Here is a 57,671-nt window from a genome sequence, read left to right as displayed (position 1 = left end):
AATTTTGTGAAATTTTTCTTGATAGAATAATAGAAAGGCACAGGGTATCAGTGCCTTCAATGGTTTCATTTTATAAACCTCTAAATGAAGAACAATTAGCTTTTAAATATTAATTTGAAGTATACCTTATTAATATTAATCAGATTTTGAAACAAGTAATTAACTCAAATTCAAATCTAAAATATGCTTCGACAGGAAAGACAATGCCAAAAACATTAAAACCTTTAAATAATAAGCATTTGTCAGTCTGAGATTCTCGAAGACCGCTCATATAATAAAATTATCAATCTTAATTATGTCGAACTTATATTATTTTAAAACCTTAATATAAATTTACAACATTAAATCGAGTTTTTAATAATTCTTTAGAATTACCTCCCACCATCACTTCAAAATCGCCTGGTTCTACTACACTTTTCATTTCTCGATTCCAAATAGCTAATTCGTCAGGGGTTAAGGTAAATTCTACTTTTTGGGTTGCTCCTTTTTTGATAAAAATACGTTTAAAGCCTTTCAATGTTTTTGATGGTGTGGTTACACTACTATAAACATCGTTAATATATAGTTGTACCACTTCATCACCATCATAATTCCCTGTGTTTGTAACATCAACGCTTACTTTTAAGCTTCCGCCAGCTTTAATCTCTTTGGCACTTAAGGCAAGATTTGCATATTCGAATGTAGTATAACTCAAACCATATCCAAAAGTATATAGAGGATTTTCACTTTCAGAAACATATCGATGTATAGCAGATGGCTTCTGATTATAATAAATGGGCAACTGTCCTACCGATTTTGGAAACGTAATTGGAAGTCTTCCTGCTGGATTGTAATTTCCAAACAAAACATCAGCAACGGCCTTTCCGCCAGCTTCTCCCGGAAACCAACCTTCCACAATGGCAGGAATATTTTCATTGATCCAATTTATAGAAAGCGGACGACCATTTAACAACACACAAACTACCGGAGTTCCCGTTTTTTGAATCGCTTCAATCAGTTCTTGTTGCATGCCGTGTAAATCTAAAGTCGCCACATCTCTATTTTCCTCAACTAATTCATTTGATTCTCCTAAAACCACAATAGCGATGTCTGCTTTTTTGGCAATGTCTATTGCTGGTTGAAAATTTACTTTTTCTAAATTCCAACGCAGGTGTGCTCTGGCTCCCCAACCACCTTCCCACATTTCGATGCGGACTTTGTATTTTTTACCTGCTTCTATATTCTTTGGAGTGGTTACCATGCTGGTAGCTCCTTTTGTCCAGTTGTCAATCACTAATTGATCATCAATCCACATTCTGATTCCGTCATCAGAACTTAAACCCAACCAACCGTCAAATGATTTTTCTGATTTAATATAACCTGTCCAACGAATAGAGAAATCGTCATCTGTAACACCATCACCTGGGGTCCATGGCCAGTCAAATTCCAATTGACTATCAATACGTGTCAATACTGGCGTTCCTTCAACATGTCGGTTATTAAAATATTCACCTTTCAGTCCGTTTTGGGATTCATCAGGCGTAAATAAATATTTTGATGGAATAATTTGTCCTTTTACAATCAAAGGAACACCTTCTTCATAAAGTACATTAGTATTTTTACCCACCACTTGTTGAATTCCTTCTAAAATCGTAGTTCCTACTTTGTTTTTTACCGAATACCCCCCCAATCTTGAAGCGTTGGCATTGGGTCCGATAACAGCAATGGTTTGAATATCTTTTTTTAAAGGCAATATATTATTGTTGTTTTTTAATAAAACAATCGATTTATGCCCTGCTTCTAAAGCGATATCCTGATTTTCTTTAGAATGAAAACGTTCTTTGATTAGATTTTTATCGGTATATGGATTTTCGAATAAACCCAATAAAAATTTAAGTCTTAAAACACCACCTGCCGCACGGTCTATTTGCTCCATGGTCAATTTCTTTTCATTCACCAATTCAATGATGCTTTGTTGCCAAAATTCATTGGTAAAATCATAAAATTGCATATCAACTCCAGCAGCAATTGCTGTTCTGATACTTTCTTTTGGAGAATCGGTAACGAAATGCGTGGTTTGAAGGTATTTTATAGCACCTAAATCAGACACCACAATGCCTTTGAAACCCCATTCTTTTCGCAATACATCGGTCAATAACCAATGATTGGCAGCACAAGGAATTCCGTCTAATTCTGAATACGCGCACATAGCTCCTAATGCGCCTCCTTTAATAAATGCTTTTTCGAAAGAAGGAAGATGATCTTCACGAGCCGAACGCTCGCCTACTAAAATGGGAGATGAATTTCCTCCAGCTTGTGGAATTCCGTGAACAGCAAAGTGTTTTGGTTCTGCTATTATAGAATGATCTGAAGTCAAATCATTACCTTGCATGCCTTTAATCATTGCCAAACCTATCTCGCTGTTCAAATAAGCATCTTCACCAAAAGTCTCCGCAACCCTTCCCCAACGTGGTTCGCGACCAAGATCTAAATTAGGTCCCAAGCCAAAATGAACGCCATGCGCTCTGGCTTCGGTTCCGATAACTTTACCCACTTTATCCATTAAATTGATATCCCAAGTAGCTCCTAAACCAATGTTCATGGGGAAAGCCGTACTTCCATCGTCTAAATAACCATGAAGCATCTCGCACATAATAAGCGCTGGAATACCCCAACGGTTATTTTTAATCACCTCTTTTTGAAGCTCATTAATCATTTTAGCCGAGCGTGGATAGATATCATGAATCGCTCCTATTCCTAAATTCCCAATTTTAGCATGAGCTTTTGCTTTAGAAAAATTCTCTTCTTCCTTAAAGAATTCGCCTTTATACATATCCATTTGGCGTACTTTTTCTTCCAAACTCATTCTGCTTAACAAGTCCTTTACTCTTTCTTCAACCGCTAATTTAGTATCTTGATAAGGCAACTTTTTTTGTGCAAAACCAAGGTTACAAAAACCGAGGAACGCTATTAAAACAAGGGTTACGTTTTTCATTCTCATTTCTAACATAGGGTCATTTTTTAATTTTGAATCACTTTTAATGTTGTTCCATTCACAAAATCGTCATGGGAAATAAAAAAACTATTGCGTGTTTTTCCGTCCAATTGAATGTGTTTGATTTTGCCATCATTATTGATGTCCCGCTCAATAACGATACTTTCTTTTTTATAATATTTAGGATCTAATTTGATGGTAATTTTATCAAACATGGGCGTTGTAATGGTGTAAATAGGTTCGCCCGGAACCATAGGATATATCCCCATCATCCCATACACCAACCAAGCAGACATGGTTCCTGTATCGTCATTTCCTGGTAATCCTTTTGGTTTATTCTGGAAATATTCACGAACTAATTTTTTAACCAATTCCTGACTTTTAAATTCTTCTCCTTTCAAATAGTTAAACAAATATGGATAAGCAATATCTGGCTCATTTGCCATGTCAAATTGCTTGCTATCGAATACGTTTTGCAATTGATTCGAGAACCCTTTATTTCCACCCATTAACTTGATTAATCCTTTAATGTCATGTGGCACCATAAAAGCATATTGCCAAGCGTTGCCTTCGATGAAACCTACATTTTCTTCAAAATTAGCTCCCGATAAAGGATCAAACGGTTCGTACCAATTTCCATCAGGATTTCTTGGGCGCAATAATCTTAAGTTTTTATCGAATAATTTTCGATAGGATAGTGAACGGTTTTTAAAACGATTCGCATCTTCCATTTTTCCTAAGGTTTTCGCTAAAAGTGAAGTCGCATAATCCGAAGCATTGTATTCTTGCGTGGTAGAAACAGATCCTTTCTCACTAGTAGTGACATAGCCTTTTTCGATATACGCTTTTAGTCCGTTTCGCAACGGATTATTCTCAATTTGGTCTGCACCTTTCAGCATAGCCTTATAAGCTTTTTGCACATCAAAATCCTGAATCCCTTTTAAATACGTATCGGCAATAACGATACTGGCAGGATCGCCTACCATGGTAAAAGTTTCGGTAGCGTTTAATTCCCATTTGGGTAACCAACCATTTTCATCATACATTTCCAACATACTTTTTACCATATCGGATTGTTGTTTAGGATACACCAAAGACATCAATTGATGCACATTGCGATAGGTATCCCAAAGCGAAAAAACCGTGTACCGCGTACCTTCGGTTTTACCTATCCTGCTTCTTTTTATTTCAGGATACTCACCATTGACATCATTCAACGTATTCGGATGAATTAAGGTGTGATACAAAGCTGTGTAAAAAATGGTCTTATCGTCTTTTGAACCGCCTTCTACTAAAATTTTAGAAAGTTCGGTGTTCCATTCGTTATAGGTTTCTTTATAAACGGCTTCAAACGATTTGTTTGCTGTTTCTTTTTCCAAATTTTCACGAGCATTTTCGATACTTACATAGGAAACACCTATCTTAACTTCAACAGTTTCTTCGGTATCGAATTTATAGGTAAAATACGTTCCAATACTGTCACCAACCACCGTTTTAATGGTATTATCCATCATTCTGGTTTTTCCATTGTAGGTCATCCATTGGGATTCTACGCCTTCATATTTCGAAGGTCTTTTCCAAACACCAAATGAATCGGCCGGTTTTGAAAATTTAGCGACAAAATAAACAGGGTAAGCGGCTTCGGGACTGTTATAACAAAACGACCCCAGACTTCGCAAACCTTCAATTTCGGTTGATGACACCACTTTGACCATGGCTCCTTCTTCATTGGTTAAGCCCAAACCAAGATTCAGTAAAATATTCGATTGCCCTTTTGGAAACGTAAATTTGCTGACTCCTACTCTTTTTGAGGCTGTAAATTCGGCCTTGACTTTGTATTTATCAATATCTACATGATAATAAGCCGCTTTTGCTATTTCGTTTGAATACGTTGAACCGTACTTCAAATGATTGGTTTCAATGCTTCCCGTAGTTGGCATCAACAAAATAACACCTAAATCTGGACAGCCTACACCGCTGAGATTGACCTGACTAAAACCCGTTAGAAATGTATTTTCATGTACATACGGATTCGACAACCACCGACTGTCTTTTTCCAAAGGCAAATTTTGAGGACCTGCTACGTTAAACGGACTGATACTTGCCATGCCTCTTGGCGCTATGGGGCCAGGAAACGTAGCTCCAAAATTTGAAGTTCCAATAAACGGATTTACAAAATCTGCCGGCTGCTGTGCAAAAATAGCTCCGCTAAAAAACAGCATGTAAAATAAACAGATTGTTTGTAATGTGATCCTTTTATATAAAACCATAATTTAATTTTCTATTTGTTAATCGCTTCGATTTTTAAAGTCCAAGCTTCTTTGCAAGGCAAATTATTTCGTAAACTTTTCGGAATTAACACTTTAAATCCTTTGTCTAATTTAGTCCATTTTAATGAAGTTTTTGAACCTAACATCGTAATTTTGCTTCCTTTTTTAGGGCTAATTGATTTTACAATTACCTCCGATGGCATTTTAGTTTCTCCTTCTTTAGCCAAATAAAACAAGAACACATGTCCTGCCTTATTTTGAGTCATACAAATGTTATTTTCTTTATAAGGTTCAATAGGTTTGGTATTATAAATAGCGGTACTATTTACTTTCATCCAATCGCCGTAAGCGGCTAATAAATCGTAAGCACCTTGTTGCCATTCGCCGTCAGGACTTGGAGCTACATTCAACAACAAGTTCCCCCCTTTGGCAACCACATCAATCAGCATGTGGATGCCTTGTCTTCCGGTCATGTATTTGGCATCAGGTGTGTAAGACCAACCACCACCGGAAGTAATACAAGATTCCCAAGGATAAGGCAATGTTTTCTCAGGAACACGGTTTTCAGGAGTTAAATAGTTTTGATTTTTGCCATGAACGGCTCTGTCCACCACAATCAATCCCGGTTGTTTTTGACGTGCTTTCACTACCAATTCATCCATTTTAATGTCTTGATCAACCACTCTGTGCTTGATAAATCCATTACCAGATTCATTTTCAACAAATTTTTCAGAATAGCCTTTTTTGATATCATCCTGAGTTCTTTTGGCAACCCAACCACCATCTAACCATAAAATATCAATTTTACCGTAATCGGTCAATAATTCCAATATTTGGTTATGTGTAAAATCCACATATTTTTTCCATTTATCTGGATATGCCGCTGGATCATAATTTACATTTCTGTCGGAAGGAGGAAAATAAGGATCCCAATAATTTTCACTATGCCAGTCTGGTTTAGAAAAATAGGCTCCTGTTGACATATTCTCTCTTCTAAAGGCATTGAAAACTTCTTTAGCAATATTGGCTCTTGGATTGGTGCTGAAAGCACATTCAGAATCAGTTACTTTATAATCGGAATATTGAGTATCAAACATGTTAAACCCATCATGATGTTTGGTAGTAAACACCATGTATTTCATCCCTGCATTTTTAGCGGCTTTCGCCCATTTTTCAGGATTGAATTTTATCGGATTGAATGTTTTTTTCAGACCTTCATACTCTTTTACATACTGATTATAATTAGCTGGATTACTGCCTTTAGTCCGTTCACACCATTCGTAATCTTCTGGGCAAATGGACCATGACTCGACAATTCCCCATTGAGAGTAAGTTCCCCAATGCATCAATAAACCAAACTTTTTACCTTGCCATTCCTCCAAATTCTTTAGTACTAATGGATCGGTTTCTGGCACATATCTTTCGTCTTCATAAATGGCTTGTGAAAACATTTGAACCGAAACTAATAAGGCTATTATGAATATTCTTTTTTGCATCTTTATATTTATTTTACAATTTTTTATTATTTTTTATTCAACTAAAATTTCATCTACAAACAACCAGGAATCTTCTCCTTTTGGACTTTTCTTTAGGTTGCTTGCTATGACTTTTACAAATCTCACATTGCTTTTTTCAAAACTGATTATAAAATCTTTCAATTCTGAATTTGAATTGATTGCAAACGGACGCTCTATTGCTCCAACTTCTTTATAACTGATTCCGTCATTAGAAATGAAAACTTTTATAGCCGTTGGAAAATAAATGCCCGAACCTTGATTTTCTAAGGAACCAACAGTCACTTGATTGACAGATTGAATTGTCTCTAAATCAATAACCACTTCCATATCGTCAACCAACCAAGCTTGCCATTGTCCGTCATGAAAATTTTTGCTTCCTCTAATTATATTAACCAAACTTAATGGCCCATCACCTTTGTAATTTTCATTAAAAGGTATTTTAAAATTTAATGTGTTTCCTACTGCTTTATGAAATTGAATGGTGTCAGTAAAAACTTTACCCACTGGCTTGTTTTCTTTAAACAAAGACGCTTTTAGAATGGTTGTTTCCTTAATAGCAATAGAATCGGTGTATTTTGTGGCTTGCTCTTCTAAATTTTTACCGCCCAAAACATAGCGAATATCCGCATTAGGGAATTCATTTTTCAAAGCCACTTTTACTTGTTTATGTTCTAAATCGGCTGTAGATGAAGCAGCAACCAAATAAGCACTTTTTGAATAATTAATTCCTAAATAATCATAACGTTCTAACAAAGAAGGCAAGCGTCTTGTAAAATCATCCCAATTGCGTGCTTCTTTCGGACTCCATAGAACCTCTGCCATTGCTGCTAGTCGTGGAAAAATCATGTACTCTGATTGTTGTGTGGTGGGTATATATTCTGCCCATAAATTGGCTTGACCTCCTAAAACATGTTTGACTTGCTCAGGACTCATTTCATCAACTACAGGATCAAATTGATATACTTTACTCAATGGCGTATAACCACCAATAGCTAATGGTTCTTCATTTTGTGGTCCTTGATAATGGTCAAAATAACAATGGGATTGCGGTGTCATTATGACATCGTGCCCTTGTTGAGACGCTTCCATGCCTCCTTCTGTGCCTCTCCAACTCATGACAGTGGCTTCAGGAGCTAAACCGCCTTCTAATATTTCATCCCAACCTATTAATTTCTTGCCTTTAGCATTGATGTATTTTTCCATTCGTTTTACAAAATAGCTTTGCAATTCGTGTACATTTTCCAAACCTTCCTCTTGCATTCTTTTTTGACAATGCAGGCATTTCTCCCAATTGGTTTTAGTAGCTTCATCACCACCAATATGGATGTATTGGGATGGAAAAACAGTCATGACCTCATCCAAAACATTCTGCAAAAACTCAAAAGTGGTTTCTTTTCCAGCGCAATAAATATCGGTGTTGGGCCAAACGCCTCCCGATGGCACACCAATACGTTGGTTAAAACAAGCCAAATCTGGATAAGCCGCAATAGCAGAACTTACGTGCGCCGGCATTTCGATTTCTGGAATGATTTCGATGTTTTTAGTTGCTGCGTATTTTACAATGTCTTTTAATTCCTCTTGGGTCAAAAAACCGCCATAGGTTCCTTTCTCGTCTGGGTCTACGGTGAGCCTGGCATTCCAAATCACATGCTCCTGATCGACTCTCCAAGCACCCACTTCGGTTAACTTAGGATATTTTTTAATTTCAATTCGCCAACCTTGGTCGTCTACTAAATGCAAATGCAACACATTCATTTTCAACATTGCCAAACGGTCGATTGTCGCTTCTATATACGATTTATCAAAAAAATGACGGGATAAATCGAGCATCAAACCTCTGTATACAAAGCGAGGCTTATCTTGGATGGTTAAAGCCGGAATACGCCAATCTGTATTACCAACCATCTTGTTGCTCTCTATTTCCACAGGTAATAATTGACGTATGGTTTCTAAAGCATATAAAAAGCCTGCATGCCCTTTAGCTGTAATTTCAATATGCTCTTTATTTACAACTAATTTGTATTCCTCTTTACTCAGGTTATTGTCTATGTTGAATAACACAAAATTACTGTCAGGTTTTTTTGCAGTTGTATTGAGTTTCCAGCCAGCAGCTTTTTCAAAGGTATTGATGAATGATTCCGCGAGCTGTTTTTGCTCATCATTAACAACCACAAAAGAGGTGGTTTCAGTAAATTCAAAATGACCTCCTGTAAGTTTTAATTCGACAGGTTTAGGAATAATATGAATGTCTTTTTCTATGACTGTTTTTTGTTTGGTACACGAAGTAAAAACAATTATCAAAGCGGTAAATAGTATGTGCTTTTTCATCATATTAGTTTTTTATTGATGGCGTTAGTTTAAATTGATATTGATACGTTTTATCTAAAAGTCGGTATTTTTCCATAGGCCAAGATTGCCAACTATCGATGCCTCCAACACCCATTTGTTTGTCATCGATTTTTAAACTTGTTAAATCCCGTTCCTTGATATCGGCGGCATTTCTTTGATTTTTTTCCAATCCATCGTCTAAATCTTCAGTCAATAAATGCAGTGCTGTAATACTCAATAAATCATTTGACTGAATGTTTAATTCTATTTTATCATTCGACAAATTCAACCAGCGAATAGCTGTTTTATTTCCTGTTTCTTGTGGTCGGATATACGGATAATATTGCTCCGAAACCGTTTGACTGTATAGCCTAACTGGAGCGCTATAATTCCTATCTATATAATTTTCATGTGGCCCTTTGCCATAATATTGCAGGGTATTGAAGTCTTTTGGCAAGATCATTTCCATTCCAAATCGTGGTAACATAGGTACTTCTTTGGTTTTATCAATGTTTAATTGTTGTTGAACGCTGAGTTCGCCATTACTATTAATCTCATACTGTAAAGTCAATTCGGAAGACACTTGAGGCAGACTATAATTTGCTTTTACCACAATTGTATTGCCTTTGGTTTCTTGATAATTCCAAGTCAACAATATTGGGTTTTGCATGGCTTCTTTCCAAGGCAATAATCGGCGCTGCAATCCTGCTCCGAAATCATTATCATTAGGCGCCCTCCAAAAATTGGGACGCCATTGGTAACCTTCTTTCAAAATAGTTTGGTTTTCGAAAGTGTACTCCGAAATAAAGCCTGTTTTTTTATCGAAAGTGATTTTGGTTTCATCACTTTTGAATGTGATGCTATTAACTGTTTTATCAACCAACATCTTGTTTGCTCCTGCAACTTTTATATCATTTTTCCAATCACCTTCATAGTGTAATTGTTCGGTAGCAATTTCAAAATCTTTGGGCAAAAAAGGTTCTGCTTCTTTAAGTTGAAAACTCACATTGATAAAAGCTTCTTGAAAGGTTTTCCCTTTTGTAGTAATAGGTAGAACATAATTTTTTGATTCTTGTGGATTAATCTCCAAACGTTCAATTGTTCCTTGTTTATCCACAACCCCATCCAAAACCAATTCCCACTGCAAACGTACATTGGACAACTCTTTAAAGAAGAATTCGTTAAAAACTTTTATTGTTGCTGCCTCTTTATTTTCCCAAGAAGTGAGCATGTTTTGATATACTTTTTGCATTTCAAAAGCATGCGGATGTGGTTGTCGCTCTGGATTAAAAACACCATTGTTTAGAAAGTTATTATCACTCGGAACGTCTTTTGGTCCAAAATCACCTCCATAAGCAAAAACCTTGGTTCCGTTTTTCCTTGTTTTATAAACCGATTGGTCAATCATATCCCAAATAAAACCACCTTGAAAATTCTTATGTGTTCGAAACACATCCCAATAGTCTTTAAAATTCCCCATGGAGTTTCCCATAGCATGTGCGTATTCACTCAAAATATAAGGACGCTCCGGATTTGGATTAGCAGTAATATACGCTTCCATGGCTATTGGAGCGCTGTATTGCGGATTGATGATATCCGAATCCCAGTCGAACTTCATGTTTTTTCCATCCCAGCCAGCAAAAGAAGCTCTTTCATACTGTATCGGTCTTGAAACATCTCTATCTTTCAACCACAAATAGGCGCGATAAAAATTATAGCCATTACCGGCTTCATTTCCCATACTCCAAATGATGATTGACGGATGGTTTTTATCCCGTTCCACCATTCTCTGAATGCGTTGTAAATGAGCTAATTCCCAATTGGGTTTGTTTCCCAATGTTTTGTCTGTTTCGTATCCCATGCCATGAGATTCTAAATTAGCCTCATCAACTAAATAAATCCCATATTGATCGCACAACTCATAAAAATACTCATCATTTGGGTAATGAGACATTCGGACGGCATTGATATTATATTGCTTCAATAGCTTAATATCTTCTTCCATGCGTTCCTTCGAAATGGTTTGTCCCGTCATTGGATCGGTCTCTTGACGATTGACTCCTTTTATATAAACAGCTTTACCATTTACCAAAAGTTGTCCTCCTTTAATTTCTACTTTTCTAAAACCTGTATTTTGAGGAATGACTTCAACAATATTTCCTTTTTTGTCTTTTAAAAGAACATTGACTTGATATAGATTTGGGATTTCGGCACTCCATTTTTTTGGATTACTAACCGTAAAATCAAAAGCGACTTTCTTTTTGGATGCATCCCATTTTAGGCTTTTGGTTTCCAAAATTGTTGTTCCATCTTTCAGTTGTACTTCTAAGGTAGGGTTGTCTTTTTTATGTAAATCCGATAATTCTACTGCAACTTTTAAAGTGCCATTTACATAAGTAGCATCTAAATCAGGAATGATTTCAATATCTTTTATATGCACTTTATTTCGAGCATACAGATAGCTTTCTCTGGTAATGCCACTCATGCGCCAAAAATCCTGACATTCCAGATAGGAGCCATCACTCCATTTCATTACTTTTAGGGCGATACTGTTTTGACCTGTTTTTACATAGTGGCTTATATTAAATTCCTGTGGCAATTTTCCATCTTCCCCATAGCCTACATAGTGTCCATTTACCCAAACCGTAAGATTGGATTTGGCTGTTCCCACGTGCAGAAAAATTTCTTTTCCTTCCCAATTTTTATCAATCGTGATGTCTCTTCTATACACGCCTGTCGGATTGTATTTTACTGGAACTTGAGGCGGATTGATCGCAATATATTTAGCGAAATCATAGGTTGTATTAGTATAAATAGGATATCCATAGTCATTTACATCCCAATTGGCAGGGATTTTAAAGTCATCCCATTTGGTATCATCAAAATCACTTTTCTCAAAATCGTTGGGTAAATCATTCGGACCTGCAACATATTTAAATTTCCACAATCCATTTATATCTAAATAGTTTTTTGAAAGTTTCCAATCTTTTTTTGTTGCCAAAGTTTCATTTTCGAAAACAAAATAAGCAGCGTGCATGGGTTCTCTGTTTTCGGCATTGATTTTTTCATTTTGCCAATAAGGAATAGTCTCCTGAGCATTAAAAACTACTGCTGAAAGTATACATGCAATTATGAAAAGGGGTTTTGTCATTTAATTAATTACTTATTATCCCAAGTCATTTTAAACTGTGCGTCTTCCATCCTATTGCCATTTTCTTCATCACAAACGGCATAGTTAAAACCTGAGCGTAAACTATAACCTGCGTGTTCTCCTTTTTTATTCAGAGCAATAAACCCCACTTGCAAATATTCCATGTCTTTGTGGTTTTTATGCTTGTTGTAAATACGTTCGGTAATTTCTTTACAGGCTTCAAATGGTGTTTTCCCTTGGCGCATTAATTCAACCACCATAGCACTTCCAGCAGTTCGAATCACAGCTTCTCCCAATCCTGTTGCTGCGGCTGCACCCACTTCGTTATCTAGAAAAAGTCCTGCACCAATGATTGGGGAATCACCAACACGTCCGTGCATTTTCCAGGCAGCGCCACTTGTGGTACAACCGCCAGCAAGATTTCCGTCATCATCAATCATGAGCATACTAATCGTGTCATGATTTTCGATATTGATTACGGGTTTGTATTTTGAGGCTTCGAGCCATTTTTTCCAATCTTTCTCTGATTCCGGAGTTAACAAATTTTGCACTTTGAAACCTTCCGATAAAGCAAATTGCAAAGCGCCTTCCCCTGATAACATTACATGAGGTGTATTTTCCAAAACTCTCTTGGCTACTGAAAGAGGATGCATAATCCCTTCTAAAAAAGAAACCGAACCACAATTGCTGTTGTGATCCATAATACAAGCATCTAGCGTTACCTTGCCTTCTCGGTCAGGATAGCCGCCATAGCCCACACTGCGAATATTGGGGTCGGCTTCAGGGATTTTCATACCAGCCTCGATAGCATCCAGAGCTGGTTTTCCTAATTTTAATTGTTTCCATGTTTCTGCATTAGCAGGCAAACCATGATTCCATGTAGAAATAACAACAGGTTTTTTCTTTGTTTTTAAAGCTGTTAATCCATTTGTTTCTTTTTTAACAACTTCATGACATCCCGCTACAGTACTTAAAGCGATACCACTTAAAGCTATTTTCTCAATAAAATTTCTACGTTTCATAAGAATAAGGTTTTATCTTATCTTTTTATACTTATTGTTTTAATTTGTTCATCCCGACAGCTATTGGGAGGAACATCCTGAATAACCATCCTCGTGTGTGTCATTCTTAGGGACGTTTCGTGTTTCTGTAACCAAACCACACGATGTAGCTATAACAAGCAACAATAAACAATAGGGCATTTTTGAATTCGATGCTATCTGATAGGTATCCAAAAAACGGTGGAATCAATGCGCCTCCTACAATGGCTGTGCATAATAAGCCAGATGCTTTTGGCTTTAAATCTCCAATACCATCTATGGCTAATGTAAATATGGTAGGAAACATAATAGAATTAAATAACCCAACTGCTAGAATGCTCCACATACTTACCAAACCATTTGTATAAATAGAGACTAAAATTAATGTAATAGCCATGAATGCAAAAAAAGCAAGTACTTTTCCCGGCTTAATACTTTTAGTAAGGTACGCTCCTATAAAACGCCCAATCATGGCTCCAGACCAATAGAATGTTACAAATACCCCTACAATGGCTTTATTATCGTTTTCTGCTATTCCAGAATTAAGAATGGCTTCTGCAATAAATTTCATCATCTGGTTTTCTTTTATCACAGAAACCAAATTCATATCTAAAAAGTAGTTTACCAAATAGCTACCAATTGCCACTTCAGCTCCAACATAGAAAAAAATTCCCAATACGCCTTGCATGAGTTTTTTGTTATGTAAAGCCTGTCTATAAGTTCCTGTTGATGCTTCGGTAATAACTTTAGGTAATTTTGAAAACGAAAAAACAACCGCTATTAAACCTATAAATAAGGCCAACCCTAAAAAAGGTGTTTGTACTGCGGTGGCTTCGGATGCCAAATATGTTTCTCTAGCGTAACTATCTAAAATGGCTATTTCATCTTTGCTCTTTATAACATCACTTAAAATAAAAAGAGCGCCTACTGCAGGAGCAATTGCTGTTCCTAAAGAATTAAATGCCTGAGACAGATTTAAACGACTTGAAGCACCATCTTCTGGACCCAACACTGCAACAAACGGATTAGCTGCCACCTGCAAAACAGTCATTCCTGCTGCCAAAATAAAGTAGGCCAACATAAAAACACCAAAAATCCGATAGGATGCCGCTGGATAAAACAACAAGCAGCCCAAGGCCATGGTTAATAGCCCTAGAACAATCCCTTTTTTATAGCCTATTTTTGAAAGAATGTAACTTGCTGGTATGGAGAGCAAAAAATAAGCTCCAAAAAACGCAAATTGCACCAGTCCTGCCTGAAAGTATGTTAAAGTAAATAATTCCCGTAGACGGGGAATCAAAGAATCTACCAATACTGTTATAAATCCCCATAGAAAAAATAATACAGTAAGTAAAATAAACGATGACCGATACGATTGCTTGTTTTCCATGTTTAATGCTTATTAATTTAGTCCATGACAAAAATTGAAGATTGTCACATTGAGCGCAGTCGAAATGCTATTAAAAAATACTTCCAATGTCTTCGACTGCGCTCAGACTGACATCTGAATATATTTGAATTTTTGTTATGTATTAAAAGTTTTTAATTTACAACTATTTCATTGATTTTTTTACAGTCTTAATGACTTTTAAATAACCATCTGATAATCCTGTTCCGTCATAAAAGGTGATTCCTTTGGCACCGTTTTCTTTTGCCAATAAAATGGATTCTTTTAATTCATCTTCAGATTTGAATGCAGGTAAATAAACCCCCGTATTTACTTTTGTTTGTTTGAATTCTAAATCTGTTACACCTTGTTTTGTAGCATATCCCACCCAATCAATTTCTTCGTTATAAAAACCATGATAAATCATTGGGTAAACTTCATCTATATCCCATTTATCCCAACGTTGGCGCACCATATGGTCGGCCATTTCCGGATAAGGAAACACAGCCGCCGTTAGTTTTTTATTATGGCTATGTACTATTTTATAAGCGTCATCCACTACCGATTTTATAGCATTCAACCTATAATTTTTCCATTCCATATCGATGGCGGTATTGTTGCTCTCTTTAGGGTTTTTATGGTGTATTTTTTCAAATGCCTTAATACATGCATCACAATAACAAAAATCGTATTCGGCCATTTCAGAATCTTGAACTAAGTTATACTTTGGAAGTAGCCCAATTGGTAAAAAAATATCCGGGAAACGAATATAATCCAAGTGTACACTTTCAATACCATCAACTTTAGCCAAACCTTCAACCAGACTTAATACATGGTTTCTCGATTCTTTTCTTGTTGGGCATAGCCACTGGTAATAGTCTACATAAGGACGCGTATCAAAACATGATTTCCCATCCCTACTCACCATATACCAATCTGGATGTTGAAGCGCTACAGAATCTCCGGGTCGGTTCATTGCCATAATCCAAGCATGTACTTTTAAACCTTTTTCTTTAGCGACGTTTACAAGTCTTTGTAAAAGTTTTGGGTCTGTTTCCGTGTTTATTAAAACCTCATCTATACCACCGTTTTTATACCTCTCAAATTCGGTAGCGTACTCATTGTTTGAGCGTTTTGCATCGGCTGTAATCCATACACCAAATTTGAAAGGAGAGTTTGCATCCGTAGTATTGTTTTCTATTATTTGAGTATTGTTAGCCTCTTTATTTACACAAGAAAGCATACTTACTGATAGTACAAAAATTAATAATCTATAGAATTTCTTTAGGGGCTTATTTTGATATGATTTTGCCATCTTCTTTTATAATTAAGGTTTTATTTGAAAAAGGGCTCTTTGCTGAAATATTAAATCCAGAGATATGTGCTTCTAATTTTACAGGAATGGTTTTACCATCAACAACAACTTCATACTTTGTGATACTATCTATTGAAGCGGTTTTTGTTTTACGCTTTTTTTGCGCTCTAAAGATACTATATAATTTCCATTTTAGTTTTTCATCTTGGGGCATGGAAAAGGTAGCATCTTCAACAGTTTCTTTTGAAGAAAAATACACATAACCCCATTTTTCGGGCTCGTGCATATTAATGACACCCATGGGCGACCAGACCCAGTTGTATTCTGGCAAAAAATTGCCTTCACTATCTTTTTTACGCTGGTATTTGCCATCCAAAACAGCGTGTTGCCAGTTAACTCTAGAAAAATTTATGCGCCAAAATTTATTTTCCGGAACGTTTTGGTCGTAATAAGACGTCTTGTAGGCAGCCCAAGGAATCGCTATCTCCAGCATCCATCCTTGATCGATATCATTAGGGTTGTTAATGGTTCCGTTAACTTTAACTGCCGATTTTAACCCCGTTAAAGTCCAATCGTTTAAAACAACATAATCGTCTTCTCTATACGGTTTGCTAATGAACAAATCCCAAACTGTATTTAGAGCATTTATTTCTAATTCATAATAATTATGGGTATCGCCATCGGGATCTATAAATACTTCAAAATCGTTGTTATAAAAAATGATGGTATCCCGTTGTTTTAAATAGCCCCAAACATGTGGTTCATCTATTTTGGCAAGGATATAATAATATTGGTTATCCCAAAGCATTTTTACCTTGGTACTGTATTTTGGTGTTTTTTCACCTTCAATATCTACAAAAAGGGGGGTCCATGCTGCTTTGTCCCAAGCATTGTCCGAGTCATCGCCATCAATAACTATCGTATCTACTGTTTTGTAGGCCATATAACTTTGGGGAATAATATCCTTGTTTGGTTGCGCACAACCAAACAAGGATATAGAAAAAATTGCTATTAATGAGACTCTTAATTTTACGTACATACTTTATTATAAACTGTTGTTTTTTGTAAACGCAACAACTTCACTTAATTTACCAAATGCTATGGCTACAACGGTATCTGCAGCTCCGTAATAAATTGCCAATTTGTCTTCTTTTATATCGTGTAATGCCGCACATGGAAATACCACATTTGGAACATCGCCAGTTTGTTCGTAAGATACGGCAGGTCCTAATAAATAAGGCTGCGTTCTGTATTTTACTTTATCTGGTTCGTTTTCGTCCAATAAAGCGGCACCCATAGCGTAACGAAACCCGTTACATGTGTTAATGACACCATGATATAACATCAACCAGCCTTCGTTGGTAAGAATCGGGATGGGACCTGCACCTATTTTGGTACATTGCCACGCACTATCTTCAAAAGGTGTTGCTTTCATAACGCAACGGTGCTCTCCCCAATACTTCATGTCTGGACTGTAGCTGATGTAAATATCGCCAAAAGGTGTATGTCCGTTATCACTTGGGCGACTTAGCATGGCATATTTTCCATTTATTTTTTGTGGAAACAATACGCCGTTTCTGTTAAAAGGTAAAAAAGCGTTTTCGCATTGAAAAAATTCCACGAAATCAAAGGTATATCCAATACCAATTGTTGGTCCGTTGTACCCATTACACCACGTAATCCAATAGCGATCTTCAATAAAAACAACTCGGGGATCGTACTTATAATCAGATGCTATCATTTCGGTATTTCCCGCTTGCATTACTATGGGTTCGTGATTAATATCCCAATCGATACCATTTTTACTAAAGCCTGCAAAAATGTTCATTTGTACCGCTTTGTTATCGCATCGAAAAACACCTGCAAAGCCATCGCCAAAAGGCACAACAGCACTATTAAAAACACTATTGGATGATGGAATGGCATAGCGGTCTATAATTGGATTATTGGAATATCTCCAAATAACCTCGTTGCTATTGTTTGGTCTATCTTGCCAAGGAATTGTACTCACTTTTATATTTATTTATTATTAAACGTCACTTTTTATTATTCAACAAAAAATCCTGTGTTCTAATTTGGTATTTTCTTTACTTTATCCAGCCATGTATATTTCAAAATGATTGAAGTAATCAAAAATACAATTAATGACACTATTGTTTTTGGATAATCTCTAATTACTAGATATATAGGAAGTAAAATCATGCTTGACTGCCAAACAATCCCAATAATGCAATTCAACATATCCCTTGTAAATTCATTGTTTTTTTCAAAAGTTTTATCGTCCTTTTTCAGTGCTTTGTAAATAGGGCCCCACCAGCCCCAGGGGCGTACATTGGTATAAAATGACTTAAGCACCTCCATATTTGTAGCGGGTGTTAAAAGTGTTCCTAAAAAGGAGCCTAATAACGATACCGCAAAAATGATGGGAAATACATAAATTGCTGAGAGTTGAGCTAAATGGTATAGCCAAGTGCCTACTTCAAAATTTGCCTTGTTTTGGTCTAATAAAAACTGTAAGGTTGCAATAACCAATCCTGAAGCCATTCCATAAAAATAGCCCCAACCATTAAAGCGCCACCAAATCCATTTTAAAAAGTTTGCTGCTACATAACCTCCAAATAACGCACTGGTTATCCATAATGTTAAGGAGTTAATGGAATTAGCAAAAAAGCCCATAAAAACTCCAAAACCAACGACTAGAAAAGAAGCAATATGACTTACTTTTATATAATGTGCATTTGTTTCTTCCGATTTAAAGTATTTTTTATAAATATCATTTACAATATATGCTGGTCCCGCATTTACAAAGGCTGAAAATGTGGACATAAATGCCGCCAATAAACCTGCCAACAACAAGCCTTTAATTCCTACCGGAACATGGAAATTAATAACTTTTGGCAATAAAATTTCTAGATCGCCTCCATTTAATAATGCATCGGCATTCATTTCAGGAGCCAAGGTTACCAAAGCTATAACGACAATACCTGCTATCATTAAATATCTTGGAATAAACAAAATCAGGTTTGTAAAACCACTCATATAAGCCGCTTCTTTTACTGATTTGGCTGAGAGGATTCTTTGCAAATCGTAACTTGGCGTAGGTCCAGCAATACTTGCAAAAAAGCCTTTAAAGAGTGACATTCCTATAAAAGCCCCAAACATTTTATACCCTTCGGAATCTATTAAATTATTAAAAGCTTGATATTTTTGGTTCCATTGTGCATCAAGTTCCCAACCAAAAAAGACATTCTTCCATTCATCACTAATTACCGATGTTATCTGTATATCACTAAACTCAAAGAAAGTATATCCAGCAACCAAAATTCCCGCAACAACCATAATAACATATTGTAATACCTCTGTTGCTACTACCGAAAACATACCTCCTTTAACCGTATAAACAGTCGTTAAAAAAATAATCATTAAAGCATACGATTGTTCTGATGTTAACACACTTGTATCACCAACATGCCATGAAAAATCCCAAGGTAAAATGATAGTCATAAATTTACCGATACCTTCAAAAAAATAAGCGATGAACCCGATTGCCGAAACAATAGCAAAAATGGCCACTATAATATGGGATGCTTTACCTGCTTTATCATTTCCAAAGCGCGTTAAAATCCATTCAGAGCCAGTCATAATATTAGATCGTCTTATCCAAACAGCTAAGAACATCATCACAAAGATTTGGTTCCAAATGGGCCAGAGCCACATAAACATAAAACTTTTAACGCCGTATAAAAATAGGATTCCAACCATCCATGCAGTTCCAGATACGTCAAACATTCCCGAACCATTACTTAAACCCAGATAATACCATTTTATGGATTTTCCTCCAAGGAAATATTCGTCCAAACCAACAGATGCTTTTTTAGAAATCCAGATTCCAACACCTACTGTTAATAATATATAGCCTAATATTATTGATACGTCTATAATATTCATCAGTCTCTTTTGTTATTAGTTAATCCCCAATTTTTATTAGGACTGGATCCCATAACAACATGTAAAATACCTCCTTGCATTATTTGTTGATGTGAAATGGATGTTTGATTAAAATCTACACCGTTTAGCGTAGCCGATTGAATGTAAAAATTTTGATTTGAAACGTTTTCTGCTTCAATAACAAAGGTTTTGCCTTCGGGAAGCTTTATAGTTGCTTTTTCAAAAATGGGGCTTCCTATTTCGTATGCTCCCGAAGCTGGGTTCATGGGATATAACCCCATACTACTAAACACATACCAAGCAGACATTTGTCCACAATCTTCATTGCCACTTAACCCATTAGGCGTTGTGTTATATTGTGTATTTAAAATATGGTGCACCCAAAACTGCGTTCGCCAAGGCTTATTGGCTTTATTAAACATATAGGCTATATGGTGGCTTGGTTCGTTACCGTGTGCATACTGACCTATTAACCCTGTTATGTCGGCAGATATGTTATCACCGGTAATTTCAGAACTTTCTGTAAACAATTGTTCTAAACGATTTGTAAAAACGGTATTGTCTCCGTGTAATAAAATAAAATCTTCCACATTATGAGGTACAAACCAGCTGTGCTGCCATGCATTGCCTTCAGTATAATCGGTTTGTTCTCTATGGTTGGAATGTTTGGCATCAAATGGGCTATTCCATGATTTTCCGTCTTCAGATTTACCTCGCATAAAACCAGTTTTGGTATCAAATACATATTGGTAGGCTTTAGAACGTTTTATAAAAAACTGATAATCCGCTTCTTTTCCTAAAGCTTTTGCCATTTGTGCTACACACCAATCATTAAAGGCATATTCTAAAGTTATGGTTACCGATTCGTCCAATAAATTATATGGAATATAACCGTATTGCTTATAGAAATTCAACCCACGTTCGTCTTGCATCATGGTTGTTTTCATGGCTTCGTAAGCCGCTTCTGCATTAAAACCTTTTATTCCTTTGATATAAGCATCTAATATGACGGGGATTGAATGATACCCTGTCATGGTATTGGTTTCATTGGCATAAAGCGTCCAAACCGGTAATATTTTTTTAGTTTCATAATAGGCCAACATAGAATTAACGATATCTGATACTCTTTCTGGAGCTATAATTGTTAACAGAGGGTTTTCTGCCCTAAACGTATCCCATAGTGACAAGGTGGAATACGCCGTATAATTTGTTGCCGTTTCAATACTATCGTTCTCCTTTCTAAATTGGCCGTTTTTATCGCTGTAAATTACCGGTGCCAATTGTGCATGGTACATGGCTGTATAAAACATGGTTTTTAAAGAATCTACGGGTGTTTCTACCTCTATTTTTGACAATGCCTCATTCCAAGTTGTTTGGGCTTGATTTTTTACACTTTCAAAATTAAATCCATCTGTATCTAAGTTATCTTTTGCGTTGGCTATACTAACCGATGAGAGCGCTACTTTCACTACTAGTTCCTTAGTGTTTTCTGCATCAAAAAACAATTGTGATGCTACTTTTTCTGCTTCAGTGGCCGTACTAGCAATTGGTTTTCCATCAGCAAACAAATGATGTTTGGAAATTGGTTTGGAAAACTTTGCAACGAAAAACACTTTTTGGTTTTTTGCCCAACCTGTACTAAACCTATAACCACTTATGGTATATTCATCTTCAATGGTAATAGCTGTTTTTGTTGCTTTATCCCAATTGATGGCGAAACCTAAATCTATAATTAAAGCTTGTTCATCATTTTCGGTAAAGGTATATTTATGAAAAGCTGTTCGCTGTGATGTTGTTAATTCAACATTTATTTTAGGGTCTTCAAGAAAGACCTGGTAATATCCTGGAGTAGCCGTTTCGTTCTTGTGGCTATAAGATGATTTGTACGGAAATGAATCTCTGGAAGTTGGTTGTATTGTTAAGTCTATCTCTTTATTTGTTGGCATAAACAACACATCTGCCAAATCGCCAATACCCGTACCACTTAGATGTAAATGGCTAAAGCCAACAACAATAGAATCGGAATAATGATATCCCGAACACCAATCCCAACTAGAAATACCATTATCTGGGCTTACTTGTAGCATGCCAAAAGGAACTGTTGCTCCAGGGTAGGTATGCCCATGCCCTCCAGTTCCTATAAAGGGATCTACATGGTTAACTAAAAACGGCTTTTTATAAATACTATTACCAGCATTTTTTTTACAACTTATAACTGAAACAGTAAATAAAATTAATAAGAGAATGTTCTTCATGTAAAAACTATCTGAATTTAAGTCTAAATTTTCATAAATTTAAACATTATTAAAAGTTATTTAGACGGACAACATATTAACTAAGCTAAACATCAAAAAAAGCAGCGACAACCTATCAATCTTTGCATAATGATTTTCAATTCTAATAAATTTTATAAAATCCCAATACATTATCATATCATCTTTTGGGTCATCTATTTTTTGTTTAATACATTTCGCTGGGGAAGCTATTTTAATGATTATTTATATTCATTAAAATCCAACTTAATAGGCTTTCCAATTCACATGACGTTATGCTATTTGAATATCCTGGTGCTTATGCCCCGCTTGGTATACAAAAAAAGATATGCACTATATATCCTTTCGGTTTTGACTGCTATATTTATTATGGTTATTGTAAAGTTTAACCTCACGTATTTATTATTAGATCAAAATGTTTGGCCAGAAGGGCCTCAACCTATAGATAAATTAACACTTAACTATACCATTGAGATGATGATTGGCGAGCTTTACGTCATTACATTTACCACAGCGATTAAAATAACATTAGACTTTTTAAAAGAGCACAAAAGGGTCACCGATCTTGAAAAATCCCAACTAGAAACCGAGTTGCTTTTTTTAAAATCGCAAGTGTCTCCCCACTTTTTTTTTAATACCCTTAACAACATCTATTCTTTATCTGTTGAAAAGTCCAACAAAACACCCAAAGTCATTTTAAAGCTTTCTGAATTGATGCGCTATATGCTTTATGAAACTAAAAACAAGCGTCAAACATTAGAGAATGAAATACTTTGCATTCAAAATTATTTAGACTTGGAAAGAATTAGGCATGATGAACGTTTAGAGGTAAACGTGTCTATTTCCGGTGATATTCAGGACAAAGAAATTGCGCCTATCCTGCTGCTGTCCTTTGTTGAGAATTCTTTCAAGCATGGTGTCAATAAAAACATTGGAAAAGTAAAAATTGATATTATCTTTAAAATTAAAGAAGATTTTCTTTATTTTACAATCTCAAATCCCATGCCCGCAACTACAAAATACGAAGAAAACCTAAGCAAGTCCAGTGGAATAGGCATTGAAAATGTAAAGAAAAGACTTGAATTAGGCTATAACAAAAACGATTATAAGCTAAGCATAAAAAATAAAAAGAATAATTTTGTGGTAAAACTTGTAATTAGAGTATCTTAAAATAGAACTCATCTTGACTTTTTTGATTGAAGCGAAAAATACCCTTTGCGCTGGCTGGCTCGTTTGCTAAAATAACCCACTGGGTTATTTTTATACGCTCCGTCCTGTTCCAGATTTTAGCTTTTTAGCACTTCATAGCAGCGATACGGAGTAAAAAAAAAGGTAAAATATGGGGTAAAAAGATTATTTTGCAGCCAATTGAAAAAAGTCAAGATGAGTTCATAATTTGCTCATTCTTTTAAAACATTCATTAGATTACCCTGACTTTAATAAATATTAATTAGAAATGAAAATAAAGTGTTTGATTATAGATGATGAGCCATTAGCTATTAATGTTATTAAAAACTACTTAGAAAAAATTGAAGATTTTGAACTGGTTAGCTCATTTAGTAATGCCATTGATGGTTTAAATTTTTTAAAAAGCAACCACGTTGATGTCATCTTTCTAGATATTAACATGCCCGTACTAGATGGTATTAATTTTATAAAAAGCTTAGTGAACCCTCCTTTACTAATTATTACCAGTGCCTATGATGAATTTGCAATAGAAACCTATGAATTAGATGTTTTGGACTATTTAGTAAAGCCTATCGAGTTTCCTAGGTTCATGAAAGCTCTAAATAAAATCAACAGAAGACTTGAAGTTGTTAGTAAAGTACCATCAGAAAGCACCAAAGAACGCCCTTATATTTTCGTGAAGATTGATAAAAAGAAAATGAAAAAAATCTTTTTAGATGAAATCTTAATTATAGAAAGCTTGAAAGACTACTTAAAAATAAATACCTTAACAGGCAAGTATATAGTACACAGCACCCTAACGGATTTCACCAACTTATTGCCAGAAAGGGATTTTATAAGAATACATAGATCTTACACCATTGCGATTGATAAAATTGATGCTGTTGAAGGAAATAGTATAGAAATTGAAGGTCTTAGGTATGTTATAGGTAGGTCTTATATTGATGAAGTGAAACAAAAAATATTGAATTCGTCCATATAATTATAAACATTAGTGTCCCATTAAAGAAACTAGACCACTTTTCTAAAAGAAAATAGACTATAGACTAAATGACTACAAACTGAAGAGACTGCCTTTTCAGACAGCCTCTTTCTTCTTAAGGGTACTACTAAAACTATTAATCTAAGCAAAAACAACTGCTTAATACTTTTGTGCTAAACGCATTAAAAATAATAACGTTTGAAAGCTTCAATGGCGGCATATTCCGCTAAGCCTAAATCGTTATATTTTTTTGCTGTTAGTCTATTTCTATCTTCAACACGAACCCAAAACTCTCTAGAGTCATCTCCTTGAAACATAACGCCATCTTTTTGGGATTGGTGGTAAAAAATGGCATGTCGTTTTTTAAGTACCTGATCTGGACTCATAGGAACAGCCATCTCAATTTGATAGGAATCCCACTCATGCCAAGCGCCACGGTATAACCAAACCCAACAATCATTCATATAATCATTACGCTTTAATCTCTTTAAAGCTTCAAATAGACTATCTAGACAAACTTTATGGGTTCCGTGTGGATCTGCTAAATCGCCCGCAGCATAAATTTGGTGTGGTTTTATGGTTTCAATAATATCACACATAATGTCCACATCAGCTTCAGAAAGGTTGTTTTTCTTTATGGTGCCGGTTTCATAAAAAGGAAGATCTAAAAAGTGAACATTAGAATCTTTTAACCCCAAATATCTGGTGGCTGCCAAAGATTCACTTCGCCTTATTAATCCTTTTAGTTTTCTAACTTCTATAGAATCGATATCATTTTCAGATTTATTCTTTAAAAAGTTTATAATATTTGCCGCCTCACTTGAATTTTTATTTAAAGCCATGGAAATCTCAGCGAACTTTAAAGCTTCTTCATTAGACACCGCAATATTTCCAGATGTTTGATAGGCTACATGTACTTCGTGACCTTGTTCTACGAGCCTATCAAAAGTGCCTCCCATAGAAATAACATCGTCATCTGGATGTGGACTAAAAATAATAACTCTCTTTTTGGTAGGTGTTGAACGCTCTGGGCGATGGCTATCATCTGAATTTGGTTTTCCTCCTGGCCAACCCGTAATGGTATGCTGCATTTTATTAAACATCTTAATGTTTAAATCGTACGCAGTTCCTTCTTCTGTTAGCAAACTAGACATGCCATTATCGTTATAATCTTTATCCGTTAGCTTAAGGAATGGTTTCCCCATTAATTCACTTAGCCATACAACAGCTTTCAGTTTTAATTCTTCAGTCCACACACAGGATTTTACTAACCACGGTGTTTTTACTCTTGTTAATTCAGATGAGGCTTCGCTATCTAAAACAAATGTTGTGTTATTGTGATCTTGCAGATACGTTGCGGGTACATGTGAAGAAATCTCGCCTTCTATTGTTTGCCTTATAATGCCTGCCTTACTAACACCCCAGCCCAAAAGCACAATTCTTTTAGCATTTCTAATGGTACCAATTCCCATCGTAATGGCTTTTCTAGGGACGTTTTCAATCCCTAAAAATGCTGGTGCGGCATCTATACGCGTTACATGATCTAAGGTAATACTTCTTGTTCCGGAATTAATATGGGATCCTGGTTCATTAAATCCTATGTGTCCTGTTCTACCGATTCCTAACAATTGAAAATCCAATCCTCCATAAGATTTGATTTTCATTTCATAATCTATGCAATACTGTTGTAAATCTTCACTGCTTACCTTACCATCTGGAACATTAATATTTTCAGGAAGAATATCTATATGGTTAAAAAGATGTTCATGCATAAAATGAAAATAACTTTGAATATTATCCTTATCCATAGGGTAATATTCGTCTAAATTAAAAGTTACCACATTTTTAAAACTCAAATCTTCTTCTTTGTGCATGCGCACGAGTTCTTCATAAACTTTTATTGGTGAAGATCCTGTTGCCAGCCCTAAAACACATAACTCATTTAACTCACTTTTCCTAAGAATTAAATTTGCAATTTCTTGAGCTACTAAAACAGACGCTTCTTGTGAAGAATTGAAAATAACATTATGGATTTTTTCAAAACGGGTTTCTTCAAATTTTCCGGCTTCTTTAAAATGGATACCTTCTTTTATCATTTTATTAGCATGTTTTTTAATTACATTAATATTAATAAAATTAAACTTTTTATTAATCCTAAAAATCAAAAATTCGACTAATAACTAACGAGCATCGGCAAATGAATAAAAAATTTCTAGAAAACAGATTATCCTCGGGGGCAGAGCCATAGAGGTATACTTCGACTAGGCTCAGTACAGGTTTCGACTGTTTCATTTTTACCCCTGGACCAAAAATCGAAATTTTGTATTTTACCTCACCAAGAACTGTCCGAAAAGGCAGTTCCTACCTCTCCAAAGGTGAGGTGAATTGGACACGAGCAAAACGAACTGGTGAAACCAACCCCGAGGCTGAGCCATCGGGGAATTATTTATATCAAACTTTAAATAAAAGCGCCTCTATATGTCTTCGTTTTGGTTACTGTTTTTCAATAACACCTATTTCTCCAATAGAAATGGTTTGCCCCAGATCTACCCCAGATTTGGCTACAAAACGCACATACCTTGCTTTTGTTGAATCGAATATTTTTACCTGCTCTATGGGATTGTTTTTAATGTTTGAAAACTCGCCAACCGAACGCTTTAGCCATTTTATGTTATCAATACTTGTATAAAACTCATAATTAGACACCAAATTAAGGTTATTCCCCACTTGTTGCGGTGTATATGTAAATCCGTTTATCTCTATCAAATCTCCCATATCTACAGTTATTGTTTGCGGAAGCTTATCGGTTTCTCCCCCAAAAGACCAGCAGGTACTGGGGTTTCCATCAATAACGCTTTCTGCTAATTTTAAATCGCCACTCGTTGCCGAAACTATGGTCCATTTTTCTTTAGACTTTCCATATTTAGCTGTTCTAACACCACTGTTTATATTTTCATTTGTATTTCTTGCTATTGCTTTTATTTTTACTGCTTCGCTAAATATAAATGGCTTATCATAGTGGGTACTATTTATGGATGGTTCCGACCCATCTGTGGTATAATAAATATGATCGTTTTCTTGAGCTGTTATGGTTACAAGTCCTTTTTTATCTCGTTGTATTAAAGGTAAACGCACCAATGTAGGCGCATTATAAGCTTCAATTTTCGAAATAACAATACAAGCTTTTGAGTCCGTAAAATTTATTCTAAGAGCCTGAGCGACAACCCTATTTACACGTAAAATCCTTTTATACCCAATGGTAGTCTCATTAGCTATCGTTTGCCACTTCCCATTAATTTTAGCTTCAACATCAAATGCTTTTATCCGCTGCCCTAGTTTTATATATTCCTGAAGAAGCATACGATTTATGGGGGTTGGTTTATCAAATTCAAACGTAATAGATGCTGATTTCACAGCATCATCGGTAGCCCAATATGTGTTCTTGTCTCCATCTATAACATGTTTAGCGTTATAGGAACGACTTCCTCCCCGAACATTATTTGCTGACACCTTAGTACCTGCCAATAACTCTGTTTTAAAATCAGCTTTAATTGTTTTGGCGAACTCTTTCAGTCTTGCTTCGTCATGTTCATTAATCAATCCTCTTTTATCTGGAGGAATATTAAGTATTAGATTTGCATTGCGCCCAATGGATTTATAATAAAAATCAACCATATCATCTATAGGATGTACCAAATCGTCTTCTATTTCATGATAAAACCACCCTGGTCTAATGGAAACATCTGCTTCTCCAGGCACCCACTTTTCGCCATCTTCATGCCCGGACATATACTCTGTATAGTGGACTTTGCCATTCAAATCATCTTCTTGGCGTAAAAGACACCAATTGGTTTTGTTTGCATACCCTTCTTCATTACCTATCCATCTAGCTTCCGAAGGACCAATGCCCCAAACAAGTGTATTAGGGGATATTTTATATATTAATTTATAAGTCTCTTCCCAATCATAATACTTGAGCGTATTTATTTTTCTCAGTTCGTTGGCTCCTCCATAATAGCCGTAACCTCCATTGGCACCATCGAACCACATTTCAAATACATCACCATAATTGGTTAATAATTCGTTTAACTGATTTCTAAAATAGGTGACATATTCAGGTTTCCCATAATCGGAATGATTTCTATCCCAAGGTGATAAATAAATCCCTAATTTTAAACCATAATCTCTACAAGCTTCTGCCAATTCTTTAACCACATCCCCTTTACCGTTCTTCCAAGGAGAATTTTTTACTGAGCGATCGGTATATTTTGATGGCCATAAACAAAACCCATCATGATGTTTTACAGTTAAAATAATGCCTTTCATTCCAGTTTCTTTAACAATACGTGCCCATTGACGTGTATCCAAAGCCGTTGGGTTAAACAATTCTGGAGATTCATCGCCATATCCCCACTCTTTATTGGTAAACGTATTTAACGAAAAATGAATAAACGCATAAAACCCCAACTCATGCCAATCCATTTGTTTTTGCGTAGGCAGAGGTCCAAATGGAGTCGGTGGATTCACCGATTCCTGGCAATTGCTAACTATAAAAACACTGAAAAAACATAAAATAATTATACTGAATTTCTTGATCATACTTATAGGTTTATCGAACCCGTTTAAGATTTTTTAATTGAAGCGAAAATCGGTCATTTTGCACTTGGTTGAAGACTTTTTTAAGTTGCATAGCAGGGCTACGGAAAGAAGAAAAGACAAAAAGCGAATGAAAAAGGATGATTTTTTAGCCAATTGTGAAAAGTTTAAACGGGTTCATTATCTCAAAGCTAACGCTAATTGATATTTCTATTTATAAAATTTCGACCAACAACAATTTTGAAAGTGTCATAAGTTTGATCCATCCCGAAATGGCTATAAGATATTTTTATAAAAAAAATCAAACAAGGTATCAGCAACACATTTTAATCCTTGTCCCGCTTCTTCCTTCTCCTCCAAAGAATATAAAAGATAATCATTAGTACAGGCAGAACAATATATACAATGACATCAAATGTGTTTGTAAGGTCAATCGGATCATTGTCATCTGGGTTTCGTGAGCCTATAGGTAATTGTAAAGGATATAGTTTGCTTAACATTGCTTTTTTTTGAATGACTATTATGCAATTTACGAAATTAAATAGACTGTCCCTGTAGGTTTCCTAAATATGCAGGGCAAACTCATGCTTTTATTTGAGAATTAATTAGCCACGAACCTGTCTGCCGATAGGCAGGTACACGAATAAAACTTAGGGTTATGTAAAAATATCATTATCACGAATAAAAAATCTATAGATTTTTTTAGAAATTAGTGATAATCCTTTTGTTTTACCAAAAAATAGAAAAATTTGTGAATTCGTGGCTTTCCTTTCTATTAAAGTATGAGTTTGCCCTGCCATCTAACCGTCTAACTGATTTACGATTTACGATTAACGATTTTTGATTTAATTGCTCCACAACAACTTTTTATGTTGATACATTTTTATCGTTATGCACCATTTCACTCATATAAAAAATATTTTTCCAACTTTCCAACCATCTAACTATCTAATAATCTAACTTTCTAACCTTCTAACTGATTTACGATTAACGATTGACGATTTTTGATTTAATCACTCCACAACAACTTTTTGTGTTGATTCATTTCTATGGTTATGCGCCATTTCACTCATTTAAAAAAATGTCTTTCCAACCATCTAGCCATCTAACTTTCTAACCGTCTAACTGATTTACGATTAACGATTGACGATTTTTGATTTAATCACTCCACAACAACTTTTTATGTTGATACATCTGTATGGTTATGCGCCATTTCACTCATTTAAAGAAATGTCATTCCCACTATCTAACCTTCTAATTGATTAACGATTAACGATTTTTGATTTTTGATTTAATTGCTCCACAACAACTTTTTGTGTTGATTCATTTCTGTGGTTATGCACCGTTTCACCCATTTAAAAAATATTTTTCCAACTTTCCAACTTTCTAACTATCTAACCGTCTAACAATCTAACAATCTAACAATCTAACAATCTAACAATCTAACCATCTAACATACAAGCTTCCAGTTTTTCCCCATACAAAAGGGCCACTACAAAGTTTAGATGCCATGCTTTTTCCGATAGGATTTTCAACTGAAACTTGGTAATATGATAGTTTTTAACGTAACGGGCAGTGATGTAGGCATCATCCAATAGTTTTAACAGGTCGCGGTCTTCTTTCCTATCCATATTAAAGATACGTCCAAGTTCCGGGGCAAACGCCTTGATATGGGTTTGGTGCTCCTTGATACTGTGACTTTTTATTTCTTTGCCCATGACAAGAAGCTCTGCATTGCGGAACCATATTTCCATGTACTGGTGCAGCATAAAGGCAGCCTGGGGGAAATTCTTGTTTTTTATGTATAATGTGGCGTCTTCCATAAAAGCGCCTACGCGGCTAAGTTCGTTTTCAAAACCCAACGCCATGGCTTCTTTGGTGTCTTTATGTATTACAGGCACTTTCAAACCTGCATCGGTATTGTCGCTTTTGTAGATTAGTTTGGAGGGATGGCATCCATGAATAAAAAATAGGTTTGCCTTCCTGAGTTGCTGTTGGGCATATTCAAACGAAAATATACGGTATAAGACATCTGTTTCTTCCTGAAATATTTTAGCAACCATTGAAGATAATTCTTGGGTTATGGAAGGACTGTTTTCTTTTAGTATCACAATTAGTAACGACTTGAAACCACTATCTTTTTCAGGTTTTGATTTATAAACATATTTAATTTCCAAAAGCGATTTTAGTTGGACAATCATCTGGTCTTGTTTAGCGTAAATTTCATCGTCCATACTATTTTTTGGGTTATTTCGAGTGAATTTATATTAAAAATACAAAAAACAATGTATCTATTATTTATACAGATGTATTAAAAATCAATACTAATGCGTTAAAAATAAACCCAAATCCAAAACAAAAATGTAATTATTTCATACAATAGTATACACTTTCTATATTTATGTATTCAAAAAAGATATACAAATGACTGATTTAGGATTATACTTAGCTAAAAAATCTATAAATAAAGCAGAGGTTGCTAGAAGAACTGGGATAAGTAAATCTCGTTTAAGCCAATTAAGCGGAAACGATTCGACCAAACTTCGTGCTGATGAACTTTATTTAATTGCTTTAGCAATTGATGTAGACCCTAGGGACATTTTTAAAGAACTTTTTAAAGACTTAAAATTACCCAAGGTGTAATATTCTTTCGGTTCTGAAAAATAAGAATATAAAACAACAAATATAAGTTTATAAATCGAAAAATTTTATCTTAAATGTTATTTTTATATACTGAAAATAGGATACATACATGACAACATTAGGACGCTTCTTTGCTAAAAAATCAATAAACAGATCGGATGTGTCTCGCAAAACCGGCATTAGTAAAAACTGAGCAGGTTCCATAGTAAACAAAAAAAACTTGTATGCCTACTTATTTCCCCACAGCCATATAACTTCTAATAATCTTCTGAACATCCACATTATCCTTTTGGGGAATCAAATAAGTCTCTAAATCATCTTTTGACATTATTTGTTCCGACCGGTCTATAAAGCCATAGCCTGCATACACGCTATTTTTAATCATCACAAAGGCCTCTTCTTCGGCATGACGGCCTTTTTCTTTGATAACCACATCCTTGGCGTATTCCATAGTATGCTTTATGGCGTTTTGAACACGGCTATTGTAATCAGTGACAGATTCATTTTCAATACAAATGCCTTTACAGGTTTTAATGAGGTAATGTGAACATTGGGCGACTCCTTCCTGTAGATGGCAATACTTGGGGCATAATTCAAATTGCATGCAAAGGCGTTCTAAAAATTGTCTGCAATCCGTAATGTTATAAAAGGTCAGTAATGGGTTGGGTGCTCCTTTTAAAATATTGTATGCCAAATGGATGATGCCGTTTCTGTCCTCAAACATAAAAATGGCATAAGCTTTAGGTATTCTTTTGGAAGCTTGGTTATACTCTGGGAAATGTTTTTTTATGGCGGCATCTTCCATAAGAAGTGCGATAAGCTCACTGCCTGATAGTTCAAAATCGATATCGGCTGTTTCCCTGCAAAGAAGAAGTTCCCGTTCCGTTTTATTATAAAAATGACCCAAGACCCGTTTCTTTAAATCTTTTGCTTTGCCTACATAAATGACTTTTCCTTTTTTGTTCTTAAAGTAATAAACACCTGCTTCGTTTGGTATCGCGTTAAATACGGAACTTGGCAAATGTGGCGGTAAGGTGGCTTCTTTAGACGATTTTTTAAGAAAGTCATTCATTACGGTTTCAGAGCCATCGGTTTGTAATAACTTTTCAAAAAGGATGACGGTGGCTTCTGCATCTCCTCTAGCCCTATGTCTTCCGTTGATGTCAATATCCAAGGCCCGGCAAATTTTTCCCAAGCTATAGGACTTGTGGCCAGGAATCAATTTTCTGGAGAGTCGTACCGTACAAAGCTTTTTTCTTGTAAAATCAATCCCTAAGGCCTTGAACTCGTTCCGTATCACATTGTAATCAAAATTGACGCTGTGGGCAACAAAAACCATCCCCTCCGTAATGGCTAAAACGGTATCTGCAATTTCTGAAAATGTTGGTGCCTTGGCAACCATAAAATTATCAATGCCCGTTAGAACTGTGATGTAATCGGGTATATAACTTTGGGGATTCACCAAGGAGGTAAATTCATCAATAACTTTATGTCCATCATATTTGAAAATAGATATTTCCGTGATTTTATTCCCTTGTCCCGTAGTCTCAATATCAACGATGGTGTACATTATTTTATTTTTTCTAAAGCCTTTAATTCAACTCCCAACTCATTAAACATGTTGATGATACTGCTTATTTTTAGTTCTTGCTCACTATATTCCTGGGTGTTGATACTACATGTAAACTCCCATAATTCAAGGACTTCGTCTATAGGGACACTGTAGTCGTTATAGGTTTTATTGTCTGATATTAGGAGCAGTGAGTTATTCAATTCAATGTTGTTAATGACCCGCTTATAAACCATACCCTCATTAAGGGTCACAAGCACATAGGTTTTTCCGCTTTTTATATCGCTTCTGTCTTCCACAAAACGCCCCACCACATAGGAGCCACTTTTCATGGGCAACATGGAATCTCCCTTTATGGGAAAGGCCCTGTGCTTTCCTGTCGGCAGGAATGGGAGTTTTATTTTTTCCAACTGTTCTATGTATTCAGGATCATCGTAGCCAGCCAAATAGCCAGCAGAGGCTTTTATCGGAACGACTTCAATGAGGTCATTATTGTCATTGTCTACGGTGATTGGAAATAAGATGCGTTGGTTTCCTATGTCTATAAAAGAGGTGTCCGTTGCTTTTGTTAGGTCATTCTTCAACAGAATATCAATAGGCAATTTAAAATAATCAGAGATTTTAATCAACATCTCAATTGTGGGTGCTGAACGTTCTTCCTCGTAGGAGCTTATACGTGAACGCGTTACCTGAAGAGCATCCGCAAGGGTTTCTTGTGTGAGTCCTTTCAGGTGACGTAAATGCCGAAGGTTTTTTGATATCATTTTCATAATGCTACAAATATAAGCAATAATCGCTACATTTTGTAGCTTATTTTGTTGCGTGCGTAAAATTTTTGGCTAGCTTTCAAGGTTCAGGGTTCTGGGTTCTGGGGTTTCAATGAACGTTTTATAACTTTAAATGTAGCTGTTTTATGGTAACTACAAAAAAGTCTTTACATTACTGTAAAAGCTTTTTGTTGTTTTTTGCTTACCCACTAACTGCAAGTTAGCGGTAGCGTACACTGGGAACAGCGGGGATATCGTAACCCAAAAAGTAAAGGATGTCCAAGCGCATACTGCAATGTTCGATAAGCTTACGGTCACTGATGATATTTTCTAAATACCCCACTAGGCATAGTTTGAAGAATACCACGGGATCGGTGCTCTTTTGCCCACTGCTGCCATAGAAGCCTTTGGCCTGGCTATATAAAAAGTCTAGGTTTAACACGGCTTTTAACCGCCGGTAGAAATTGTGTTCCGGAACACGAATACTTAACTGAAATTGATTGAACAATTTCTCTTGATATTGTTTTTTGCCTTGCATCCTTAAAAATAAGAATTCAGTTACAAATATTCAAATTTTTTATTTAAATTTGAGGGGTTGTGCAACAGGCACAACGTGTATAAATAATAGCGGTTTTAGTGCTTAATCAAAGTTACTTTTTTATCTTTAAAGTCAAGATATAAACCGAAAATTTAGTAAGTATAAATCCGCTACTACTCATACACTCAACGTTGTAAGTCATTACCGAAAAGAACAAAAAATGAAACCAAGATTAATAATATTATCTGATTTATGGGGAATTGAAAAATCTGAATGGGTTAAAGATTATATTAAAATTTTAGATTCCAAATTTGAAATTCAATTTTATGATTGTTGTAACTTAGGACAGATTGATAAATCTGAATATGTAGAAAGTAATTTACACAATCAATTTGTAAACTACGGAGTAGAAATTGCAGCAAAAAGACTTTTAGAATTAGAGAAAAAAAGAATTGATGTTTTGGCTTTTAGCATTGGAGGAGCAATTGCTTGGAAAGCACAATTGAACGGATTGAAAATTAATAATTTTTATTCAATATCTTCAACCAGACTGAGATACGAAAAGGACAAACCCAAATTTCAATTAAAATTATATTTCGGAGAAAAAGATAATAATCGACCAACTTCTGATTGGTTTGTTAGAATGGATCTTAATCCGAAAATATTTAAAGACAAAGGACATAATTTATACTCAGAAATTAATTGTATAAATGAAATATGTAATGACATAATAACGCCTTACAACACCGTACCCTATGAAAAGCACTAGCCTAGTTCCCAAAAGTTAATATTTATTTTTTAATTACCTCATAATGATGGTCCTATGGTGTTGGAATGTTGGTAATCCAGATAGGATTACCAACATTCCAATGCCTTTAAATAACTTGCTCCGTATCCTATTTGTAATATTCTTTTTGTATTCAACTTTATTTCAACAATTCCATTTCGGCATAAGAGCTATGTTCTAAAGCCATTACAAAACCATAAGTCTTTTCGGGAATAGCCCCTACTTTCTTTTTTTCCATCTCGGCTGTATATGCCATATCAACCTTTTCGCATCCTAATTGCTTGGCACGCTTAGCTGTTTGATACAAGATTTGTTTGTAGGTTCCGTTTTTACGAACATAGTCGTAATCAAGCCCCACAAGTTGAGCATAATAAACGGTCCCTATTACCTGACTTATCATAACCGCAACAGCATGCTCAGGGCCGTTTTTTAGATAGACATGTATAAAATCATAACTCGGATCGTTAAACATTTTTTGAAAGAGTGAAAAGGGAAGTTCAAAAACAGATATTTCCGTCGATTGCTTGTAAACCTTTCTGTATAACTCGAAAACATGTCGTTGGTCTATCTCTGTTGTTGGTCTTTCATAACTTACCTTAAACAAATCCTCCTTTTTTAAAATTTCTTTCCTTAGTGAATACCTATACTTCTGAGGAAGTCGTTTAAGAAGATCTTCGGTATCGTCCCAAGTCATATTGTTGACCACACAGTTATTCGGCAACTCCAATTCCAATAACCCAAGCTCCAGAAGTAACGGTTCCAACCTGTCTTTTTGCGATACACAAAACTCGCGTAAAATAATTTTAGAAGCTTCTTTGTTTTCAGCTAATTCCTGAAGAAAATCGACATGTATTTTTACAGCTTCCTTCCAATCATCGTGAGCATAGTCAACAAAAATACTTCTCCCCTTTGTAAATGGTGTACCAGACATTACAGTTTTTGAGGTTAAATAAAATTTATTCACTTTCCTGATCTCTTTAATCTTTGCCGAAACTTCCTTGCTCGCAAGCAAGTCATCCATCATAATGGACAACGAATAAACAGAAGCCAGAATAATGTTTCCGTTTTTATCGCGAACAATATGATAATTTATCTGCCAGTTGTTTTCTACAGCTTCATTATCTCTGAAAACAGCTTCCAATCCTTTTAAATTATCATATTCATTGGATCCGAATTTATAAAACAAAGCATTCCACTCCTCTGGATCAATCTCCGCTATTGAATTATAATGCTGATCGACCAGGTGCATTTTCATCTCATGTTTCTCCGATAAAAATTGATGTTTCGTTAAAAACGGAGACAATTTAAACTGTTTAGCTACAGCTTCCGGAGAGCTGGAATCTGATAATAATCCGAGCACATATTCTTTTTGCAGATTAGTAAGCATGGCATCAATCTGCTCTATAGTTAAATTATCATTAATCATAAACCTTATCCCCCCTTTTTTCATAGGGGTGGCAGGAAATCCGGCACTATTAAGGTAGAATCCTTTTCTCTTCATTCTTTTAATAATCGTAATAATGGTTCGGGGTAATCCAACAGGAATAAAAAATAAAGGAGAATCCGTTATCTTATACTGAGGCAAATCCAGTTCGTTCAAACGGCGATTCGTAAAATTAATTTTCTCTTGAAGGCTATTCTGAAACTCTTTAAAACCAGCGGTCTGATGAAGCTTGGCCGAGGCGATTCCTGCTCCGAGCATTGGCGGTTGAATAGGACCCGAAAAAATAAGTGTTGTTCCACAATTCTTAACCTTTTGATACATTTTTTGGTTTGGAAATACCAACAGACCGCCAGAGGCTGCAAAAGATTTGTTTAATGAGGTCGCTAATACCATTTTATCGTGGTGTTCCATCTGACTCCTTACATACCCAATTCCATGTTCTCCAGTCCATCCCATACCATGGGCATCGTCAATATACAAATGGAACTTTTTGTAGGTATTCAGTAATTGATCAATTCTATGCAGTGGCGCATAATCACCGTACATGGAATAAACCCCATCAGCCATGTACCAGATGCGATTGGCTTTTTCACTTAATAATTTGATTTTAGATTCAAGGCTATTCATATCATTATGTGGAATAAGATGTACCTGTATTTTATTGGCTTTTAAAATTTTGGCAGCCATCTGAACACTTGAGTGAACCTGGAGATCCAGGATCACCACATCTCCTTCTTCTACTAATACGGGAAGCGCAGCCAAATGCCCCAGTGTTGTACTTGCTGAAGCAATCACAGGCTTACCAAACATATTCGATAATTCGGTCTCCAGTTCCTTGTACAAGCCAATGGATAAATAAGTGCGCGATGTGGAAAATTGAGTGCCGTAGGCATCAACGGCATCTTTAACACCCTGCTTTATTAAGGGGTGATATTCGAGACCTAAATAACTACACGAGCCAAAATTTACATAATCGGTATTATCAATTGAAACATTTGCTGAGTCCAGATAGGTACCCGATGTAAACTTTTGTAGAAGCCCTCTATCTACACCGTCCTGAATTATTTTGTTTAAATTTTTAATCATCTATTTTGAAGTTCTGTAGGGTTAATTTCATAAAAAACTGTACGAATATATATGTTTATCTATTTATAAAATACCAATGCCACTATTTATATTTTATTTTGAAAAAAGATCGTCCCTAACCAAAATATTATAAAATAAAGTTGCCAAAACTTATAAAATTGACAACTGCATCCGGAGATAGCCAGAAGAAAATGGCATACAGACTCCCCGAAGGTTTTAAATAGATATATTTGTAAGCTTCAAATGCGTGTCAATCTTATTTGTACTGATATAGGCATTTTATTCTCCGAATATATTTTTATATCCAGATTCGGTGTCACGGCTTACACAACTCCTAATTTCAAATAAATCAATAAATTTTGACACTACTAAAAAATTACAAATCATTAAAAACAAGCAACTTACTATTTACCGAGCAACGATGATTAGAGAGACATTAGAGAATTTCATAGTTGTGCAACAGGCACAACGTGTATAAAAAATTGCTTATTTTAGGCTTAACCAATGTTAGTTGCTCGTTTACTAGCTTCTGATTTTGCTTGCGCCAGTTCGCTTCGCTCGTGTCCTTCGGAAAATCCCCGCACGCAAACACGCAACTTTCCATACACGTAAACGTTGGCATACATTAGAACAATTCAGTTATAAATCATTTATTTTTGAATAAGTTTCTGTATATTTGCATGCAAGGCTAATTTTAATACGTCGCGTAAGGCTAATTTACATTCATCATTTAAAGCTAATTAAAGCACAACTCGCTAGGCTAAATTTGGCACAAAAAAAAATAGAGCTGCAATTAAATATAAAAAACAGCATTTATTCATATGGCTACACCAGGAGAAAAACTCGCAGCATCACTTCAGATTCTTCGTGAAATTCAAGAAGAACAAAACATTGTAGCAATAAAAACATCTGAAATAAACAGAACACATCGCGAACGACTTACCAAAAATGGATTTTTAAAAGAAGTCGCCAAAGGTTGGTATATAGCAGCAAATCCAAATGAGAATTTAGGGGATAGTACTTCTTGGTACACATCATACTGGCAATTTTGTTCAAGATATTTAAAAGATAAATATAACAATGCTTATTGCATTTCTGCAGAGCAATCTATTTTAATGCATTCAGGCAATAACACAGTTCCAAGTCAATTAATTATTCGTAGCCCTAAAGCACCAAATAAGAACATACCCCTTTTACATAATACCTCATTATTTGAAATGAAATCTCCATTACCAAATACAGCGGAGATAATAGAAGTCAACGGAATAAGAATGTTAACTATTACTTCTGCCTTAATTAATTGCTCACCTACAATGTTCAAAAAAAATCCGACCGACATGAGAACTATTTTGGCATTAATTCCTGACTCATCTGAATTACTTAAACAACTATTAGATGGCTCTCATTCAGTAATTGCAGGCAGATTGGCTGGAGCTTTTCGGAATATTGGTCAAATCCAAATAGCTGACGAAATTGTTTCTACAATGAAAATGGCAGATTTCGATGTGAGAGAAATAGACCCTTTTGAAAACAAACTACCTATTAGACTATCCTTTAGAGAAAAGTCACCATATGCAAATAGAATAAAAATCATGTGGGAAGAATACAGAAAAGTAGTAATTAAAAATTTTCCAGATGGTCCAGGACTTGCCAAAAATCATGAAGAATATTTAAACTCGGTGGACCAAATATATTTGACTGATGCATACCATTCTTTATCTATTGAAAGATACACCGTATCTGTGGACCTAATTGAAAAAGTAAGAAGTGGTAATTGGAACATAGAAGAAAATAATGAAGACAGAAATCAACGAGATGCAATGGCTGCCAGAGGTTATTGGCAAGCCACCCAATCAATAAAAAGTAGTATTAAAAAAATTCTAAATGGCACCAATTCAGGGACCGTTGCGGACCAAGACCATACCAAATGGTACCAAGAATTATTCGCTCCTAGTGTTACAATTGGAATTTTAAAGGCCTCAGATTTGGCTGGATATAGAACAAATCAAGTATATATTTCACAATCGCAACATGTTCCATTGAATAAAGAAGCTGTAAGAGATGCAATGCCAATCCTTTTCGAATTATTGGAAAACGAAAGTAATGCAGGAGTCCGAGCTGTACTTGGCCATTTTATCTTTGTTTATATTCATCCATATATGGATGGCAATGGAAGAATAGCTAGATTTTTAATGAATTTAATGCTTGCATCAGGCGGATATCCCTGGACAGTGATTCCAGTAGAAGAACGCAAAGCATATATGAATTCATTAGAAAAAGCAAGTGTTGAAGGCGATATTGAGTCGTTCACTCTTTTTATTTCCAATTTAGTTAGAGAGAGTCTTAAAGGAACTCCTATTGCGAAATTAAAAACATAACAATAAAAAAAACGTATGCCAACAATGGTAACTGTTGCACAACTCCTAATTTCAAATAAATCAATAAATTTTGACACTACTAAAAAATTACAAATCATTAAAAACAAGCAATTTACTATTTACCGAGCAACGATGATTAGAGAGACATTAGAGAATTTCATAGTTGTGTAACAGGCACAACGTGTATAAAAAATTGCTTATTTTAGGCTTAACCAATGTTAGTTGCTCATTTACTAGCTTCTGATTTTGCTTGCGCCAGTTCGCTTCGCTCGTGTCCTTCGGAAAATCCTCGCACGCAAAACCACACTATTATTATACAATCACGTTAGGTGAAACAAAATTGAGGTAAAATGAAACCAGAAGATCTTATAGATAAGCAATTAGAATTTTACAATAAAAACCTTCTTGATCTATTTTGTAATACATACTCTGATAATATTGAGATTTTTGATCTCAAAAGTGGAAAAGTAATACTCTCGGGTAAAAAAGAATTATATGAAAAGTATGATTTTCGGTTCAATGTGCAAAAAGTACAAACAAAAATAATCAACCGCATTATCATCGGAAATTCTGTAATTGATCAAGAAGAAGTTTCAGGTATCAAAGAAAATGAAATAGTGAAAGCCGTCGCTATTTATGAAATCGAAAACGATCTAATCAAAACTGTAAAATTCATTTTCGAATAGCAACTTTGCATATACGTATACGTTTAGCGGTAATCCTTCATATTCAGAAGCATTGACCTCTTAGGCTAACGCAAGGTGAAGGAAAAGGTAAATAAGAGGAATAAAAATTACATTTGTAATATATTGATTTTTAGTAATTGATAAAAACGTTAGTCAGAAGCAACCAAACATCAACGTTCTCGATTTTCAAACAGCTGATACATCTTTTGAACAAATTCGGTTTTATTTGATTTAAACTTATTGACAAACGGTTTTGCACCATCTTTCAAATGGTCATTTAAATTGTTATCACTCCATTCAGCGATTTCCAAAATTATCGGAAGCAATTCTTGTCCTTTTTGTGTAAGACTATAAATATTAGTCTTCTTATTTCCTTCCTTTTTTCCTTTATCAATAATTCCTAATTCTTCAAGCATAGATAGTCTATTTGAAAGAATATTAGTTGCAATTTTTTCACTTGAATTACTAAAATCACTATACGTTTTCTTTCCCGAAAACATCATATCTCTAATAATTAATAATGACCATTTATCACCTATTATATCTAATGCTGAACTAATTGGACAATTTGACCTGAAATTTTGTTTCATTATTTTCAATTATCACTTGCACTTTGAAAGTTATTTTATACTTTTACTTGCAAAACAAAAGTAAAACAAATCAGGATAAGTACAAAACGAATATGAAACATTCTGAAATAGTAATTTTAGGAGCTGGGGTTGGAGGCTTGACCACTGCAATAGCACTCCAACAAAAAGGATTTGAAAACATCTGCATTTATGAACGTAGAAAAACAGCATCAACAATTGGTGCAGGATTGGTTCTATGGGCAAATGCGAATAAAATACTTGATAAACTTAATCTACTTACAGAGGTTGAAAAAGTTGGTGGAAAGTTAAAAGAAATGCAACGTTGGAATGAAAGTGAAGAATTTTTAGGAGCAATTAGTATCAATGATATTAATACAATTATTGGTTCAACAAGTTACTCGATTAGCAGAATCGATTTTCAAAAAATTCTATTACAGAAAGCAGAAGAACTGAACATCCCTATTTACTATAATCATAAAGCCTCGCTGTTATCTGATCAAGGAAATAGAACTTCTATAACTTTTGAGAATAGTATTAAAATAAATGCTGACATAATAATTGGAGCAGATGGAAGAATGAATTCAGTTGCTCGACAATATGTTAATGGAAACAATACACCTATTTATCAAAACTTTGTCAATTGGATTGGAATAGTAGAAAGCGACAAACCGATTTTTTTAGAAAACAACGTTTTGGACTTTTGGGGTTACGGAGAACGTTTTGGGATTGTGTCGATAAACAAATACAAAGGATATTGGGCTGGAGGAAAATCCTTGCCTTTAAACTCTTCGCACAAAAACCGGAATAGTAAAACTCAATTACTTAAAATATTTGGTTCTTGGTCGCCAAAAATCAGAGAAATTATACAATTGACTACAGAAGAAAATATTAAGTACATTGAAGTTTTTGACCACAACCCTATTCCGAAATGGCATAAAAATAATGTATGTTTAATTGGGGACTCGGCACATTCTGCATTACCAACGTCAGGACAAGGTGCTTGTCAAGCAATAGAAGATGCGTGGCATTTTGCTTCTATTTTAGAAAAATCAGAAACAACAGAAGGTGCTTTTAGTAAATTTCAAAAAATAAGATTTGAAAAAACTACAATAATCACAATGGCAGGAAGAGATCTTGCAAAATCACTATTTAATGAAGACTTAATATTTTGCGAACAAAGAAATGAAAACGCAAAAACAACGAACTATAAAACGGCAAGTCAAAATATAGCAAAATTGTGGTCTAAAGACTTACCTAAATAAATTAATTAATCAAAAATGAAGAAATCACAAAAGTATATCAACAGAATAGGACGGATTTTATTCAGTCTTATATTTATTGCAAGTGGATTAAGTAAAATTGGAGATTGGGATAAAACCATTTCGTATATGGAATCTCATAATATGGTGTATACTCCCTTTTTCTTAATAATGGCAATATTATTACAAGTTACAGGCGGATTATCTATTATCATGAGTTACAAAACCAAAATTGGAACAATATTCTTGTTGATATTTATACTTCCAGCAACATTCATTTTTCATAATTTTTGGACTTTACCAACCGAAACTGAATTAGAGATAATTACTCAACAAGCTGAAATGGTTTCGTTTCTAAAAAACATGACAATCATTGGCGCTTTATTTTTGATATTCAACAACGAAAAAGAATAAAGCCTACCGCTAACATGGTAACTGTTGCGGAAGCCCCTGATTTTATAAAAACAAGATACACAAGAGCCCTTTTAAGGGCTTTTATTTTGAGGTGCAATTTAGTTGCATGCCAAAATTAGAGCGCCTAAAAAGGAATAAAATGTGTCCTTAATGCCTACGGTGTTGACTTTACTTAACTGGGGCATTGTTCGCCAAAAACAATGGTGATATACACCAAAACAATTGAGATTAACAAATATGACCATTATAAATCCATTGGATACGTTATCAAAAAGTAATATATTGTATACATAAACGATATAACTACAATAGGTTTGGTTTTTATTGTGGTTATACAATTGTTGGCGGTAATTAAATACACTACGAAAATTGAAATCTTCTAAAATACAACATTTATTAAACTATTTTGAAAATTATTGGACTATTGAAAATTCAACAGTCAAAATGCTTGATGAATGTGTAGCTGAAAGAAAACTAAAGAGAAAAGAAAGAATCTTAACAGAAGGAGAAAAATGCAACCACCTAACTTTTGTGGTAAAAGGAATTTTAAAGACTTATCACGTTGACAAAAAAGGGGACCAACACAACCTTCAGTTTAGTACCGAAGGTAAATGGCTAACTGATTTTAGTAGCTTATATAACAATGTTCCTAGTGCACTTTGCATTGAGGCTATAGAACCTTCTATTATTCTGCAAATTAAGAAAGAAGACCTCTTTAACCTATATGACAATTCACCTCTTTTTGATAGAAACATGAGAATTATCACAGAGAACGCATTTATTGAACAACAAAACAGAGTTCTTCAACATATCAGTTCTACTGCACATGAAAGATATGTTTACTTTCTGAATAATTATCCAGGTTTATCAAATCGAATTTCAAACGTACAAATTGCATCATATATTGGTGTGACTCCTGAGTTCCTAAGTACAATTAGAAAAAAGATAGCCGTTGGTTGATAATTTTCTTAAACTATCTTATTGTTCTAGCCAGAAATCTATACATAGATTTGCCATCAATAACTTTTTATTAAATGACTGATAATGAATATCCTTAGATTAACAATAGCAATAATACTTTTTGTATTTGTTAGTTCATGTACAATTAATACAGATAATTCAAAAATGATAGTAGAAATCACAACTTACAAAGTAGCAGAAAATATAACTCACGAAGAACTTTTGTTAGCATCCGAAACATTTAACAGAGACTATTGTTCTAGATGCAAAGGCTTAATTAGTAGGCAATTATTAAAAACAGATGATGGTTATATGGATATTTTTCTATGGGAAAGTAAAGAGGCTGTTGATTATGTTCAAAAAACATTTATGCAAGATGAAGATGCATTAAAATTAGCAAAAATGATTGACTCAAGTAGCCTAACAATGACAAACTATGAAATAATTGAGACTTCTCACTTCAACAACTAAAGTATTTATATGTGGTTTAAAACTACCGCCAATCGAGTAGACGGGTGACGACTTAAAGTCGCCACTGCGCCTCTCACACCACCGTACGTATGGGTCTCGTATACGGCGGTTCACCAAATTGAATTTTGCTTGTTATTAATGTAGTCTGCCAAAGGTTTATACCCTTTTCGCTTTAGTCTAGATAAGGTAATGGTAGTTCTTAGAATTGGACTTTGGGCAACTGCCCAGCCTCCCATTCTAGTTAAAAACTCTAATTTAGAACAAAGTTTGGACAAAAGACATTCGATACAAACAGCTCATTCAACTATTCTACGGTTTATAACGGAATTAACTCAAAAAGAAAAATTTTTACAAGTTTTAGACAAAAAACATTGATTATGATTTTGGGACTTTTAAAGTAAATAAATTCGAGCTTGTTTACAACGATTGGTATCAAAGTGTTTATTCGTTGAATCGTTTAATTGTTGAATTGATTAATTGTTTAATTGATTGTTAATCATAAACTACTGCTTATTGCCTACTGCTACTGTCTACTGAATACTGACTACTATTAGGTCTTCGACTGCGCTCAGACTGACATTCGTTATGTTATTTACTATTGTTTATTCGTTGAATCGTTTAATTGTTGAATTGGTTAATTGTTTAATTGATTGTTAATCATAAACTACTGCTTATTGCCTACTGCTACTGTCTACTGAATACTGACTACTATTAGGTCTTCGACTGCGCTCAGACTGACATTCGTTATGTTATTTACTATTGACTATTGTTTATTGATTATTGACTATTGTTTAATTGATTGCTAATCATAAACTACTGCCTACTAACTACTGACTATTGACTATTGTTTATTCGGTTATTAACAACTAACTACTGCTTACTGACTACTGCTTACTGACTACTGACTACTGACTACTGAATACTGAATACTGCAATTTTCAGCAGCTAATTTTACAACTTTATTTGAAGGCTCTTTTTTTGCAGGGGTATTTGGTAAGCACCTCTTACTTTTGTGTATGGTAACTCTATGTTATTATTCACTCTTAAATAGGCATTTGGCGTAAACTCATCTTTGCTGTTTAATGTGATTTCTATACGATCCGTTTTGGTATTATAGGTTATTTTTTCAAAGGTACCGGCATCTAATGTTAGCCACATTTTTTTAGGGGCAACAAACACTTTTGATTTTGCTGCAGTTGTTATTTCAACCTCAACCAAATCACCTTTTGTTGTTACATTACCGCCAAAGGCCAACCATCCTAAATCGTCATCCTTGGTTATATAAGTCGCCGTATTAACAGCATACCCATAAAACCCAGAGCCATAGTCCCCAGATAAATAATCGATTCTTAATTCGGTAGGATAAGAATGGAATGCCGCTGGACCAAATCCGTCTTCAGTAATATTTGATATGCCTCCTAGTAAACCGCCATACCCTACTTTTAACAAATATAAATTATCGGCGGTTTTCCTGTATTGTGTCAGCACAGGAATAGCATTTAAGGATGAGCCATAATGATGGATTTGACGCTCAACTCTAGACAATTTTCCACCATAAAGGAAGTCCCAATATCTTCGTGCATTCCCATTGTAAGCCCAATGTGGCATTGTAGGCATATAAGCTAAAATGGCGTTGAGCGTGACATTTGCTTTATGATGGTATCCAAAATAATCGGACCACATATACACTTCTTCTTGTCCTGTGGAATCCCAAGGCATTTCACTTCCAAAAGGGTATTCCAAAGCTTCCCAATGGTCTGCCCTATTTTTCATTTTCGCTTCTAAATCGACTGACATATCTTCATATCCTTCAATTTTTAGATCTTCCAAAATATATAAAAACACAGAGCCTTCCATTTGTCCGAATTGTGCATAATAAGGTGCTAATTCAGTCATGGCGATCGTCGTGTGATAGGCTTGTTTTAAGTACCAATCCCAAGTTCTATTGTCCACTAAACCGTCATGATATCTTGCCAAACGGTACATGGTCCAATAAGCAGCAGCCACATGTGGATAGTTATAAGATCTACCTGGATTGTTTGCATGTTTATGGTCCCAAGCAGCCCAGGTTTTATAGTTTATGCTGTCACTATATGTGCCCTTTGGCAAAGAGTCTGGTTCATAGTAAAACACACTCTTTTTTACACCGTATCTGTCTTTACCTTCGCTGTATTGAATGTTACCCCAAAGCGTTTCATCTATAAAGCGTTGTAGTTTTTTAATTTCTTCTTTGTCCGGTTGGATAAGCTGTTTCATAATAGCAGCTAGCCACCCCCCTGCACCACCTTCATCACTTAAACCAGCAACCCATGCACGACTGTCCTCGGTTAACTGTTTCTTAGTTTCATAATCATAACTAATTACCGAGGGATTCCTACCGAATAAATCGTTAGGTTCATCAAACCACTGTGCTGTTGTTAAGAAATGGCCAAAGTCTTTTACAACATCGGTTTCAGACTTAATTACTTTATAGTTTATAGTTTGCTTTACACCATCATTATACGTTATGGTTAGCCTAGAACGCCCCCATTTTTTTCCGCGAACGGTGTATTTTTTTAGACCTTTATTGGTTGTGCCATCTTCCTCTATTTGAAGACTTCCTTTGGGCTCTATAGTAAAGGCGCTTACATGGCTTTTGTAATTTAAAAATAATTGCGATTTAATATCTTGCGGAATAACATAACCAGGGATGCTTGTTGCCACAGGTTGTTCTTCTTTAATAAGGGTCTGTTGAATTTCTTCTATACCTTCTGAAAGCACAAACTTTAAAGCAAAATTTTTAGATTCATTTGGTTTTAAGACTAATGATGTTGGTTTGTTCCATGGGGTTGCATCTTTCCATTCGTTTTCTGCGTATGCCTTGCTATATACCATCCACTCATGAAAGCCTTCAAAAACAATGCTTCTTGGTGTTGGGTCGTCTAACAGCGGACGGTAAGCTTCAAAAGGCATGTTTTCCTTTGGCAGAACTAATAGTGCAGAACCACGGCCGCTAAGTCTTTTTACTTCTAAATAGCCTGCATCTAAACCTATGTAGGGGTCAAAAAACACATTTTGTGCATGGGTTTCATTTAATGACTTTCCTTCTAAAATATTATTGAAAATCATAGGAATGCCTAAAGCTCCTATTTCTATGCCGGTTGCCGATTTATTGGTGATTTCAAACCGCATCACTAAATGGTCGTTATCTATTTCGTAAAAACGTTTTATGGTAACAGGAATATCATTTGGCAAGGTATTGGCTAAGTCAGCACCAGCTATAATCACTCCTGATACTTCTAACGCAGTAACAGCAGCACGTTTGGCAGCAGTGGAATAACTTTTCCAATCGGCATCCTCTTCTTTAATTCTTAAATTGATGTCGCCTAAATGGTATAAACCGTCTTTGTCTCTAATTTCTAAACGATCGCTTGGGGTGAAATCGAAATTTAGATTTTTTATTGGTCTTAAACCCGCAACGGTTTGGGATGCTTTTACAAGTTTTAATTGAAAATGGGGTGTATTAAACTTTTGATAGACCTCAGCAATTCCCAAAGTCGGCTCTTTATCTTCCAGTCGGCTCCAATATCCCTGTGCTTGAACACTCAAGCCGGTTATTATTAATAATAGGAAACTAAACTTTAATTTTAGGTGGTTCATTATTTTTTATATTTAATACTTTTTTAATATTAGTACATAACAGAAAAGTCGAAATGCTATTAAAAGCAATACTTCTAATGTTTTTGACTTTTAAAACTAGGACTTCGACAAGACTTCGACAAGCTCAGTCTGACAAACTAAAGGTCATTTTACATTGCTCTTTTTAGAATAAAAATGACACCTTAGACTGACATCTGAATATATTTGGATTTTTGTCATGTATTAAAAGTTTTTTATTTGAATTCCGTTGAGAATTTCCAATTCGTTTTATGGTTTTTCTTTAATGGTAAGTCTTGTATCAGACTTCTTAGAAGCTCTATGGGCATCATATTTTCTTGTAAAACACGATCGTGAAATTGTTTTTCTGTCCACCCTTTTTCCAACATTTCATTCCGTAAGGCATAAAATTGCAAACCTCCCGTCATATAGGCCATTTGATATAATGGTGGTGTATAGCTTGTAGCAAAAGAACGTCTTACTTCTGCATCGGCATTTGCATATTCGTGACCAACTTCGTTTACAAGCATATCAATACACTGTTGGGGTGTAAGTTCCCCTAAATGATATTTTAAAGAGAAAATAATGCGTGCACATCTATGGATTCGCCAAAACAGCATTCCTAATTTTTGTTCAGGTGTTTGAGGGAATTCTTTATTCCATAAGTTTATCTCCCAATAGAGTGCCCATCCTTCCATCCAAAAAGGGGTGTCGAATGCATTGCGGTAACTTTTATGGCGGGCATTCATAAAAAATTGAAGATTGTGTCCCGGCAATAATTCATGTTGCACAGTCGCTCTGGAAAAATTAGGGTTGTTTCCACGCATGCTCATTAACTTATCGGCCTCACTCATATCTTGGGTAGGGTAAGAAATACTAATTTCCCAACCACCTGTAAAGAATGGATTTACTTTTTGACGCTCTGGTGTCATCATAATCATGCCCCAAGTTTCCTTTGCCAATTCCGGAAATGTTATCAAATCGCGTTCTTCAATAAAATCGACAGATTGATTATAAAGGTCTGTGATAACTTGAGGTTGTTCGCCAGCAGGCACATAGGTGTTTTTCACATGCTCCAAGGCGGCTTTCCAGTCGGTTCCATAGCCCAAGTCTTTCGATGCTTTTATCATTTCCTCCTTGCACCAGTTAAACTGATTTTCGGCAGTTTTAATCATTTGTTCTGGTGTATACGGAATAAATTCAAAATTTAAACTTTCAATGAGCGCTTCTCTTCCAATTGGTTTTCCGATAATCCCACTACCATCGTCTTTTATACTGGTTTTAGAGTAGTTTTCTTTAAGTAAATTAGCATATTCAGAAAGTTTAGCGGACATGTGCTCGAATGGTTTTTCAACCCACCAGGTAAAACTAGGGTCGTAACCGCAATAAAAAGAATAGGCTTCTTCTAATGATTTCTGGAAAGACACGATTACTTTAGAAGCCTTTTCTGCCATTAGCCAATCCTTAAAAGGCTGTTCTTTAAGTGTCTTTATTTCAATATCTATTTTTGAACTGGCATCGTGTAATATTTTTGCCAGTGCCTGGGCATCTGGTTTTTCACCCCGCCTTCTTTCTTTAATGAAAGGAAGGATATCTTTAGCAAAATCCGATACGGAAGCCACCTCTTTAAACGCTGTATATTCTAAATTAAAAAAGTAAGTTTCTTTTTTGATTAAGTTCTTTAAAAGGAGGTAATCTACTTTTTCCTGTTGGGTTAAAGCATCAAAATCCAAGGCCTCTATTTTATTTTGCCAGTTAGCATATAAGGTCATAAACCGCTGATAGTATTCTTCAGATTCACTATAGGTATAAAACTTATTTAAAGCACGTTTATCGGCAGTATATGCATTTACCAAATCTATAAGGTTGCTTTGTGCAGTTACCATCATGGTTAGAAAGAATATAATTAAGAAATGGTATGTTTTTAAAATTTTATAGTTCATGGTTGAATTATTTTAGGGTAATGTCTAGATAAACCGAATGCCGCCCATAAGTTTCATAAAAAGGTTTAAAAACAGTGCCGCCTATATTAAATTCCAAAGTCTTCGGATTTCCTTCTATGGACTTGCTAATATCCTGAGCGTCCAAAGTTACTTTACGCCAGTCTTTCCGTGGTTCGGACTCCTGTGCTGTCAGTAAAATGGGACCATAAAATAAGCTCGCTATATTTTGTTGGTCCATTATGGGGTCTAAATGAAATTGAAAGGGCATGTGCAGTTCTATGGTATCTCCATTTTTCCATTTACGGCTTAATTTAAGATAGCTTCCCGGTGTGGCATCCACTTTTTCTTTTTTGCCATTTATCTTTACGGAAAATCCTTGGGTTGCCCAATGCGGTACGCGGACATTAATATCGAACTTCCCTCCTCCTTTAATGGTTAACTTCGTATGGTCTTCATTTGGGAACGCAGTCGTTTGCTCTATAATCACATGCTTTTCTTTCCATTTTAATGTTGAAGGCACATACAGATTGACATAAAGTGCATGGTTATCCATGCTTTTAAAATAAATTGAATTCTGAAGTTTCGTACTGCTTTCTATGGCCGTACCGTTACAGCAAGTGAATCCTTTCATGTCCGCATTGCCAAAATGTTTTATGGAGCCAGGTCTCAACGGTACATGATATGTATTTGCAGGGCTATCTTCTGCGACTGAGGCTAGGATATGGTTATAAAGACCGCGTTCATAATAATCCATGAGTTCGGCACGTTGTTCATAAAGAAATAAATTTCTGGTTAGCTTAAGCATGTTGTAGGTCGCACAGGTTTCATTCTGCCCACCGGCGGACAAACCATTTTCATAGATTGTTGCTGGCTGGCTGGTAAAACATTCCGCATTGGCAGGATTGCGCGCTCCTGCAACGCCTCCAATACTGTACATATAATCATTGGTAGTTTTGTACCAGAAATTATCGGCTATACGGTAATAGTCTGGGGTATTGGAATCACGATATGTTTCGAGTGCTCCCATAATTTGAGGAATGTGTTGATTGGCATGTAACCCACGGAAGGTATCTACATTCCTCGCTAATCCATGAGAATGTTCAGCGTCACCAAAAAACATGTTGATGTTATCGAATAATTGTGCAACTTCTAGGTAACGGTGCTCATTCGTTATTCGAGACAGTCGCGCCATGGCTTCATTTATACCGCCAAATTCTCCAGCTATATACCTGTTCCACATACTGATAAGTGTTTCGGTTGGCAACTGACTCAAACGGGCATGTACCCAGTCACCCATTCCTTTAGCTATTTCAAGGGCTTTTTTATTATCACTGACTTCGTATATATCCATCAATCCTGCAAGGATTTTATGTAGTGTATAGTAGGGTGCCCAAACTTGGGTTTTCTGCCCGCCATAGGTAGCGCCATTTTCTAGCATAATGAATTGGTCTGGTGGATAGGCACTAATGAACCCCTTGCCCCAATTCCAATAATCGGTACGAATACCGTCTATACTCAAATCTGAGTCGTAGTTTGTTTTCCCTACCCCTATTGGTACAGCGGTTGGATCTGATACGTGTTCTCCTCTCGTTTCCCGTGGTTGCCCAGACATTTGCGATAACCCATACAGCGTATTGACCATGGTTTCCATCTTATTAGCAAAATTAGCTTGGAGTGCCTTATCATAACCTGTGCTAGCATAAGCCTGTGCAATAGCAGTTAGATAATGTCCCGTGGCATGACCTCGTAATTTGGTTTCCTGAGTGTCCCACACCCCTAACGGTTCTGCTCCTTGAGGTTGTTCCTGTCCAAAAGCATTGCGAAACATATATAGGAAATCGTCTGGGTTTGTTTTGGCAAGGGTGGTTATGAACTTATTACGGTTCTCAATGAACTTTGTGTTATGTCCATGAGGATCTGGGTTTAACGATACTTCATCCAGATTAAAAACTTCTAGTTTTCGGGTTGGCGTCGCATTTTCCTTGACCTCTTTTACTGTTATAATTGCTTTGGGCTTTAAGTCTGTACCGGCGATACTTCCTGTTATGGTATATTGACCTGCTGTGCGTACGTTACTGTTATCTTTTGGTGCTGGCCATAGCACGCGTACGTTTGGACCTTCCATTCCATTGCGATAAACGCCTTTTACGTAGCGCGGTAAGCGGGGAAGATACCCTACTACTGTTTCTATTTCAACGTTTGGTACACTGGACACGTACTCGTTATAAAGTTGGGGGCTTGTTTTGGAAAACATAGGCAGATCGTCTGCAACATCTTTCATTTCATTTACAACCGTCTCTTCACCGCTCAAAGAATTATGATGAATTCTGGCAATTTGTTTTTCACCCAAAGGGATTCGATAGATTCTAAAATCATGTAATTTGGCATGGAGATAAGCGTTGTCAGATAAAAGAGATTTCCCTATATAGAGCATATTCTTGTTGCTAGAATCGTTATCAAATACGTGTTCTAAATCCAGTTCTACGTTTTTGGTTTCACTTACGAGTTTACCATTAACATACGTGCTTATGGATTTTGAAGGCACATTGATAACCACCGCTAGATGATTCCATTTACTAGCTTCTATATCTGATGACTCTGTATAGTACTCCCCTGCTTCAGTAATGATTCCTGCCTGATATCCTTGTTTTTCGGTAGTTCCCATGGGAGTGAAAAAAAAATGGGACTTGGTGTTTTTTCCAAAATCAAAAAAATATTGCCCCTGACGATCAGAGAGCAAGTAAATCCATCCTGTTATACTAAGTGATTCTTCTCCAGTGACTGCTTCTCCTGGTAAAGTAACAAAAGCTTTATTATCTGCTGGCAAAGAAAGTACTGTACCAAACAGGTCGTCATCAATAAACTTAGCTTTCGAATTATTTAGCGTGCCATGTAGATTGTTTCGTGACCAATCCTTCGCATCACCATCAAACAAATAGCGAGCAATTAATCCTGTTTCTCCAATACCGTCTAGAATTTGATCTCCATTTTGTGCCTGTAAATTTGTTGTCATCACAGGTAAAACAGTGAGTATTGTGTAAATGAAGACTTTATGGATTTTCATGTGTTTGTTGTTGTTGTTGTTGTTTTTAGTTTATGAGTTTATGGGTTTATGGGTTTATGAGCTTCTAGGACTTGAAGGTTCTTTTTTTAACTTGTTTATTCATAATTTATGTTTTTTTTGAACGTGTCCTCATTATAAATTTCGTTCCATGTAGGTGGTGTTACATTTAATAAATGTTTTACAAAAAAGTCTTTTCGTTTACGCTCCCCAAAGGCACCTCCAGAGGAGTGTCCCATTCTATCTTTTATTTATAAAAATAAATATTACCTACAAACAGTTATGGTTTAAAGTTAGCCGAAAGTAATAGTATATTACCCTTAACAGCATATTAACGTGTGATTATGTGTAATTTTAATACAAACCTCCTTTAAAACTTTAATCTAAAAAATTCAATCCGAAATCAAAGATTCAATTACCAAATGGATTTTCGATAGAATGCGCTGGTTCGGTAAACCATTTTGGTCCATCTTTAGTCATGTAAATGTGGTCTTCCAAACGAATACCAAATTCGGATGGCACACAAATCATGGGTTCAACACTGTAACACATACCTGGTTTTAATAGGGTTTTATTTCCTTTTAAGATATAGGGATTCTCATGAATATCCAAACCTATGCCATGACCTGTTCGATGTGGTAATCCTGGAAGATTATAATCTGGTCCAAGACCATAAGATGCTATTTTTTCTCTAGCAGCCAGATCTACATCACCACAGATATGCCCTATTTGTGACGCAGTAAAAGCAGCTAATTGCGCTTCTTTTTCGATGTTCCAGATTTTTTGTTGGTAATTGTTAGCCTCACCAAAAATATAGGTTCTGGTAATGTCTGAAATATAATCGTGAAATGAACAACCTGTATCTACCAAAACGATGTCATTTAATTCCAGTGGTTTTGGGGTTTTAACGCCATGAGGAAACGAGGCGTCTTTTCCGAATAAAACAATACAGAAATAAGAACCAGAGATAATACCATAACGTTTGTGGGCTTCATTAATAAAATCTTCAACGTCTTTAGTTGTGATGCCTACTTTTAAAATTCTTGCGGTAGCTTTATGGACTTCTAAAGTAATATCCATGAGGGCTTGAATAATGGCTATTTCTGCTTCAGATTTAATCATTCGACATTCTGAAATTACTGCATGTGCGTTTTCAATACTTAAACCTGTAGCTTTAGAAATACCCTCATAAACAAAGAAAGGCGCACTTTCATCAATTAAAATATGGCCTTCTAATATGTTGTTTTCTTTAAGTATATTGTTTAAAAGCAGATACGGACTTTCATGTTCTTCCCAACAATGAATTTCGCCTTCTATGGCCATGAAATCTAAAAGGGTGCCTTTTTCAAAGTTAGGAGCGATGTAATATAAATCGCCATTAGGCAATAAAATAGCACCCACCATACGTTCACTAGCATGCCAATGTGTTCCTGTAAAGTAAAGTAAATTCGTTCCTGCATTTAAGTACATAGCTTGGGCATTTTGTACTTTCATAAGTTCGCATGCTTTTTGTATTCTGCTTCTGTATTCTGCTTCTTGAATAGGTTTTATTACATGTGTAACTGGTTTTATAGTATTTAACTCTGCTTCTATAGTCGAACTACCTATTCCGAATTTATTCATTTTTTTTAGTTTTATATTTATTTGAAACGCTCTGGAGCAAGCGGATTTAGATTTACTGAAGGTTTTTTGTCCTCAACTAACTCTGCAACAAGCTGCCCTGTAATGGCTCCTAAGCTCCAACCCATCATAGCATGCCCTGCTGCTATGGTTAGATTGGTGTATTTACTTGTCTTGCCAATAAAAGGCAAACCGTCTGGAGATACAGGTCTTAATCCTGAAGTCGCTTTTGCCTTCTCTTCGTCATTAATTTCAATATCATTATAAAATGTTTTTACGGCATTTGCTAAAGCTTCAACACGTTCTTTTCTAACAATGGCATTATTCCCAGAAAACTCCATAGTTCCAGCAAATCGGGTAAAATTATCCATGGGTGTTATGGCTGCTTTAGCTTCAATCAATATCGTTGGTATGGTAATACCCGTTGGTCTGTGTACATCCATACTATAACCTTTTCCCCCTTGAATGGGGATATTTAGCTTTAATTTTGATAGTAATGCTGATGTCCAACTTCCAATGGCCAAAACAAACTCATCTGCTTCAAAATTAGTATATGGGGTTTTTACCGCTACTATTTTATTACTTTTTACGGTGAAATCTTCAACCATTTGGTTGGTATGAAACCTAACGCCATTATTTTCTAACCATGTTTTCATGGTAAGCATAAAATGATTCGGCGTCATGTGCGAATCACATTTATAGTGAATTGCTCCAATAACATGATCTGAAAGTACGGGTTGGATTTTGTGTAATTCTTCTTTATTTAAACAAGTTACATCTAAACCTTCTTTAATAGCTCGTTCTGCAATTTCGTGCTCTTCTGCCTCGTTTTTAGATGAACTATATGCCATTAAAACACCTTTTTTTTCGTAATGAAAATCAAAATCCAATGAGGTTAACATGGTTTCAAATAGATGCTGACTTTTTAAATTTAATTCCTTTAAAATAGGAATGGATTTTTCGACATGATGTTTAGTAGCTGATTTTCTAAAGTATAATGCCCATTTAAAAAAATCGAAATCTAAACGTGGTTTTATATAAAAGGGACTCGAACTATTTAGCATCCATTTTAATCCTTGGGTAATAATACCCGGTGCCGCTAGTGGAATAAAATGGCTAGGTGTTAAATAACCTGCATTAATAAATGAAGCGCCAGTAGTTATATCGCTTTGATCTATAACGGTTACAGAGTGTCCTTCCTTAACTAAATAATAAGCACTACATAAACCTGAAATGCCACCACCAACTATAACTACTTTTTTCATGTTTTTTTTGTTTATGGGTTTATTAGTTTATGGGTTTATTGGTTTATGTGTACAACTGTTATCATGATTATTGACTAGAGTTGCAAAGCTGCAAAGTTTCAGAGTTGCAAAGTTTCAGAGTATCTGAGCCTCTGAGCTTCTTATATTCTGTGCCTCAGAGGTTTCCAAGCCCTTTGTCTGTTTTCTATTCTCTATTTTCTATTTTCTTTTGTCTCTTTGTCTTGTTTCTTGTGTCTTGCTTCTTGCTTCTTGACTCTCTTTTAACTTTATAACCTTTTAACTTTATAATTTCTTAACTTTCTAACCTCATAAACTCATAAACTCATAAACTCATAACCTTATATAATTTCTTAAACAACTTGAAACCCGTATGCATAAGGGTCGTCGTCGTCAATAATAATAGTATTGTAACCTGTCACTTGAGCCCACCCTTGAATACTTGGAATTATGGCATTTTTACCGTCTAAAGTTGTTTCTGCTTCAACTTTACCAATAAATTTACTGCCTATAAAACTTTCATGAACAAAAGGCTCACCTAATTTTAGTTTCCCTTGGGCGTGTAATTGTGCCATTCTTGCAGAAGTTCCTGTTCCGCAAGGTGAACGGTCTATAGCTTTTTCGCCATAAAACACAGCATTTCTTCCAGACGATGTTGGATCTATAGGATCTCCCGTCCATAGCATATGGCTTACATCCCGAATGGTATCATTTTCTGGATGAATAAACATATCAGGGTATTTTTCGTTTATACGTGTTCTTACTACTTGCGAATATTGTACAATTTTGCCTGCTGTAAAATCCTGTATTCCACTGAAGTTTTTTTGTGGATCTACAATAGCGTAGTAATTGCCCCCATAAGATACATCGAAATTTATTTCTCCAAGTTCTGGGCACTCAACTGTTAATTTTTCGGCAGCTAAATAGGATTTTACATTTACTAATTTAACCCAATCTACTTTTTTACCTGTTTGTTGGTATTCAATTTCTACCAATCCAGCAGGTGCTTCCATTTTTATTTTACCAGGTATTTTTGGTGAAATTAGACCTTCTTCAATAGCAATTGTAATAGTCCCTATGGTTCCATGTCCGCACATGGGCAAACACCCCGATGTTTCTATGAATAGAATTGCAAAATCATTTTCAGGATGATGGGGCGGGTATAAAATACTGCCACTCATCATGTCGTGCCCACGCGGTTCGAACATCAATCCTTTACGAATCCAATCGAATTCTTTAAGAAAATGTTGGCGTTTTTCACTCATGGTATTTCCAATAAGGTTGGGACCGCCACCAGCAATAACACGCACAGGATTTCCGCACGTGTGAGCATCTACACAAAAAAAAGTTTTTCTTGCCATGGGCTGTTTTATGGGGTTATGAGTTTATGGGTTTATTTGTTTATGAGTTTAACTGTTATTATGACTATGTACTAAAGTTTCAAAGTTTCAAAGTTGCAGAGATTCAAAGTTACAGAGTATCTGAGCCTCTGAGCTTCTTATATTCTGTACCTCAAAGGTTTATAAAACCCTTGATTCTCTTATTGTCTCTTATCTCTTATCTCCTATCTCTTATCTCCTATCTCTT

The 57,671-nt window shown here is 35.5% G+C and carries 37 protein-coding genes and 1 pseudogene; 10 read left to right on the top strand and 28 right to left on the bottom strand.

Features of this window, described 5'->3' with window-relative positions:
• Window positions 1-322: 322 nt before the first annotated feature.
• The 12 genes from ACGLWY_RS13880 to ACGLWY_RS13825 form a co-directional block, all read right to left on the bottom strand.
• The gene (locus ACGLWY_RS13880; protein WP_396620269.1) at window positions 323-2,989 is read right to left on the bottom strand and encodes a glycoside hydrolase family 3 N-terminal domain-containing protein; all 2,667 of its coding nucleotides are present in this window, start codon (window positions 2,987-2,989) and stop codon (window positions 323-325) included.
• Window positions 2,990-3,000: 11 nt separating this feature from the next.
• Window positions 3,001-5,244: a GH92 family glycosyl hydrolase gene (locus ACGLWY_RS13875; protein ID WP_396620268.1), complete on the bottom strand. Its 2,244-nt coding sequence runs from the start codon at window positions 5,242-5,244 to the stop codon at window positions 3,001-3,003.
• 11 nt (window positions 5,245-5,255) lie between these two features.
• The gene (locus tag ACGLWY_RS13870; protein ID WP_396620267.1) at window positions 5,256-6,740 is read right to left on the bottom strand and encodes an alpha-L-fucosidase; all 1,485 of its coding nucleotides are present in this window, start codon (window positions 6,738-6,740) and stop codon (window positions 5,256-5,258) included.
• A 33-nt stretch (window positions 6,741-6,773) separates the two neighbouring features.
• Window positions 6,774-9,089, bottom strand: a complete 2,316-nt coding sequence (locus ACGLWY_RS13865) for a family 20 glycosylhydrolase (RefSeq protein WP_396620266.1) — start codon at window positions 9,087-9,089, stop codon at window positions 6,774-6,776.
• Window positions 9,090-9,093: 4 nt separating this feature from the next.
• On the bottom strand, window positions 9,094-12,240 hold the full coding sequence (locus ACGLWY_RS13860) for a glycoside hydrolase family 2 TIM barrel-domain containing protein (protein ID WP_396620265.1): 3,147 nt from the start codon (window positions 12,238-12,240) through the stop codon (window positions 9,094-9,096).
• Window positions 12,241-12,248: 8 nt separating this feature from the next.
• A complete protein-coding gene (locus tag ACGLWY_RS13855) occupies window positions 12,249-13,262 on the bottom strand; it encodes an isoaspartyl peptidase/L-asparaginase family protein (RefSeq protein WP_396620264.1) in 1,014 nt (337 codons plus the stop codon).
• Window positions 13,263-13,368: 106 nt separating this feature from the next.
• Window positions 13,369-14,670: a sugar MFS transporter gene (locus ACGLWY_RS13850; protein ID WP_396620263.1), complete on the bottom strand. Its 1,302-nt coding sequence runs from the start codon at window positions 14,668-14,670 to the stop codon at window positions 13,369-13,371.
• A 163-nt stretch (window positions 14,671-14,833) separates the two neighbouring features.
• Complete coding sequence (locus ACGLWY_RS13845) at window positions 14,834-15,982, bottom strand: putative glycoside hydrolase (RefSeq protein ID WP_396620262.1); 1,149 nt, start codon at window positions 15,980-15,982, stop codon at window positions 14,834-14,836.
• Complete coding sequence (locus tag ACGLWY_RS13840) at window positions 15,960-17,021, bottom strand: carbohydrate-binding family 9-like protein (RefSeq protein WP_396620261.1); 1,062 nt, start codon at window positions 17,019-17,021, stop codon at window positions 15,960-15,962. Before ACGLWY_RS13840 ends, ACGLWY_RS13845 begins: the two co-directional genes overlap by 23 nt.
• Window positions 17,022-17,027: 6 nt before the next feature.
• Window positions 17,028-17,993 (bottom strand): glycosidase, encoded by a 966-nt coding sequence (locus tag ACGLWY_RS13835; protein WP_396620260.1) that lies wholly within the window; start codon window positions 17,991-17,993, stop codon window positions 17,028-17,030.
• Between the two features lie 59 nt (window positions 17,994-18,052).
• Window positions 18,053-19,930, bottom strand: a complete 1,878-nt coding sequence (locus tag ACGLWY_RS13830; RefSeq protein WP_396620259.1) for a sodium:solute symporter family protein — start codon at window positions 19,928-19,930, stop codon at window positions 18,053-18,055.
• Window positions 19,930-22,185, bottom strand: coding sequence for a GH92 family glycosyl hydrolase (locus ACGLWY_RS13825; RefSeq protein WP_396620258.1), 2,256 nt, complete (start codon window positions 22,183-22,185; stop codon window positions 19,930-19,932). Before ACGLWY_RS13825 ends, ACGLWY_RS13830 begins: the two co-directional genes overlap by 1 nt.
• A 129-nt stretch (window positions 22,186-22,314) precedes the next feature.
• Here ACGLWY_RS13825 and ACGLWY_RS13820 point away from each other — a divergent pair, with 129 nt between their 5' ends.
• Complete coding sequence (locus ACGLWY_RS13820; RefSeq protein WP_396620257.1) at window positions 22,315-23,373, top strand: sensor histidine kinase; 1,059 nt, start codon at window positions 22,315-22,317, stop codon at window positions 23,371-23,373.
• Between the two features lie 286 nt (window positions 23,374-23,659).
• Window positions 23,660-24,373 carry a LytR/AlgR family response regulator transcription factor gene (locus ACGLWY_RS13815; protein WP_396620256.1) on the top strand — a complete coding sequence of 238 codons (714 nt, stop codon included), beginning with the start codon at window positions 23,660-23,662 and terminating at the stop codon, window positions 24,371-24,373.
• A 182-nt stretch (window positions 24,374-24,555) separates the two neighbouring features.
• On the opposite strand, the gene nagB is transcribed toward ACGLWY_RS13815, so the two are convergent.
• The 3 genes from nagB to ACGLWY_RS13800 form a co-directional block, all read right to left on the bottom strand.
• Entirely contained in the window at window positions 24,556-26,469 is a 1,914-nt protein-coding gene (nagB, locus tag ACGLWY_RS13810; RefSeq protein WP_396620255.1) for a glucosamine-6-phosphate deaminase, read from the bottom strand.
• Between the two features lie 397 nt (window positions 26,470-26,866).
• The gene (locus ACGLWY_RS13805; protein ID WP_396620254.1) at window positions 26,867-28,972 is read right to left on the bottom strand and encodes an alpha-L-fucosidase; all 2,106 of its coding nucleotides are present in this window, start codon (window positions 28,970-28,972) and stop codon (window positions 26,867-26,869) included.
• Between the two features lie 1,439 nt (window positions 28,973-30,411).
• Window positions 30,412-31,203 carry a HEPN domain-containing protein gene (locus ACGLWY_RS13800; RefSeq protein ID WP_396620253.1) on the bottom strand — a complete coding sequence of 264 codons (792 nt, stop codon included), beginning with the start codon at window positions 31,201-31,203 and terminating at the stop codon, window positions 30,412-30,414.
• A gap of 190 nt (window positions 31,204-31,393) precedes the next feature.
• Here ACGLWY_RS13800 and ACGLWY_RS13795 point away from each other — a divergent pair, with 190 nt between their 5' ends.
• Entirely contained in the window at window positions 31,394-31,612 is a 219-nt protein-coding gene (locus ACGLWY_RS13795) for a helix-turn-helix domain-containing protein (RefSeq protein WP_396620252.1), read from the top strand.
• Between the two features lie 232 nt (window positions 31,613-31,844).
• On the opposite strand, the gene ACGLWY_RS13790 is transcribed toward ACGLWY_RS13795, so the two are convergent.
• The 3 genes from ACGLWY_RS13790 to ACGLWY_RS13780 all read right to left on the bottom strand — a co-directional run bounded on the left by ACGLWY_RS13790 (window position 31,845) and on the right by ACGLWY_RS13780 (window position 34,487).
• Window positions 31,845-33,185, bottom strand: coding sequence for an exonuclease domain-containing protein (locus ACGLWY_RS13790; protein WP_396620359.1), 1,341 nt, complete (start codon window positions 33,183-33,185; stop codon window positions 31,845-31,847).
• On the bottom strand, window positions 33,182-33,952 hold the full coding sequence (locus ACGLWY_RS13785; protein ID WP_396620251.1) for an XRE family transcriptional regulator: 771 nt from the start codon (window positions 33,950-33,952) through the stop codon (window positions 33,182-33,184). The genes ACGLWY_RS13790 and ACGLWY_RS13785 overlap by 4 nt, the downstream gene beginning before the upstream one ends.
• 217 nt (window positions 33,953-34,169) lie before the next feature.
• Complete coding sequence (locus ACGLWY_RS13780; RefSeq protein ID WP_396620250.1) at window positions 34,170-34,487, bottom strand: transposase; 318 nt, start codon at window positions 34,485-34,487, stop codon at window positions 34,170-34,172.
• A 220-nt stretch (window positions 34,488-34,707) separates the two neighbouring features.
• Between ACGLWY_RS13780 and ACGLWY_RS13775 the strand changes: the two genes are divergently transcribed.
• A complete protein-coding gene (locus ACGLWY_RS13775) occupies window positions 34,708-35,256 on the top strand; it encodes an alpha/beta hydrolase (protein ID WP_396620249.1) in 549 nt (182 codons plus the stop codon).
• A 157-nt stretch (window positions 35,257-35,413) separates the two neighbouring features.
• On the opposite strand, the gene ACGLWY_RS13770 is transcribed toward ACGLWY_RS13775, so the two are convergent.
• Window positions 35,414-37,804 carry an aminotransferase class I/II-fold pyridoxal phosphate-dependent enzyme gene (locus ACGLWY_RS13770; RefSeq protein WP_396620248.1) on the bottom strand — a complete coding sequence of 797 codons (2,391 nt, stop codon included), beginning with the start codon at window positions 37,802-37,804 and terminating at the stop codon, window positions 35,414-35,416.
• An 821-nt stretch (window positions 37,805-38,625) separates the two neighbouring features.
• On the opposite strand from ACGLWY_RS13770, the gene ACGLWY_RS13765 reads away from it, so the two are divergent.
• Together ACGLWY_RS13765 and ACGLWY_RS13760 are read left to right on the top strand one after the other, a co-directional pair.
• Window positions 38,626-40,182 (top strand): Fic family protein, encoded by a 1,557-nt coding sequence (locus ACGLWY_RS13765; protein ID WP_396620247.1) that lies wholly within the window; start codon window positions 38,626-38,628, stop codon window positions 40,180-40,182.
• A 350-nt stretch (window positions 40,183-40,532) separates the two neighbouring features.
• Window positions 40,533-40,868, top strand: coding sequence for a hypothetical protein (locus ACGLWY_RS13760; RefSeq protein WP_396620246.1), 336 nt, complete (start codon window positions 40,533-40,535; stop codon window positions 40,866-40,868).
• A 170-nt stretch (window positions 40,869-41,038) separates the two neighbouring features.
• On the opposite strand, the gene ACGLWY_RS13755 is transcribed toward ACGLWY_RS13760, so the two are convergent.
• Window positions 41,039-41,458: a winged helix-turn-helix transcriptional regulator gene (locus ACGLWY_RS13755; protein WP_396620245.1), complete on the bottom strand. Its 420-nt coding sequence runs from the start codon at window positions 41,456-41,458 to the stop codon at window positions 41,039-41,041.
• Between the two features lie 23 nt (window positions 41,459-41,481).
• Between ACGLWY_RS13755 and ACGLWY_RS13750 the strand changes: the two genes are divergently transcribed.
• The 4 genes from ACGLWY_RS13750 to ACGLWY_RS13735 all read left to right on the top strand — a co-directional run bounded on the left by ACGLWY_RS13750 (window position 41,482) and on the right by ACGLWY_RS13735 (window position 44,562).
• Window positions 41,482-42,720 (top strand): FAD-dependent oxidoreductase, encoded by a 1,239-nt coding sequence (locus ACGLWY_RS13750; protein WP_396620244.1) that lies wholly within the window; start codon window positions 41,482-41,484, stop codon window positions 42,718-42,720.
• A gap of 15 nt (window positions 42,721-42,735) precedes the next feature.
• On the top strand, window positions 42,736-43,131 hold the full coding sequence (locus ACGLWY_RS13745) for a DoxX family protein (protein ID WP_396620243.1): 396 nt from the start codon (window positions 42,736-42,738) through the stop codon (window positions 43,129-43,131).
• A gap of 369 nt (window positions 43,132-43,500) precedes the next feature.
• Complete coding sequence (locus ACGLWY_RS13740) at window positions 43,501-44,091, top strand: Crp/Fnr family transcriptional regulator (protein ID WP_396620242.1); 591 nt, start codon at window positions 43,501-43,503, stop codon at window positions 44,089-44,091.
• 84 nt (window positions 44,092-44,175) lie between these two features.
• Window positions 44,176-44,562 (top strand): hypothetical protein, encoded by a 387-nt coding sequence (locus ACGLWY_RS13735; protein ID WP_396620241.1) that lies wholly within the window; start codon window positions 44,176-44,178, stop codon window positions 44,560-44,562.
• Window positions 44,563-44,672: 110 nt separating this feature from the next.
• On the opposite strand, the pseudogene ACGLWY_RS13730 reads toward ACGLWY_RS13735, so the two are convergent.
• From ACGLWY_RS13730 to ACGLWY_RS13695, 8 genes and pseudogenes are all read right to left on the bottom strand, one after another.
• Window positions 44,673-44,804: pseudogene (locus ACGLWY_RS13730) on the bottom strand (group II intron reverse transcriptase/maturase); the annotation flags it as partial.
• Between the two features lie 709 nt (window positions 44,805-45,513).
• A complete protein-coding gene (locus ACGLWY_RS13725) occupies window positions 45,514-48,201 on the bottom strand; it encodes a DUF5695 domain-containing protein (protein WP_396620240.1) in 2,688 nt (895 codons plus the stop codon).
• A gap of 233 nt (window positions 48,202-48,434) precedes the next feature.
• The gene (locus ACGLWY_RS13720) at window positions 48,435-50,141 is read right to left on the bottom strand and encodes a DUF885 family protein (protein WP_396620239.1); all 1,707 of its coding nucleotides are present in this window, start codon (window positions 50,139-50,141) and stop codon (window positions 48,435-48,437) included.
• Between the two features lie 7 nt (window positions 50,142-50,148).
• On the bottom strand, window positions 50,149-53,205 hold the full coding sequence (locus tag ACGLWY_RS13715; protein ID WP_396620238.1) for a beta-L-arabinofuranosidase domain-containing protein: 3,057 nt from the start codon (window positions 53,203-53,205) through the stop codon (window positions 50,149-50,151).
• A gap of 95 nt (window positions 53,206-53,300) precedes the next feature.
• Window positions 53,301-53,441, bottom strand: coding sequence for a hypothetical protein (locus ACGLWY_RS13710; protein WP_396620237.1), 141 nt, complete (start codon window positions 53,439-53,441; stop codon window positions 53,301-53,303).
• A 172-nt stretch (window positions 53,442-53,613) separates the two neighbouring features.
• A complete protein-coding gene (locus ACGLWY_RS13705) occupies window positions 53,614-54,825 on the bottom strand; it encodes a M24 family metallopeptidase (protein WP_396620236.1) in 1,212 nt (403 codons plus the stop codon).
• 17 nt (window positions 54,826-54,842) lie between these two features.
• Complete coding sequence (locus tag ACGLWY_RS13700; protein WP_396620235.1) at window positions 54,843-56,087, bottom strand: NAD(P)/FAD-dependent oxidoreductase; 1,245 nt, start codon at window positions 56,085-56,087, stop codon at window positions 54,843-54,845.
• A gap of 350 nt (window positions 56,088-56,437) precedes the next feature.
• Window positions 56,438-57,445 carry a 4-hydroxyproline epimerase gene (locus ACGLWY_RS13695; RefSeq protein ID WP_396620234.1) on the bottom strand — a complete coding sequence of 336 codons (1,008 nt, stop codon included), beginning with the start codon at window positions 57,443-57,445 and terminating at the stop codon, window positions 56,438-56,440.
• Between the last annotated feature and the right edge of the window lie 226 nt (window positions 57,446-57,671).

Origin of the sequence: Mariniflexile sp. HMF6888 (genome assembly GCF_044335535.1) — a bacterium.
GTDB lineage: Bacteria > Bacteroidota > Bacteroidia > Flavobacteriales > Flavobacteriaceae > Mariniflexile.
This window is presented reverse-complemented; position numbering and strand designations above follow the sequence as displayed.

Excerpts from the sequence above, each read along its gene's own strand:
- ACGLWY_RS13880 (WP_396620269.1), bottom strand. The coding sequence starts at position 2,989 with ATGTTAGAAATGAGAATGAAAAACGTAACCCTTGTTTTAATAGCGTTC.
- ACGLWY_RS13875 (WP_396620268.1), bottom strand. The coding sequence starts at position 5,244 with ATGGTTTTATATAAAAGGATCACATTACAAACAATCTGTTTATTTTAC.
- ACGLWY_RS13870 (WP_396620267.1), bottom strand. The coding sequence starts at position 6,740 with ATGCAAAAAAGAATATTCATAATAGCCTTATTAGTTTCGGTTCAAATG.
- ACGLWY_RS13865 (WP_396620266.1), bottom strand. The coding sequence starts at position 9,089 with ATGAAAAAGCACATACTATTTACCGCTTTGATAATTGTTTTTACTTCG.
- ACGLWY_RS13860 (WP_396620265.1), bottom strand. The coding sequence starts at position 12,240 with ATGACAAAACCCCTTTTCATAATTGCATGTATACTTTCAGCAGTAGTT.
- ACGLWY_RS13855 (WP_396620264.1), bottom strand. The coding sequence starts at position 13,262 with ATGAAACGTAGAAATTTTATTGAGAAAATAGCTTTAAGTGGTATCGCT.
- ACGLWY_RS13850 (WP_396620263.1), bottom strand. The coding sequence starts at position 14,670 with ATGGAAAACAAGCAATCGTATCGGTCATCGTTTATTTTACTTACTGTA.
- ACGLWY_RS13845 (WP_396620262.1), bottom strand. The coding sequence starts at position 15,982 with ATGGCAAAATCATATCAAAATAAGCCCCTAAAGAAATTCTATAGATTA.
- ACGLWY_RS13840 (WP_396620261.1), bottom strand. The coding sequence starts at position 17,021 with ATGTACGTAAAATTAAGAGTCTCATTAATAGCAATTTTTTCTATATCC.
- ACGLWY_RS13830 (WP_396620259.1), bottom strand. The coding sequence starts at position 19,930 with ATGAATATTATAGACGTATCAATAATATTAGGCTATATATTATTAACA.
- ACGLWY_RS13825 (WP_396620258.1), bottom strand. The coding sequence starts at position 22,185 with ATGAAGAACATTCTCTTATTAATTTTATTTACTGTTTCAGTTATAAGT.
- ACGLWY_RS13820 (WP_396620257.1), top strand. The coding sequence starts at position 22,315 with ATGATTTTCAATTCTAATAAATTTTATAAAATCCCAATACATTATCAT.
- ACGLWY_RS13815 (WP_396620256.1), top strand. The coding sequence starts at position 23,660 with ATGAAAATAAAGTGTTTGATTATAGATGATGAGCCATTAGCTATTAAT.
- nagB (WP_396620255.1), bottom strand. The coding sequence starts at position 26,469 with ATGATAAAAGAAGGTATCCATTTTAAAGAAGCCGGAAAATTTGAAGAA.
- ACGLWY_RS13805 (WP_396620254.1), bottom strand. The coding sequence starts at position 28,972 with ATGATCAAGAAATTCAGTATAATTATTTTATGTTTTTTCAGTGTTTTT.
- ACGLWY_RS13800 (WP_396620253.1), bottom strand. The coding sequence starts at position 31,203 with ATGGACGATGAAATTTACGCTAAACAAGACCAGATGATTGTCCAACTA.
- ACGLWY_RS13795 (WP_396620252.1), top strand. The coding sequence starts at position 31,394 with ATGACTGATTTAGGATTATACTTAGCTAAAAAATCTATAAATAAAGCA.
- ACGLWY_RS13785 (WP_396620251.1), bottom strand. The coding sequence starts at position 33,952 with ATGAAAATGATATCAAAAAACCTTCGGCATTTACGTCACCTGAAAGGA.
- ACGLWY_RS13780 (WP_396620250.1), bottom strand. The coding sequence starts at position 34,487 with ATGCAAGGCAAAAAACAATATCAAGAGAAATTGTTCAATCAATTTCAG.
- ACGLWY_RS13775 (WP_396620249.1), top strand. The coding sequence starts at position 34,708 with ATGAAACCAAGATTAATAATATTATCTGATTTATGGGGAATTGAAAAA.
- ACGLWY_RS13770 (WP_396620248.1), bottom strand. The coding sequence starts at position 37,804 with ATGATTAAAAATTTAAACAAAATAATTCAGGACGGTGTAGATAGAGGG.
- ACGLWY_RS13765 (WP_396620247.1), top strand. The coding sequence starts at position 38,626 with ATGGCTACACCAGGAGAAAAACTCGCAGCATCACTTCAGATTCTTCGT.
- ACGLWY_RS13760 (WP_396620246.1), top strand. The coding sequence starts at position 40,533 with ATGAAACCAGAAGATCTTATAGATAAGCAATTAGAATTTTACAATAAA.
- ACGLWY_RS13755 (WP_396620245.1), bottom strand. The coding sequence starts at position 41,458 with ATGAAACAAAATTTCAGGTCAAATTGTCCAATTAGTTCAGCATTAGAT.
- ACGLWY_RS13745 (WP_396620243.1), top strand. The coding sequence starts at position 42,736 with ATGAAGAAATCACAAAAGTATATCAACAGAATAGGACGGATTTTATTC.
- ACGLWY_RS13735 (WP_396620241.1), top strand. The coding sequence starts at position 44,176 with ATGAATATCCTTAGATTAACAATAGCAATAATACTTTTTGTATTTGTT.
- ACGLWY_RS13725 (WP_396620240.1), bottom strand. The coding sequence starts at position 48,201 with ATGAACCACCTAAAATTAAAGTTTAGTTTCCTATTATTAATAATAACC.
- ACGLWY_RS13720 (WP_396620239.1), bottom strand. The coding sequence starts at position 50,141 with ATGAACTATAAAATTTTAAAAACATACCATTTCTTAATTATATTCTTT.
- ACGLWY_RS13715 (WP_396620238.1), bottom strand. The coding sequence starts at position 53,205 with ATGAAAATCCATAAAGTCTTCATTTACACAATACTCACTGTTTTACCT.
- ACGLWY_RS13710 (WP_396620237.1), bottom strand. The coding sequence starts at position 53,441 with ATGGGACACTCCTCTGGAGGTGCCTTTGGGGAGCGTAAACGAAAAGAC.
- ACGLWY_RS13705 (WP_396620236.1), bottom strand. The coding sequence starts at position 54,825 with ATGAATAAATTCGGAATAGGTAGTTCGACTATAGAAGCAGAGTTAAAT.
- ACGLWY_RS13700 (WP_396620235.1), bottom strand. The coding sequence starts at position 56,087 with ATGAAAAAAGTAGTTATAGTTGGTGGTGGCATTTCAGGTTTATGTAGT.
- ACGLWY_RS13695 (WP_396620234.1), bottom strand. The coding sequence starts at position 57,445 with ATGGCAAGAAAAACTTTTTTTTGTGTAGATGCTCACACGTGCGGAAAT.